Source organism: Streptomyces sp. NPDC037410, assembly GCF_055602235.1.
In genome coordinates this window covers 1-57,671 of the sequence record NZ_JBVJWR010000015.1, presented here as the reverse complement: position 1 = coordinate 57,671, position 57,671 = coordinate 1, and the positions used below count along the sequence as shown (strand labels likewise).

The window sequence follows — 57,671 nt, the reverse complement described above, 5'->3', positions numbered from 1 at the left end:
TCGGCCTGGGCAACGCCGTCATGGGCAACGACTGCGCGAACGGCGGTGGGGACACGGGGTACGGGGAGGAGACCCCTGGTACGCCCGGTACGCCTGGTACTCCGGGTACGCCCGGCACTCCGGGGACCCCTGGTACGCCGGGCACCCCCGGTACACCTGGGACCCCTGGTACGCCCGGCACTCCCGGTACGCCCGGCCACCCGGGTACCCCTGGGACTCCCGGTACCCCCGGCACTCCGGGTACGCCCGGCACTCCCGGCACTCCGGGGAACGAAGGCGGGCACAACACTCCCGGTACCCAGGTCGTCACTCCGCCGCGTGCCGTCGAGGAGCTCGCCGAGACCGGCTCCGGTCCGCTCGGCGTGATCGTCCCCGCCGGCGCCGGGATGCTGCTCGCCGGCTCGCTGATCTACCGCCGCGCCCGCAACGCCGCCTGAGCCGCCGCGCTCACGACCACGCACAGGGGCCCCGCACACCGCGGGGCCCCTTCTCGATGTTTCGGTCCTCGCTACCAGGTCGCCCGGATCTGGCGGATGATCCGCCGCTTCAGCCGCACTCTGCGGCTGCCGTCCCGGCGCAGGCTCAGACGGTCCAACTCCCAGTGTCCGTACTCGGCATGGTCGGTCAGGAGCCGCGTCGTCTCCTTGCGGGAGACGCCGCGCGGCACGTACACGTCGACAAATTCGTATTCCGGCATCGCATCTATTGTGCGGGCACCGGCCCGGTACGGATAGCGTCTGTCCCATGTCTGATGCTGCGCAGCCGACCGCTGCCGAGGTACGTGCCGCCGCCGAGGCGGTCAAGACCGCACTGGACCGTCACCTCGCGGCGGTGGAACGCCGCACGGGAGACGACGACACGGCCGTCTACGAGGCCTTCAACGCCCTCGCCTCGGCGGCCGAGGCGTACGACGAACTCCTCTACGACCGCTACGACGAGGTCACCCCCTTCGAGATCCCGGGAGCCGACGGCAACCTGCCGCCCTACGCCGGACCTGACGAACCTCACGCCCTCAGCCTCCTGATCCGCCGGGACTACGCGGTGGCCGAACCGCAACGGCTGCTCGCCCAGGCCCGCCGCGTCGCCGAGCTCGACGACGACGCGGACACCCGCGCGGTCGCCAAGGCCGGCGTCTCGCCGCTCGCCGCGCTCGGCGTGCTCTTCGGCGAGTACGAACCGGACGAGATCGCCTCCCGGCACAAGGAGTTCGGCCTGGAGGAGGGGGACTCCACGCTCTGGGTCACCGCCGCCGAGGAGCTCCCGGAGCCGGGGGAGTGGTTGGCCGCGCCCTTCGACCACGCCGACCCCGAGCGGATCGTCTGCCGCTTCGACGTCAGCTCCGTCTTCGACGAGGAGGACGAGGACGAGCCCGCGGACGCGGGAGCCCCCGGCGCGGACGCCTGACTGGACGCGCTTCCGGTCGCCTGACGGGAGAGGCTTCCCGGACGCCTGACGGGAGGGGCTTCCCGGACGCCTGACCGGACGCGCTTCCGGTCGCCCGTCCGGACGCGAGAGGGCCGGGGCGCCGCACGTGGTGCCCCCGGCTCTCCGTCGTCGTTCCCGGCCCGCCCCGCTTACTCCTCGCCGGCGGCCAGCAGGCCCTCCAGGAGCGGCCGCAGGCGTGTCGTACGCTCCGGGGCCACGCCCTCGGCCACCGCGCGGGCCAGCGCCTGGTCCACACCGTGCACGACCGACAGATGGCGCTCCGCCCGGCCGAAGGCCGTGTACACCCACGACCGGCTCAGGCCGCCCGCGGCGTCCCCGGGCAGCACCACGACCACCGCGGGCCAGCGCGTCCCGGCCGCCTGGTGCGCGGTGAGCGCCCAGCCGTGCCGCAGTGCCGACTCCACTCGCTCCTTCGGTACGAGGACGTCCGCGTCCCCGCACCGCAGCCGCAGGCCCTCGGCGTCGGCCCCCAGGACCGTCCCCGTCACCGTGCGCCCCGGCACGGGCGCGTACGCCACCCGGTCGCCGGGGTCGTAGCCGCCGAAGCGGCCCGGTCCGGGGTTGAGCCGCTCCTTCAGGGCGGCGTTCAGCGCGCGCGTACCGGCGGAGCCGCCGTGGCCGACCGTGACGACCTGCGTCTGCTCGGACGGCACCCCGATCGCCCGGGGCACCGAGTCCGCCACCAGCTGGACCGTACGGTGCACGGCCTCGCCCGCGTCCCGCACCGGGACGATCACGACCTCCTTGCCGGGGGCCTCGACCTGGTTCAGCTCGCCGACGCCGATCCCCGACACCAGCTCGCCGAGCGGGCCCGGGTCCGGGACGCGGGAGGCGATCCGGGGGCACACCCGGGCCGCGAGCACGTCTGCGAAGACCCGGCCCGCGCCCGGCGCGCCGAGCACCTCCGGGTCGCCGCTCAGGACGAGCCGGCAGCCGTCCGGCAGCGACTCCACGAGCATCGCGCCGGCCTCCACGTCCAGCTGCGGCGCGTCGAGGACCACGAGCAGGTCGAGGGCGAGGGCGCCGTCCTCGTCCCGGCCGGGACCGGCCGCGCCGGACAGCAGCGCGGCGACCGTCACGGCCTCGGCCCCGGCGGCGCCGAGCGCGCGGCGCCCGCCGTCCGCGTGGACGGCCACCAGCGTGCGCAGCCCGCGCTCCCGGGCCGCGGCGGCGAGCGCCACCGGCTCGGCACGGGAGGCCTCGCCGCCGGTGTGCAGGACGAGGCCGTGCGCCCCGGCGGCGCGCTCGAGCTCGCCGCCCTCCCAGGCGTCGGCCTCCGCCGTCCTGACGAGGCGGGCGAGACCGTCCGCGAGGCTCTCCTCCGCGAGCGCGTACCGGTCGAGCCCGATCAGCACGGGCGCGGCGGGCTCCTGTTCCTGCTCCTGCTTCTCGGAGGACTCGCCCTCGGACTCCTCCTCCTCGGACTCCTCCTGTGCCGTCTCCTCCTCCTGGAAGACGAGGACCGCGCCCTCGGAGACCGCCGTCTCGACGGCCTGCTCCGGATCGGGCACCGCGTGTCCGGCGAGTCCGGCGCGTACCGCCTGGATCTCCAGGGCCGTGTGCCCCTGGAGGGCGGCCCGCTCCAGGAGCCACACGGTCAGGGCGACCGCGCGGCGCGGATCGCCGGGACCGCACGCGGGGCCGAGCAGGGCCCGCGCGAAGCCGTCGGCCTGCTCCGGACGGACCCCGGGCACCGCGAGCAGCTGCCACGGGTCCGCGCGCAGTGCGGCGGCCGCGCCCTCGCCGAGGACGGCGGCGGCCTGGTCGGCCAGCGCCTCGGGGGCGCCGCCCTGGGCGAGGACCTCGCGGACGGCGGCCGTGGTGCCGGGCGCCGGAGCCGCCGGCCGCTCGGGTGCGGGGGGCCGCACGGTCATCGGCGGGGCCGTCTCGGCGGCGGGGCGGCGGGGGGCGGGCTCGGGTGCCTCGTAGAAGGTGCTGCCGGATGCGGCGCCGCCCTCGACGGCCCGGACGGCGGCGAGGAGATCGGCCGCGGTGCCGCTCAGCTTGGTGCCGCCGACCACCGGACCGCCCTTGTCGGCCTTCCGCGCCTCGATCTTCGCCCGCAGCTCCCGCTGCGCGGCGAGCTCGGCCTGCGCGTCACTCACCTCGGCCGCAGCCTCGCCGGCGGCCGCGGCCTCGTCGGCGGAACCAGCCTCGCCGACGGAACCAGCCTCGTCGCCGGCACCGGCCTGCTCGGCGGAGCCGGACGCGTCGCCGCTGCCGGCCTCTTCTCCGGAGCCCGGCTCGTCCCCGGCGCGGGTTTCCTCGGCGGAGCCGGACCCGTCGCCGGCACCGGCCTCTTCGGACGCCCCCGACTCCTCACGGGCGCCCGGCTCCTCACCCGTACCCGGGTCCTCGGTCTTCTCCGGCTCTGCGGCCGTACCCGGCTCCTCGGCCGTCCCCGGCCGGTCGGCGGGGTCCACGGCCTCGGGCGCGGTCTCCCCGGAAGGCTCGGTCACAAGGTGCTCCAGTCGTGATCCGGATAGCGGTGCACGGGCGCCGACACATCGTCCAGCGCCCGACAGATCTCGTCAGGAAGACTAAGCGCCTCCACTGACAACGCGGCCGTGAGCTGCCGCGCCGTGCGCGCGCCGACGATCGGGGCCGTCACTCCGGGGCGGTCGCGCACCCACGCGAGGGCGACGTGCAGCGGGGTGGACGCCAGGCCGTCCGCCGCCGTCGTCACCGCGTCCACGATCCGGCTCGCCGCCTCGTCCAGGTACGGCTCCACGAAGGGCGCCATCGTCTCCGATGCGCCCCGCGAGTCCGACGGCGTGCCGCTGCGGTACTTGCCCGTCAGGACCCCGCGCCCCAGCGGGGACGAGGGCAGCAGGCCTATGCCGAGGTCCATCGCGGCCGGCAGCACCTCCCGCTCGATGCCCCGCTGGAGCAGCGAGTACTCGAGCTGGGCGCCCGCGAGCCGGGTCCGGTCGCCGCCGAGCTGCCAGGTGCCCGCCTTGGCGAGCTGCCAGCCGCAGAAGTTCGCCACGCCCGCGTACCGCGCCCGACCGCTGCGTACGGCGATGTCGAGGGCCTGGAGCGACTCCTCGAGCGGCGTGTGCGGGTCGAAGGCGTGCAGTTGCCACAGGTCCACGTGGTCGGTGCCCAGGCGGGCGAGGGAGGCGTCGAGCGCGGCGAGCAGGTGCCCGCGCGAGCCGTCCGTGCGCCGGTCCGGGTCCGGGACGCTGCCGGCCTTGGTCGACAGGACGAGGTCCTGCCGGGGCACCAGACGCTCCATCAGGCGCCCGAGCAGATACTCCGCCTCGCCCCCGCCGTACACGTCGGCGGTGTCCACGAGCGTGCCGCCCGCGTCCCAGAACGCCTTCAACTGCTCGGCGGCGTCGTGCTCGTCGGTGTCCCGGCCCCACGTGAGGGTGCCGAGTCCGATGCGCGACACGCGCAGGCCGGTACGTCCGAGATGCCTCTGCTCCATGGGCGCGAGAGTACTGGCCAGGGCACCACGCGGAGAGAGCCTGTGGACAACCACGTCCTGACGGATGGCTCGCACGCGCGCTAGAGTCCCGCCCACAGAGACGTTACCGATGGGTAAGGGGTGCGTGGAATGCGGCTCGGCATCAACCTCGGCTACTGGGGCGCCGGCATGGACGGCGACAATCTCGCCGTCGCCCAGGAGGCGGACCGCCTCGGCTACGACGTCTGCTGGGCCGCCGAGGCCTACGGCTCCGACGCCCCCACCGTCCTCGCCTGGGTGGCGGCGAAGACGGAGCGGATCGACGTCGGCTCCGCGATCATGCAGATCCCGGCCCGCCAGCCCGCCATGACGGCGATGACGGCGGCCACCCTCGACTCGCTCACCGGCGGCCGCTTCCGCCTCGGCCTCGGCGTCTCCGGACCGCAGGTCTCCGAGGGCTGGTACGGCGTGAAGTTCGACAAGCCGCTCGCCCGGACCCGCGAGTACGTCGAGATCGTCCGCAAGGCCATGACCCGCGAGCGGCTCAGCTACGACGGCGAGCACTGGACGCTGCCGCTCCCCGGCGGCCCCGGCAAGCCCATCAAGCTCACCGTCCACCCGCAGCGCGAGCACATCCCGCTGTACATCGCCGCGATCGGGCCGAAGAACCTGGAGCAGACCGGCGAGATCGCCGACGGCGCCCTGCTGATCTTCCCCTCCGCCGAGCACCTGGAGGAGACCGCGCTGCGGCATCTGCGCGCGGGCCGCGAGAAGGCCGGCCTGACGCTGGACGGCTTCGACGTCTGCCCCACCCTGCCGCTCGCCCTAGGCGACGACGTGACCGCGCTCGCCGACGTGTTCCGCCCGTACACCGCGCTGTACGTCGGCGGCATGGGCAGCCGGAAGCAGAACTTCTACAACCAGCTCGCGCAGCGCATGGGGTACGAGAAGGAGGCCGCCGAGATCCAGGACAAGTACCTGGCGGGCGACAAGGCCGGGGCCGCGGCCGCCGTCCCCCACTCCCTGATCGACCAGACGACGCTGCTCGGCTCCGTCGAGCGGATCGCCGAGCGGATGACGGCCTACGCGGAGGCGGGGGTCACCACCCTCACCCTCGCCCCGGCCGGCTTCACCCTGGACGAGCGCCTCGCGGCGCTGCGGGCGGGCGTCGAGGCGATGGAGCACGCGGGCCTGGCGTAACACTCCGGGCGTGGCGCCAGACCCGGCGGACGGAGTCCGGCGCGGGCGGTCGAAGCCCGCGAGGCCCCCAGGGGCCGAGCGGTGCGAGAGCGCCGTCAGAGAAGAGACCCGCGGCCGTGGTGGGGGCTCGGGGGTCTTCCCCGCCACGGCCGTCACGCAGCACAACGCGCCGGCGGGCCCCCGGTTACGCCCCGGGGTCTCACTCTTTCGGCCGACCCTCCGTGCCCTCCTGTTGCCCGATGTTCCGGACCGCATTTGACTCGTTCTCCTGGGGGCGTACGGAGGTGGCGGCGATGCTCACGGCCAAAGGCCTGTTCCAGGAAATCATCGACAACGACGAGTCCTTCCGGCTCTTCTGTTCCATCGCCGCGAGCGGCGAGTCCCAGGGCGGCTGGGAGAACGCCCGGATCGCGGCCCTCGTCGCACCCGGCATGCGCGCCCTCGCGCCCAAGATCGCCCGGCACGGCGCCGACGAGGACAAGCACGGCCGGATCTTCAACGCGTTGATGAGGAAGCGCGGCCTCGAACCCGTCCCCGTGCCGCCCGACACCGACTACACGATGCTGCTCGAACAGCGCGGCATCGGCCTCGCGCACGAGAAGCTCCGCGCCGACCGGCCGCTGACCGAGGAGGACGTGGTCGTCTACCTCGCCCACAGCCGGGTCACCGAGGAGCGCGCCGCCGACCAGATGCAGCTGCTCGTGAGGTACTTCGGCGACGATCCGGAGCTCGGCAAGGCGATCCGGATGATCTGCAACGACGAGGACAACCACCTCGCCTACTGCCACGAGGAACTGCTCCGGCTCGCCGGCCAGGGCCACGGCAGGCTCATCCAGCGGACCCTGCGCGAGTCCGCCCTCGCCGAGATCCGGGTCTACCGCGACGTCAGCCTCGCCGTGATGCGCCACATGGGCCGCATCCTGAAGTGGCCGAAGCCCAAGGCGACCGTCCTCGCCGCCGGGATCCACGCCGTGTACGTGTACGAGCGGGCCGCCGGCTGGCACCGGATGGTCGACCTGCGGATGCCCGAGCGGCTGAACGCCCTCGGCGGCCCCGCTACCCCCGCGCCCGCCTTCTGAGACCTCGGCTCACAGCCAGCCGCGCCGCTTGAACACCCGGTACAGCGTGACGACGATGCCCGCCATCAGGACGATGACCGCCGGGTACGAGCCGACCCACCGCAGCTCCGGCATGTGCTCGAAGTTCATCCCGTAGATCCCCGCGACCATCGTGGGGACCGCGGCCATGGCCGCCCAGGCCGAGATCTTCCGCATGTCGTCGTTCTGCCGGACGCCCATCTGCGCGAGATGCGCCGACAGCATGTCGGACAGCAGCCGGTCGAGGCCCTCCACCTGTTCGTTGGAGCGCAGCAGATGGTCGTTGACGTCACGGAAGAACGGCTGCGAGCGCTCGCTGACGAACGGGAGGGACCCGGACGTCAGCCGGGCCATCGGCCCGGCCAGCGGGCCGCTTGCCCGCCGGAACTCCAGGACCTGCCGCTTCGCCGTGTAGATCCGCTCCGCGGTGTTGGACGGATTGCCGCCGCTGGGCGCGAAGACGTCCGCCTCCAGCTCCTCCAGGTCGACCTGGAGCTCGGCCGCCACGTCGAGGTAGTGGTCCACGATCGCGTCGCTCACCGCGTACAGCACCGACGTCGGCCCGTGCTTCAGGACCTCCGGGTCGGCCTCCAGGCGCCGGCGGACCTCCGCGAGCGGCGCGCCCTCGCCGTGCCGGACGGTCACGACGAACGAGTCGCCCATGAACAGCATCAGCTCGCCCGAGGACACCCGGTCGCTCTCCGGCTCGTACACGACCGGCTTGAGCACCACGAAGAGCGAGTCGTCGTAGACCTCCAGCTTGGGCCGCTGATGGGCCTTCAAGGCGTCCTCGACGGCCAGCGGGTGCAGCGCGAACTCCGACGTGACATGGTCGAACTCCGCCTCCGAGGGCTCGTGCAGCCCCACCCACAGGAACGCGTCCCCCGTCGCCCGCGCCTCCGCCAGGGCGTCGGAGAGGTCGGCGGGTCCGTCCGTACGGTGCCCGTCCCGGTAGATGGCTGAGTCCACGATCACCCGGCGCATTCTGCCCCGGAACGCCCCCACCACGCACGCGCGTGCGGAACACGGGGGCGGCGGACACCGGCACGCGCGCGCCGTACCCGGACCCGGCGGGCACGATGCCCGCGCGCCCGCCCTCTCCGTGCCCGCACCGCCTAGGCTGGCCCGCATGGCCACGCTGATCCTCGTCCGGCACGGACGTTCCACCGCCAACACCTCCGGGGTCCTCGCCGGGCGCATGCCCGGGATCGCGCTCGACGAGCGCGGGGCCGCGCAGGCCGCCGCACTGCCCGGGCGCCTCGCGGACGTGCCGCTCGCCGCGGCCGTCACCAGCCCGCTCCAGCGCTGCCGCGAGACCCTGCGGCCCCTCCTCGACGCCCGCCCCGGCCTCCCGCTGCACGTCGAGGACCGGATCAGCGAGTGCGACTACGGCGACTGGTCGGGCCGCAAGCTCGCGGAGCTCAACGACGAGCCGCTGATGGAGATCGTCCAGGCGCACGCCTCCGCCGCCGCCTTCCCCGGCGGCGAGTCGATGCGCGCCATGCAGAACCGCGCCGTCGAGGCCGTCCGCGACTGGAACGCCCGGATCGAGGCCGAGCACGGCGAGGACGCCACGTACCTCATGTGCTCCCACGGGGACATCGTGAAGGCGATCGTCGCCGACGCCCTCGGGCTCCACCTCGACCTCTTCCAGCGCATCCACGCCGACCCCTGCTCGGTCACCGCGATCCGCTACACGCGCCTGCGTCCCTTCCTCCTCCGCCTCGGCGACACCGGGGACTTCGCCGGCTTCGCGCCCCGCGAGCACCCCGGCGGCAGCGGGGCCGCGGAGGTGGGTGGCGGTGCGGGCGCACCGTGATCCGCTCGCGCAGTAGGGTGGACGCGCCGCTGTAGTACGACTGTCGAGACTCAAGGGAGCCGGGAAACGTGTCCCGTCAGGTGTTCCTCTACGACCCACCGGAGCGTTTCGTGGCCGGCACGGTCGGGCTGCCTGGCCGCCGTACCTTCTTCCTCCAGGCGTCCGCCGCCGGCCGGGTCACCAGCGTCGCCCTGGAGAAGACCCAGGTCGCGGCCCTCGCCGAGCGCATGGACGAACTCCTCGACGAGGTCGTCCGCCGCACCGGGGGCAACGCGCCCGTGCCCGCCGTCGCCCCCGCGGAGATCGCGGACACCGCCCCCCTCGACGTGCCCGTCGAGGAGGAGTTCAGGGTCGGCACCATGGCCCTCGCCTGGGACGGCGAGGAGCAGCGCATGATCGTCGAGGCGCAGGCACTCGTCGAGCTCGACGCGGATTCCGAGGAGGACCTCGCCGAGGCCGAGGAGCGGCTGCTCCAGGACGAGGAGAACGGCCCGCCGATGCTCCGGGTCCGCCTCAGCGGCGCCCAGGCCCGGGCCTTCGCCAAGCGCGCCCTGGACGTCGTCAACGCCGGCCGGCCGCCGTGCCCGCTGTGCAGCCTGCCGCTCGACCCCGAGGGGCACGTCTGCCCGCGCCAGAACGGATACCGCCGCGGAGCATGAGCAGCCCCGAGAGCCCGCGCGACACGGAGCTGCTCGCGCGCGGTGAGCTGACCGTGCGCGGACAGATCCGCGAGGCGTCCAACGCCGTGCTGTACTGCTCCGTCGCCCACGAGGGCCGGGAAGCCGCCTGCGTCTACAAGCCGGTCGCGGGGGAGCAGCCCCTGTGGGACTTCCCCGACGGCACCCTGGCCCAGCGCGAGGTCGCCGCGTACGAGATCTCCGAGGCCACCGGCTGGGGCCTGGTCCCGCCGACCGTGCTCCGCGACGGTCCGTACGGGGAGGGCATGGTCCAGCTGTGGATCGAGGCCGACCCCGGGGCGCGGCTCCTGGCGCTCACCGAGGACGAGGAGGCGGGCGAGGGCTGGAAGGCCGTGGGGCCCGCGCAGATCGACGAGGAGCGCACCGCGCTCCTCGTCCACGCGGACACCCCGGAGCTGCGCCGGCTCGCCGTGCTGGACGCCGTCATCAACAACGGCGACCGCAAGGGCGGCCATCTGCTGCCGGCCCCGGGCGGGCGGCTCTACGGCATCGACCACGGGGTGACCTTCCACGTCGAGGACAAGCTGCGCACCCTGCTGTGGGGCTGGGCGGGCGAGGAGCTGCCCGCCGACGCGGCCGGCGTGCTCGACGCGCTCGGCCGGTCCCTGGCGCCGGGAGAGCCGCTCGCCACCCGACTGGCGGAACTCCTGACCGGAGCCGAGGTCGAGGCCGTACGCGCCCGCGTGGAGGCGCTCCGCACCACGGGCCGTCACCCGGAACCCTCGGGCCGGTGGCCCGCGATCCCCTGGCCACCCGTCTGAGATCCCGGTCACATCGGCGATCGTCCCGGTCACACCCGTGACCGAACGGTTTCGGCCACAGTCCCGGCGGGGCCTGGACCCCTCGGGGGTATGCACGCACGCCTCCGACCCGCAAGAGCGCCTAATCGGTCAAGATCCCGGATCCGGTTCGTATCCGGAACACCTGTCCGGTTACGCTCGGGTCATGCATGCCTGGCCCGCTTCTGAGGTCCCCGCCCTTCCCGGCAAGGGCCGCGACCTCCGGATCCACGACACCGCGACCGGTGGACGAGTGACCCTCGCCCCCGGCCCCGTCGCCCGTATCTACGTCTGCGGCATCACGCCGTACGACGCGACCCACATGGGTCACGCGGCGACCTACAACGCGTTCGACCTCGTTCAGCGCGTGTGGCTCGACACCAAGCGGCAGGTGCACTACGTCCAGAACGTGACGGACGTGGACGACCCGCTCCTGGAGCGCGCGATCCGCGACGGCATCGACTGGGTCGGCCTCGCCGAGCGCGAGACCGCCCTGTTCCGCGAGGACATGACCGCCCTGCGGATGCTGCCCCCGCAGCACTACATCGGCGCGGTCGAGGCCATACCGGGCATCATCCCGCTCGTCGAGCGGCTGCGTGACTCCGGCGCCGCCTACGAGCTGGACGGCGACATCTACTTCTCCGTCGAGGCCGACCCGCACTTCGGCGAGGTGTCGCACTACGACACCGAGCTGATGCGCCACCTCTCCGCCGAGCGCGGCGGAGACCCGGACCGCCCGGGCAAGAAGAACCCGCTCGACCCGATGCTCTGGATGGCCGCCCGCGAGGGCGAGCCGAGCTGGGACGGCGGCAGCCTCGGCCCCGGCCGCCCCGGCTGGCACATCGAGTGCGTCGCCATCGCCCTGGACCACCTCGGCATGGGCTTCGACGTGCAGGGCGGCGGCTCCGACCTGATCTTCCCGCACCACGAGATGGGCGCCTCCCACGCCCAGGCACTCACGGGCGAGTTCCCCATGGCCAAGGCGTACGTCCACGCCGGCATGGTCGCCCTGCACGGCGAGAAGATGTCGAAGTCCAAGGGCAACCTGGTCTTCGTCTCCCGGCTCCGCCGCGACGGCGTCGACCCGGCCGCGATCCGGCTCGCGCTGCTCTCGCACCGCTACCGCGACGACTGGGAGTGGACCGACCAGGTCCTGGAGACGGCCGTGGAGCGGCTCGGCCGCTGGCGCGCCGCCGTCTCGCGTCCCGACGGCCCGTCGGCCGACGCGCTCGTCGAGGAGCTCCGCGAGGCGCTCTCCGACGACCTGGACACGCCCACCGCGCTCGCCGCGGTCGACCGCTGGGCCGCGCTCCAGACGGCCGAGGGCGGCACGGACGAGTCCGCCCCCGGACTCGTCTCGCGCGCGGTCGACGCCCTCCTGGGCGTCGCCCTGTAGCACCCTCCGGGGAGCAACTTCCTTTTGTGCAACCGCCCTTGGACTTCCCGACGAAGTCCGGGGGCGGTTCCTTTTTGTCCTGTCGCGATGCTCGAATCTGCGCTAAAGAAGCCCCATGCAATCATCAATGCGCATGAGAGCAGCAGTCGCCGGTGCACTCCTCGGGTTCGTCGCCACCCTCGCGGGACCCGGTGCCACCGCCACGGCCGAGCCGTCCGACACCACCGTCGGCGACGTCACGGGCTTCGCCGCCGACGGGGCCGCCTACCGGCTGACCGCCGGCCACACGGAGGCCCGCGTCTCCTTCGTCACCGCCGACACCTTCCGCATCGAACTCGCCCCCGACGGCAAGTTCACCGACCCCACCGGCAGCGACATCACGCTGCCCCAGGGCCCGCCCCCGGCCACCCGCTGGCGCGACCTCGGCGACCGGTACGAACTCGCCACCGACAAGGTGACCCTGCGCGCCACCAAGTCACCCCTGCGCTTCTCGGCCGTACGCGCCGACGGCACCCCGCTCTGGACCGAGACCCAGGGCCTCACCTGGAACCAGGACCGCACCGTCCAGACCCTCGCCCGCGGCGCCGGCGAGCAGTTCTACGGCGCAGGCATGCAGAACGGCCGCGGCAACACCTCCCACCGCGGCAAGACCGTCGAGGTCGGCGTCGACTACAACTGGAACGACGGCGGCCACCCCAACTCCGTCCCCTTCTACCTCTCCTCCGCCGGCTACGGCGTCTACCGCAACACCTACGCCCCCAACACGTACGTGTTCGGCGAGCCCGTCACCACCACCGCCCGCGAACAGCGCTTCGACGCCTACTACTTCGCCGGCGACGGGAAGGACGCCCTCAAGGACGTCATCGGCGAGTACACCCGGCTCACCGGCAAGCCCTTCATGCCGCCCGTGTACGGCCTGGAGATCGGCGACTCCGACTGCTACCTGCACAACGCCAACCGCGGCGAACGCCACACCCTCGACGCCCTGAAGGTCGCCGACGGCTACGTCGCGCACGACATGCCCAACGGCTGGATGCTCGTCAACGACGGCTACGGCTGCGGCTACGAGAACCTCGCCGAGACCACCGCAGGCCTCGGGACGCGGAACATGAAGCTCGGCCTGTGGACCGAAGACGGCATCGACAAGCTCGCCGACCAGGTCAAGGCCGGCCAGCGGGTCGCCAAACTCGACGTCGCCTGGGTCGGCGACGGCTACAAGTTCGCCCTCGACGGCTGCAAGGACGCCCACGCCGGCATCGAGGCCAACAGCGACGCCCGCGGCTTCACCTGGGCCCCCGAGAGCTGGTCCGGCGCCCAGCGCTGCGGCGTCCAGTGGTCCGGCGACCAGTCCGGCAGCTGGGAGTACATCCGCTGGCAGATCCCCACCTACGCGGGCGCGTCCATGTCCGGACTCGCCTACACCACCGGTGACGTCGACGGCATCTTCGGCGGCAGCGCCAAGACCTACACCCGCGACCTCCAGTGGAAGATGTTCCTGCCCGTCACCATGACCATGGACGGCTGGGCGGCCAACGACAAGCAGCCCTTCCGGTACGGGGAGCCGTACACGTCCGTCAACCGCGCCTCGCTCAAGCTCCACGAGGCCCTGCTCCCGTACATCTACAGCCACGCCTACCGGGCCACGAAGACCGGCGTCGGCCTCGCCCGGCCGCTCGCCCTGGAATACCCGGACGACCCGAAGGCCGCGACCGAGGCCGCGACGTACGAGTTCCTCAGCGGCGAGGACTTCCTCGTCGCGCCCGTCTACCGGGACGCGGTGGAGCGCGACGGTATCTATCTGCCCAAGGGCACCTGGATCGACTACTGGAGCGGGCGCGTCTACCAGGGCCCGCTCACCCTCGACCACTACAGTGCTCCGCTCGACACCCTGCCCCTCTTCGTACGCGCCGGGGCGGCCGTCCCCATGTGGCCCGGCTCCGTCCGCTCCTACCAGGACCGCGCCCCCGGCGACCCGATCGCCTGGGACGTCTACCCGAAGGGCAGCTCCTCCTTCGAGCTGTACGAGGACGACGGCGTCACCCGCGAGCACCGCACCGGCAGGTACGCCACCCAGCGCGCCGACGTCGGCGCACCGGAGGCCGGCCCCGGCGACGTCACCGTCCGCGTCGGCGCCAGCGCCGGAACGTACACCGGGAAGCCCGCCGCCCGGCCGTACGCCTTCACCGTCCACACCGGCGACGCCCCCGACGCCGTGAAGCTCGACGGGCGCCCGCTGCCCGCCCTCACCTCCCGCGCCGCCTTCGACGCGGCCGACCGGGGCTGGTGGTACGACCGCGACGAGCGCGGGGGAGTGGTCCGGGTCAAGACCGCCGCCCTGTCCACCGACCGCGCCTTCGAGCTGCGGCTGACCGAGACCAGCGCCGTCGGCGGGGCCGTCCCCGGCGCCTCCGCCGCCCTCGCCGCCCCCACCGGGCAGGAGCTCGGCGCCGGCACGCCCGGCACCGTCGCCGTGGACGTCACCGCAGGCACCCGGGACGCCACCGACGTACGGGTCTCCCTGGACGCCCCGGCGGGCTGGCAGGTCACCCCGGCCGCCCCGATCGCCCGCGTCCCGGCCGGCACCACCCGCCGGGTCGAGGTCGCCGTCACCCCGGCGGCGGACGCGAAGCCCGGCGAGGCCACCCTCACCGCGACCGCCCGCCACCGCGCCGCGGGCACCGACCGCACGGCCGTCCAGCGGTTCGCGGTCGGCGTGATGCCCCCGCCGCCGACCGCCGACGCCTGGGCGAGCGACCTCGTGTGGCTGCGCGCGACCAACGGCTGGGGACCGCCCGAACGCGACCGCTCCAACGGCGAGTCCGGCACCGCCGACGGCCACACCCTCACCCTGGCCGGGCAGACCTACGCGAAGGGCGTCGGCGCCCACGCCGACTCCGACATCGAGGTCTACCTCGGCGGCCGCTGCACCACCTTCACCGCCGACGTCGGCATCGACGACGAGATCAACGGCTACGGGGACGTGGCCTTCTCCGTCGAGGCCGACGGCCGGGTCCTGTGGACCTCGCCCCGGCTCACCGGGGCCTCCGCGACCCTGCCCGTGAACGTCGACGTGACCGGCGCCCGGCACGTCCGACTGAAGATCACGGACACCAACGGGTCGAAGAGCGGCGACCACGGCGACTGGGCGGCGGCCAGGTTCGGCTGCGCCTGACGCCCCCCGGCGGTCCAGGATTCGGTCAACCGCCTTGTCGGAGCCTCCTGTTGTGATGGGGTGAGGGTGTCCATCGACCGGTTGTACGAAAGGGCACTCAGTGCAGCAACACCTCGCACGCAGAGGATTCCTGGGAGCCGTCGCCGCCCTCGGCGCGGCGGCTCTCACCGCTCCCCTCACCGAGGGCACGGCGCACGCGGCCGGACCCGGCGGGACCTGGCCCACCGGGTTACCCCTCCCGAGGGGCTTCCAGCCCGAGGGCGTCGCGATCGGGCACAGCCCGTACGCCTACTTCGGCTCGCTCGCCGACGGCGCCGTGTACCGGGCCTCCCTGGCCACCGGCGAGGGCCGGATCATCCACCCGGGGCTCGGCGCCGGCCGCAGCACCGTCGGGCTCAAGATCGACCGCGCCGAGCGGCGGCTCTTCCTCGCCGGCGGCTGGAGCCGGGAGATCCGCGTCGTCGACGCCCGCTCCGGCGCCCTGCTGCGCCACTTCACCGGGCTCGGCGCGGACACCACCATGGTCAACGACGTGATCCTGACGCCCGGCGCGGCCTGGTTCACGGACTCCTTCCAGCCGCAGCTCTACCGGCTCGCCCTCGACCGCACCGGCGAGCCCGCGGACGAGCTGACGGTCCTCCCGCTCGGCGGCGACTGGACGCAGGGCCCCGACTTCACCGCCAACGGCATCGAGCGGACCCCCGACGGGCGGGCGCTGCTCGTGGTGAACGTCTTCCAGGACGGCGGCTCGCTCCTGCGGGTCGACCCGCGCACCGGCACCGCCCGGGCACTCGACCTCGGTGGCCTGGAGATCCCGTACGGGGACGGGCTGCTGCTCCTCGGCCGCGATCTGTACATCGTCCAGCAGGCGATCAACCAGATCGACGTGGTCCGGCTCGACGCGGCCGGGACGCGCGGCACCGCGATCGCCCGGATCACCGACCCCGAGCGGTTCCGCGTCCCGACCACCGCGGCCGTCTGGGGCGACCGGATCTACCTGCCCAACGCCCGCTTCGGTCTGGACCCGGACCCGGCGGTGGCGGACTACGACGTGGTGTCCGTACCCCGGGTCTGAAACGCCGTACGGGAGGGGCGGCCGCGCCACCCCTCCCGTACCGGCTACTCCTGGGACTCGCCCTCGTCGCCGTCGTCGCCCTCCGTGTCGCCTTCGGCGGAGTCGGACGGCGGCTCCGTCCCCGGCACCGACTCCGGGCCCGGCTGCTCCGGCTTCGGCGGGCGCGTCCGGCCGCTCCCCGGGTCCCTCAGGAACTCGCCGCCCTCGGTCGCGACCCCCGGGCCCGTCCCCGGCTCGCGCCGCCGCAGATACCGCTCGAACTCGCGGGCGATCGCCTCGCCCGAGGCCTCCGGCAGCTCCGCCGTGTCCCGCGCCTCCTCCAGGGTCTGCACGTACTCGGCGACCTCGCTGTCCTCGGCGGCCAGCTGGTCCACGCCCACCTGCCAGGCCCGCGCGTCCTCGGGCAGCTCGCCCAGCGGGATGCGCAGACCGATCAGGTCCTCCAGGCGGTTGAGGAGCGCCAGCGTCGCCTTGGGGTTCGGCGGCTGCGACACGTAGTGCGGCACCGCCGCCCACAGGCTCACCGCCGGCACGCCCGCGTGCGTGCACGCCTCCTGGAGGATGCCCACGATGCCCGTCGGGCCCTCGTACCGGGTCTCCTCCAGATCCATCGTCCGCGCCAGGTCCGGATCCGAGGTCACCCCGCTGACCGGGACCGGCCGGGTGTGCGGGGTGTCCCCGAGCAGCGCGCCCAGGATCACGACCATCTCCACGCCCAGCTCGTGCGCGAAGGCGAGCAGCTCGTTGCAGAAGGAGCGCCAGCGCATCGAGGGCTCGATCCCGCGCACGAGAACCAGGTCGCGGGGCTTGTCCCCGCCGACCCGGACCACGGAGAGCCGGGTCGTCGGCCAGGTGATCTTCCGGACGCCGTTGTCCAGGAAGACGGTGGGCCGGTTGACCTGGAAGTCGTAGTAGTCCTCTGCGTCGAGCGCAGCGAAGACCTCGCCCTTCCATTCCCGGTCCAGGTGGGCGACCGCGGTGGAGGCGGCGTCGCCGGCGTCGTTCCAGCCCTCGAACGCGGCCACCATGACCGGGTCGATCAGCTCGGGTACCCCCTCGAGCTCGATCACCCAGCGCCTCCTTATTCGAAGTTCCTGTCGTACGGCCCCACCTTACGGCTTTCCGGCGGGCCGCCCGCAGCCCCGGGACGTCCCCGAAAACCCGTGCGGCCTTGATCGACTACCCAGGAACTCGCCTCCGCACACGGCGGAGTCACTCCGCCCAGAGCGTGCTCGGCGCCTCCCTCCGCACCACGGGCGCGATCTCCTCGGCGAAGCGCTGGAGCGTCTCGGTCTGCTCGGCCGTCGACTGGCCGAAGGTGTCGACCGTGACGGACTGCAGGTCGTGCCCGTAGTGCGCGTGCCAGCCGAGGATCTTGTCGATGATCTGCTGCGGCGAGCCGATCAGCTGGGGTCCGTCCGCGATGGCGTCCTCGATCGTGCGGAACGGGGTGTTGTACCCGGCCTTGCCCTCCAGGTGCGGCTTGAAGCTCTGCCGCACCTTCGCCTCGTACAGCTCCTTGTACCGGGCGACCGCCCGCTCGGAGGTGTCGGCGATGAGCAGCCCGCCGGAACCGGCCGCCACGCGCGCGTGGGCCGGATCGTGCCCGTACTCCTCGAACTTCTCGCGGTAGTGGGCGATGAGTCGCGCGTACGCCTCGCGCGGCTGGATCGCGTTGGCGGTGAAGAGCGGATCGCCGTGCCTCGCCGCGAGCTCGGGGGAGTGGAGGCTGGTGGCCGAGCCGTGCCAGATCCGGGGCGGACCGGCGTACGGCCTCGGGATCGTGGTCACGTTCTTCAGCGGCGGCCGGAACTCGCCCTCCCAGTCGACGCCTTCCTCCGTCCAGAGCCGGCGAAGGAGCTCGTACTTCTCCTTCTGGAGGTCCCACTGCCGTTCCTCGTCCAGGCCGAAGAGGTCGAAGTGACCGGCCTCCGCGCCCTTGCCGACGACGAGTTCGAGCCGGCCCCGGGAGAGCTGGTCGAGCGTCGCGTAGTCCTCGGCGACCCGGACGGGGTCGAGGATCGCGACCACCGTGACACCGGTGAGCAGCCTGATCCGGCGGGTGCGGGCGGCCAGCGCGGCAAGCAGCACGGTCGGGGAGGAGGAGAGGAACGCGCCCGCGTGCCGTTCGCCGACCGCGTACGCGTCGAAGCCGAGGTGTTCCGCGGTCTCGCCGAGGGTGACGACCTGCTCCAACCGGTCGGCGGCGGACAGCAGTTCGCCGGTGAGGGGGTGCGGGGAGTGGTGGACGATCGAGAGCACCTGAAACTTCATGACCCCACTCTGCGCGCCGGGTGTTGCGGGGGTGTGGCGGGCGCATGGCACGCCTCAGGGGCGGCCCCTCGAAGAGGAACCGCCCCTGAGAGCACGGGAGTTACTTCCGCAGCATCGACTCGACGTCGGCGCGGATCTCGTCCGTCGCGAGGCCGCGGATGGTCAGCGTCGTGCGGCGGCGCAGCACGTCGTCCGCCGTCTCGGCCCACTCGTGGTCGCGGGCGTAGGCGACCTGCGCCCAGATCTCCGGGGCGTCCGGGTGGATCCGGCGGGCAAGGTCCGGGTTCTCGTTCGCCATCCGGGCGATGTCGAAGGAGAGCGAGCCGTAGTGCGTGGCCAGGTGCTTGGCGGTGTCGGCGGCCATCCGGGGGCCGGGCGCCGGGCCGTCGACGAGCAGCCGGTGGGCGACCGCGTTCGGGTTGGCTATGCCGGGCAGCGGCAGCCGCTTCGGCAGCGCCGACACCGGCTCGTAGTCCTCGCCGAGCGGGCGGCCGGGCAGCTGCTCCAGCTTCTTCATGACCGTGCGGCCGATGTGGCGGAAGGTCGTCCACTTGCCGCCGGCCACCGACAGCATGCCGCCGCGGCCCTCGGTGACGACCGTCTCGCGCTTGGCCTTGGAAGTGTCGCCGGGACCGCCCGGGAGCACCCGCAGACCGGCGAAGGAGTACGTGATCAGGTCGCGGGAGAGCTGCTGGTCGCGGATGGAGAAGGCGGCCTCGTCCAGGATCTGGGCGGTGTCCTTCTCGGTGACCTCGACCTGGCCGGGGTCGCCCTCGTACTCCTCGTCGGTGGTGCCGAGGAGCAGCATGTCCTCCCAGGGGAGGGCGAAGGTGATGCGGTACTTGTCGATCGGGGTGGCCAGTGCGGCCTTCCACGGGGAGGTCCGCTTGAGGACCAGGTGCGCGCCCTTGGAGAGGCGGATGGAGGGGGCCGCGTTCGGATCCTCCATCTTGCGCAGGTGGTCGACCCACGGGCCGGTCGCATTCAGCACGAGACGGGCGTCGACGCCGAACTCGTCGCCGGTGGTGCGGTCCTTCAGCTCCGCTCCGGTGACCCGGCCGCGGGTGAAGCGGAGCCCGGTGACCTCGGCGTGGTTGAGGACGGTGGCACCGGCGTCGACGGCGGCGCGGACGGTCATGAGGGCCATCCGGGCGTCGTTCATCTGGTCGTCGCCGTAGACGGCGACGGCCTTCAGGTTGTCGGTGCGCAGCTCCGGCACGTCCTGGGCGGCCTTGGCGGGGGAGAGCAGGTGCCCGACGCCGTCGCCGAAGGCCGAGAGGGCGCTGTAGGCGAAGACACCGGCGCCGAGCTTGGCCGCGCCGTGCGGGCCGCCCTTGTAGACGGGCAGGTAGAAGGTGAGCGGGTTGGCGAGGTGCGGTGCCACCTGGCGGGAGACCGCACGCCGCTCGAAGTGGTTCTCCGCCACCAGCTTCACCGCGCCGGTCTGCAGGTAGCGCAGGCCGCCGTGGAGCAGCTTGGAGGAGGCGGAGGAGGTGGCGCCGGCGAAGTCGCCGGCGTCCACCAGGGCCACCCGCAGGCCTGACTGCGCGGCGTGCCAGGCGGTGGAGATGCCCAGGATGCCGCCGCCGATCACCAGGAGGTCGTACGTCGCCTTGGAAAGCTGTTCCCGGGTCTCGGCGCGGCTCGGCAGGGAACCGGCAGCCGGGTGCGTCCCGAGGGCGGGGACGCTCTGCAGGGTGGTCATGTCGATCTACTCCTCGTCCTCGATCCAGCCCATGGTCCGCTCGACGGCCTTGAGCCAGCTCTTGTACTCGCGGTCACGCTTGTCGGCGTCCATGCGAGGGGTCCATTCCGCCGCCCGGCGCCAGTTGGCGCGCAGCGCGTCGGTGTCCGGCCAGAAGCCGACGGCCAGACCGGCGGCGTAGGCGGCGCCGAGGCAGGTGGTCTCGGCGACCATCGGACGCACGACGGGCGCGTCCAGGAAGTCCGAGAGGGTCTGCATCAGCAGGTTGTTGGAGGTCATGCCGCCGTCGACCTTGAGCGCGGTCAGCTCGACGCCGGAGTCCTTCGTCATGGCGTCGGTGATCTCGCGGGTCTGCCAGGCGGTGGCCTCGAGGACGGCGCGGGCGATGTGCGCCTTGGTGACGTACCGGGTGAGGCCGGCGATGACACCCCGGGCGTCGGAGCGCCAGTACGGGGCGAACAGACCGGAGAAGGCCGGCACGAAGTAGGCGCCGCCGTTGTCCTCGACCGAGGACGCGAGGGTCTCGATCTCGGCGGCCGACTTGATCAGGCCCATCTGGTCGCGCATCCACTGCACCAGCGAACCGGTGACGGCGATCGAGCCCTCCAGGGCGTAGACCGGCTTCGCCTCGCCGATCTGGTAGCCGACCGTGGTCAGCAGGCCGCTGTAGGAGTTGATGATCTTGTCGCCGGTGTTCATCAGCATGAAGGTGCCGGTGCCGTACGTGGACTTGGCCTCGCCCTCGGCGAAACACGTCTGGCCGAACAGGGCGGCCTGCTGGTCGCCGAGCGCGGAGGCGACCGGGACGCCGTCGAGGATGCCGCCCTTGACCGTGCCGTACACCTCGGCGGAGGAGCGGATCTCCGGCAGCACGGCCGCCGGGATCTCCATGGACTGAAGGATCTTCTCGTCCCAGGCCATGGTGTGCAGGTTCATCAGCATGGTGCGGGAGGCGTTGGTGACGTCGGTGACGTGGTGGCCGCCGTCGACGCCGCCCGTGAGGTTCCAGATGACCCAGGAGTCCATGGTGCCGAAGAGGATGTCGCCGCGCTCGGCGCGCTCGCGCAGGCCCTCGACGTTGTCGAGCAGCCAGCGGACCTTCGGACCGGAGAAATAGCTCGCGAGGGGCAGGCCGGTCTCGCGGCGGAAGCGGTCCTGGCCGACGTTGCGGCCGAGCTCCTTGCAGAGGGCGTCGGTGCGGGTGTCCTGCCAGACGAGGGCGTTGTGGACGGGCTCACCGGTGTTCTTGTCCCAGAGCAGCGTGGTCTCGCGCTGGTTGGTGATGCCGATGGCCTTGACGTCGGCGGCGGTGATGCCGCCCTTCTCCAGGGCGCCGGCGACGACCTCCTGGACGTTGGCCCAGATCTCGGCGGCGTCGTGCTCGACCCAGCCCGGCTTCGGGAAGATCTGCTCGTGCTCCTTCTGGTCGACCGAGACGATCCGGCCGTCCTTGTCGAAGACGATGCAGCGCGAGGAGGTGGTGCCCTGGTCGATGGCCGCGATGAAGGGGCCGGAGGTGTGAGCGTCGGTCACGGTGTGCTCCAAGGGAAGTCTGGAAGAAGGACGGCTCAGGCGAACGCGATGTTGTAGATACCCGCGCCGAGGGCGCCACCGATCAGCGGACCGGCGACCGGGATCCAGGCGTAGCTCCAGTCGGAGCCGCCCTTGTTCGGCAGCGGGAGCAGGGCGTGCACGATGCGCGGGCCGAGGTCACGGGCCGGGTTGATGGCGTAACCGGTCGGGCCGCCGAGCGAGAGGCCGATGGAGACCACGACGAACGCGGTGATCAGGGCGCCGAGGACGCCGAGGCCCTTGCCGCTGTCGTTGAGGCCCTGGGTGAGCACGGCCAGGACCAGAACGACGGTGCCGATGATCTCGGTGGCCAGGTTCTGCCAGGTGTTACGGATCTCGGGACCCGTGGAGAAGACGCCGAGCACCGGGCCGGGTCCCTCGATCGGCTTCTCGCCGACGGTCTCCGGGTCCGTGAGGTGCGCCTGGAACTGGCCGTAGTAGGCCACCCAGACCAGCGCCGCGCCGATCATCGCGCCGAGCAGCTGGCCGGCGATGTAGACCGGGACGTTGCTCCAGTCCCCGTCCTTGATCGCGATGGCGATCGTGACGGCGGGGTTCAGATGGGCGCCCGAGAGGGAAGCGGTCATGTAGACGGCCGTCATGACGGCGAAGCCCCACCCGAAGGCGATCGCGAGCCAGCCCGCGTTGCGGGCCTTGGAGTTCTTGAGCGTGACGGCGGCGCACACACCGCCGCCGAGCAGAATGAGTACGGCGGTACCGATGGTCTCGCCGAGGAAGATGTCGGAGCTGGACACCCGCGACTCCTTTGTCCTTCGTCCAGGGGAAGGCGAACCCCGGGTCCCTCCGGTGGTCCGCGCCCTCGTGTGAGGGCGTTGCCGGCCCTTGGCACTGTCATACCCTAGCGTGTATTGCCGTTAGGTGTTCGACAATGCCGACCGATGAACGGAAGTTTTGCCCCCGGGTTAACAGCGCGTCAAGGGTCTGGGAAGTGAAAAACCCGCCGATAACGCGATCGTTACCGGCGGGTTCGATGCGGTACGGCGGGCGGTGTGACCGCACCCGTACGGACGGTCAGAAGCGGCCTGCCCCCAGGTCCCGGGAGACCGCGCGGGCGCAGTCCCGCACCGCCGCCACCAGCTCCGGGCGCAGCTCCCCGCCCGGGCAGACCCGCTCCACGGCGCCCGTGACCGCCACCGCGCCCACCGGCATCCGCCGCCGGTCGTGGATCGGCGCCGCCACCGAGGCCACGCCCTCCCAGGTCTCCTCCACGTCCGCCGCCCAGCCCCGGGCCCGCGTCATGTCGAGCAGCGACTCGAAGGTGCCAAGGTCCGTGGTCGTCCGGGGCGTGAACGCCTCCCGCTCGACCTCGAGCACCTCGCTGTGCGCCACCGGGTCGTACGCCGACAGGACCTTGCCCAGAGCCGTGGAGTGCAGCGGCTGCATGGCCCCCACCTCCAGCACCTGACGGCTGTCGTCCGGCCGGAAGACGTGGTGCACGATCAGCACGCCCCGCTGGTGCAGCACCCCCAGGTGCACGCTCTCGCCGCTGGACCGGGCCAGGTCGTCCGTCCAGACCAGGGCGCGCGCCCGCAGCTCGTGCACGTCCAGATAGCTGTTGCCGAGCCGCAGCAGCTCCGCGCCCAGCTGATAGCGCGAGGCAGCGTCCTGCTCCACGAAGCCCTCCGCCTGGAGGGTGCGCAGGATGCCGTGGGCCGTTCCCTTGGCGAGCCCCAGCGAGGACGCGATGTCGGACAGACCGAGCCGGCGCTCGCCACCCGCGAGCAGTCGCAGCATGGCCGCCGCCCGTTCAAGCGACTGGATGTTCTTCGCCATCGCCCGGCCCCTCACCCTTCTCACACTGTTCGACAATGCTGAACACTATCGGTCGATGCCGACCTCGCGTCACACCACACAGTGTCGGCCAAGGAGGGGCAGAACCGGGAGTCCCCGCACACAGGATGCCGTCCGCCCCGTGGGACGCCGTGTCCACCCCGGGCCGAGCGCGGTTACGCTGACCCCGTGCACCCTCCCCCGAGAGTGCAAAGCCGACAGCCGTCGCATCCCAGGGAGCTCATCCATGGCCTCGTTGCCGACCCCTTCCGCTGACAGCCGGAACCGCGCCGCCGCCCTCCGCGAGGCACTCGCCAGCCGAGTCGTCGTCGCCGACGGAGCCATGGGCACCATGCTCCAGGCCCAGGACCCCACCCTCGAGGACTTCCAGGACCTCGAAGGATGCAACGAGATCCTGAACGTCACCCGGCCCGACATCGTCCGTTCGGTCCACGAGGCGTACTTCGAGGTCGGCGTCGACTGCGTCGAGACGAACACGTTCGGCTCCAACCACTCGGCCGCCGGCGAGTACGAGATCGCGGACCGCATCTTCGAGCTCTCCGAGGCGGGCGCCCGGATCGCCCGCGAGGTCGCCGACGAGTTCGGCGCGAAGGACGGCCGCCAGCGCTGGGTGCTCGGCTCGATCGGCCCCGGCACCAAGCTGCCCTCCCTCGGCCACATCGCGTACGACGTGCTGCGCGACGGCTACCAGCAGAACGCCGAGGGCCTGCTGGCCGGCGGCGCCGACGCCCTGATCGTCGAGACGACCCAGGACCTGCTGCAGACCAAGTCGAGCCTCATCGGCGCGCGCCGTGCGATGGACGCCCTGGGCGTGGACGTGCCCCTGATCTGCTCGCTCGCCTTCGAGACCACGGGCGTCATGCTGCTCGGCTCCGAGATCGGCGCGGCCCTGACCGCCCTGGAGCCGCTCGGCATCGACCTGATCGGCCTGAACTGCTCGACCGGCCCCGCCGAGATGAGCGAGCACCTGCGCTACCTCGCCCGCCACTCCCGTACGCCCCTGATGTGCATGCCGAACGCCGGCCTGCCCGTGCTCACCAAGGACGGCGCCTACTTCCCGCTCACGGCCACCGAGATGGCCGACGCGCAGGAGAACTTCGTCCGCGACTACGGCCTGTCCCTGGTCGGCGGCTGCTGCGGCTCCACGCCCGAGCACCTGCGCCAGGTCGTCGAGCGCGTCCAGGGCATCACCCCGCCCGAGCGCTCCCCCCGCCCCGAGCCGGGCGCCGCCTCCCTCTACCAGACCGTGCCCTTCCGGCAGGACACCTCGTACCTGGCGATCGGCGAGCGGACCAACGCCAACGGCTCGAAGAAGTTCCGCGAGGCCATGCTCGAAGGCCGCTGGGACGACTGCGTCGAGATGGCCCGCGACCAGATCCGCGAAGGCGCGCACCTGCTCGACCTCTGTGTCGACTACGTGGGCCGGGACGGCGTCGCCGACATGCGGGAGCTCGCCGGCCGCTTCGCGACCGCCTCCACCCTGCCGATCGTCCTCGACTCCACCGAGGTGGACGTCCTGCGCGCCGGCCTGGAGAAGCTCGGCGGCCGCGCCGTCATCAACTCGGTCAACTACGAGGACGGCGACGGATCCGAGTCCCGCTTCGCCAAGGTCACCCGACTGGCCCAGGAGCACGGCGCCGCCCTCATCGCCCTCACCATCGACGAGGAGGGCCAGGCCCGTACCCCCGAGCACAAGGTCGCCGTCGCCGAGCGCCTCATCGAGGACCTCACCGGCAACTGGGGCATCCACGAGTCCGACATCCTCATCGACACCCTGACCTTCACCATCTGCACCGGCCAGGAGGAGTCGCGCAAGGACGGCATCGCCACGATCGAGGCGATCCGCGAGCTGAAGCGCCGCCACCCGGACGTCCAGACCACGCTGGGCCTCTCCAACATCTCCTTCGGCCTCAACCCGGCCGCCCGCATCCTGCTCAACTCCGTCTTCCTCGACGAGTGCGTGAAGGCGGGCCTGGACTCGGCGATCGTCCACGCCTCGAAGATCCTCCCCATCGCCCGTTTCGACGAGGAGCAGGTCACCACCGCCCTCGACCTGATCTACGACCGGCGCGCCGAGGGCTACGACCCGCTGCAGAAGCTGATGGCCCTGTTCGAGGGCGCCACCACCAAGTCGCTCAAGGCCGGCAAGACCGAGGAGCTCCTCGCCCTGCCCCTGGACGAGCGCCTCAAGCGGCGGATCGTCGACGGCGAGAAGAACGGCCTGGAGGCCGACCTCGACGAGGCCCTCGTCGAGCGGCCCGCCCTGGACATCGTCAACGACACCCTCCTCGACGGCATGAAGACGGTCGGCGAGCTGTTCGGCTCGGGCCAGATGCAGCTGCCGTTCGTGCTCCAGTCCGCCGAGGTCATGAAGACGGCCGTCGCCCACCTCGAACCGCACATGGAGAAGTCGGACGCCGAGGGCAAGGGCACGATCGTCCTCGCCACCGTCCGCGGCGACGTCCACGACATCGGCAAGAACCTCGTCGACATCATCCTCTCCAACAACGGCTACAACGTCGTCAACATCGGCATCAAGCAGCCGGTCTCCGCGATCCTGGAAGCCGCCGAGGAGCACAACGCCGACGTCATCGGCATGTCCGGCCTCCTCGTGAAGTCCACCGTGATCATGAAGGAGAACCTTGAGGAGCTGAACCAGCGCGAGCTGGCCGCCAAGTACCCCGTGATCCTCGGCGGAGCCGCCCTCACCCGCGCGTACGTCGAGCAGGACCTCCACGAGATCTACCAGGGCGAGGTCCGCTACGCCCGCGACGCCTTCGAGGGCCTGCGCCTCATGGACGCGCTCATCGGCGTCAAGCGCGGCGTCCCCGGAGCCGTACTCCCCGAGCTGAAGCAGCGCCGCGTCGCCAAGAGCGCCACCGCGGCCCTCCAGGTCGAGGAGCCGGAGCCCGGCGGCCGTTCCGACGTGGCCACCGACAACCCGGTGCCCACCCCGCCCTTCTGGGGCACCCGCGTCGTCAAGGGCATCCCGCTCAAGGAGTACGCCTCCTGGCTAGACGAGGGCGCGCTCTTCAAGGGCCAGTGGGGCCTCAAGCAGAACCGGGCCGGCGACGGACCGGCGTACGAGGAACTCGTCGAGACCGAGGGCCGGCCCCGGCTGCGCGGCTGGCTGGAGCGCCTCCACACCGAGAACCTCCTGGAGGCGGCCGTCGTCCACGGCTACTTCCCGTGCGTCTCCAAGGGCGACGACCTGATCATCCTGGACGAGGCGGGCAACGAGCGGACCCGGTTCACCTTCCCGCGCCAGCGCCGCGGCCGCCGCCTCTGCCTCGCGGACTTCTTCCGTCCCGAGGAGTCCGGCGAGACCGACGTCGTCGGCCTCCAGGTCGTCACCGTCGGCTCGAAGATCGGCGAGGCCACGGCCAAGCTCTTCGAGTCCGACTCCTACCGCGACTACCTGGAGCTGCACGGCCTCTCCGTCCAGCTCGCCGAGGCCCTCGCCGAGTACTGGCACGCCCGCGTCCGCGCGGAGCTCGGCTTCGGCGGGGAGGACCCCGAGAACGTCGAGGACATGTTCGACCTCAAGTACCGCGGCGCGCGCTTCTCGCTGGGCTACGGCGCCTGCCCCGACCTGGAGGACCGGGCGAAGATCGCCGAGCTGCTCCGGCCGGAGCGGATCGGCGTCCACCTCTCCGAGGAGTTCCAGCTCCACCCCGAGCAGTCCACCGACGCCATCGTCATCCACCACCCGGAGGCGAAGTACTTCAACGCACGGTGACCGCGCGGTGACGGCGCAGGGTAAATCCGCGCTTTCCCGTTGATCGCGACGTACACTTGTCGGTCCAGTGCAGGCCGGTCATCCTCCCCGTACCGGGGAGGGGGCCGGCCTTCTCGTCCCTCCATGGAGGTGTGCCGGATGACCAGTACGGTCCCCGCGTCCCTGTTCCGTACGAACGGCAGCTCCGCCCTGCAGGCGGTCTTCCTCGACATGGACGGGACCCTCGTCGACACGGAGGGGTTCTGGTGGGACGCCGAGGTCGAGGTCTTCGCGGACCTCGGACACCGTCTTGACGAGGCCTGGCGCGACATCGTCGTCGGCGGCCCGATGACCCGCAGCGCGGGCTACCTCATCGAGTCCACCGGCGCCGACATCACCCTCGAAGAGCTCACCGTCCTGCTCAACGAGAAGTTCGAGCGGCGCATCGACCGGGGCGTGCCCCTCATGCCGGGCGCCGAGCGGCTGCTCGCCGAGCTGGCCCGGCACTCCATCCCCACCGCCCTGGTCTCCGCCTCGCACCGGCGGATCATCGACCGGATCCTCGCCTCGCTCGGCCATGACCGCTTCACCCTCACGGTCGCCGGCGACGAGGTCGAGCGCACCAAGCCGCACCCCGAGCCGTACCTGACGGCCGCCCGGGGCGTCGGCGCCGACCCCGCGCTCTGCGCCGTCATCGAGGACACCGCGACCGGTGTGGCGGCCGCCGAGGCGGCCGGCTGCCGGGTCGTCGCCGTGCCCTCCGTCGCTCCGATCGCGCCCTCCCCGGGCCGGGTCGTCGTGCGCTCCCTGGAAGAGGTCGACGTACCGTTCCTGCGCACCTTGATCACAGGAATTTGAGCTTCGTCTGAGAAAAGCGATCCGGTCGAAGTCCGACCGAAGAGCGCGGGCCATTCACCGAAAAGCACCCGAGTGACCTTGGTCACCCAGAGTGCCGGACGGTGGGTGGCCCGTTCTCGTCTCCTGTCTCAAAAGCGGATGTTTCGATGCCCCCTGTGTCCCGATTGGGTAAGCGTCGTCCGCAACGTCCGGCGCATGGTTATCGAGCTCCGCGCATTCATGATCACTCTGCGATTACGCCCCCCGCACCTCCCCGGTCAAGGCATACCGGCTCCGCCCACTAATCTTTCGCGAGTACTTCGCCGCATAACCGCGTGCACCGGCGCACACCCAAGTCGCCGTGAACACAGGACCGATCGCAACACCCGGCCCGATCGCTCCCGCCCCGACCGGGCGGCAGGCGGCGGAGTTTCCACTGACCGCTGTACCCCAGTGCCGGATGAGGAGATCGTCCCTGATGAACCGCAAGACCCTGGTGCTGCCGGCCGTGGCCGGACTGCTCGTCCCTCTGCTCGCCGGCTGTGGCGGAGCCGAGGAGAACCGGGCGATCACCGTCGGCACCACGGACCAGTTCATCGTCACCGAGGACGCCCCCGCCCCGCTCGACCCGGCCTACGCCTACGACACCGGCGCCTGGAACATCCTCCGCCAGACCCTCCAGACCCTGCTGCACGTGCCCCGCGGCGGCGGCGAGCCCGTCCCCGAGGCCGCCAAGACCTGCGGCTTCTCCGACAAGGCCAGCGAGAGCTACCGCTGCACCCTGCGCGACGGCCTCACCTTCGCCGACGGCACCCCCCTCACGGCCGACGACGTCAAGTTCTCCATCGAACGCGTCCTGAAGATCAAGTCGGACAACGGCACCGCCGCCCTCCTCGCGAACATCGACACCGTCGAGACCCAGGGCACCGACGGCATCGTCTTCCACCTCAAGACCCCCGACGCCACCTTCCCGTACAAGCTCTCCACCCCCGTCGCCGGCATCCTCAGCAAGGACAAGTACGCCGCCGACAAGCTCCGCGACGGCTTCGACGTCGACGGCTCGGGCCCGTACACCATGAAGGTCGAGCGCGAGGGCGACAAGGCCACCCGCTTCGTCTTCACCAAGAACCCCGCCTACAAGGGCGACGTCACCCTGCGCAACGACAAGGTCGAACTGCGCCCCTACGCCGACTCCGGCGCCATGGGCGCGGCCCTGGAGAGCGACGACATCGACATGATGGCCCGCTCCCTGTCGCAGAAGCAGATCAAGGACCTCACCGAGACGCCCAAGGACAAGATCCGCGTCACCGAGGTCCCCGGCCTGGAGATCCGCTACCTCGGCTTCAACACCGACGCCCCCTCCGTCGAGCAGAAGGCCGTGCGCCAGGCCATGGCCTCCGTCGTCGACCGGGGCGCCCTCGTCAGCCTCGTCTACGGTCCCACCGCCGAGCCGCTGTACTCGCTGATCCCCTCCAGCATCACCGGCCACGCCACCCCCTTCTTCGACGAGTACGGCGAGCCCGACCCGGCCCGCGCCGCCAAGCTCCTCAAGGACGCGGGCGTCAAGACCCCGGTCAAGGTGACCCTCAACTACACCACCGACCACTACGGCACCGAGACCGCCCAGGAGTTCGAGGCGCTCAAGAAGCAGCTCGTCGCCAGCGACCTCTTCGACGTCAAGATCCAGGGCGCCGAGTGGTCCACCTTCCGCACGGCCCAGAAGCGCGGCGACTACGCCGTCTACGGCCTCGGCTGGTTCCCGGACTACCCGGACCCCGACAACTACATCGCGCCGTTCCTCGACAGCGACAACTTCCTCAACACCCCCTACGTGAACAAGACCGTTCGCGAGAAGCTCATCCCGCGCTCGCGCCGCCAGGCCGACCGCAACGCCGCAAGCCCCGTCTACGCGCAGATCCAGAAGATCGTCGCCAAGGACGTCCCCGTCCTGCCCCTGTGGCAGGGCAAGCAGTACGTCGCCGCCCGCGACGACCTCAACGGAGTCGAGTACGCCCTCAACACCTCCTCCGACCTGCTGCTGTGGGAACTGGGCCGCGGCACCGCCTGACCCCTTCGTTGTCCCGGCCGCGCGCCCCTGCGCGGCCGGCCTGACAAGAGATCAAGAGGCAAGTTCTGTGAAGGCACGAAACAAGTGGCTGACGGCCCCGCTCGCCGCGGGCCTGTCCGCCGCCCTCCTCGGCGGCTGCGGCACCGAGCAGGGCGGCGGCTCCGGAGGCTCCGGAGGCGGAATACGCGTCGGCATGTCCGACGAGATCCTCGCCACCGACCCGGCGGCCGGCTACGACCCCGGCTCCTGGCTGCTGTTCAACAACGTCTTCCAGTCCCTCCTCGCCTTCCCCAAGGGCGGCTCCGAGCCCGAGCCCGAGGCCGCCGACAAGTGCGAGTTCTCCGCGGGCAGCAAGGTCTACACCTGCACCCTGCGCGACGGCCTCACCTTCTCCAACGGCAACAAGCTCACCTCGGAGGACGTCAAGTACTCCTTCGAGCGAGCCCTCAAGATCGCCGACCCCTCGGGCCCGGCGCCGCTGCTCTCCACCATCCAGAGCATCGAGACCCCCGACGAGAAGACCGTCGTCTTCCGCCTCAAGGTCCCGGACGCCACCTTCCCCAGCAAGATCGCCTCCGGCGCCGGCTCCATCGTCGACCACCACGACTACCCCGCCGACGCCCTGCGCACCGACGGCAAGGCCACCGGCTCCGGCCCGTACAAGCTGGACTCCCTCAGCGAGTCCGAGGCCGGCTTCTCGGCCAACCCCGGCTACAAGGGCAACGCCAAGCCCAAGAACGACGCCGTCACCCTCAAGCTCTACCGCGGCGACCGCGCCGCCCTCGCCAAGGCCTTCACCGACGGCGACATCGACGTCGCCTACCGAGGCCTCTCCGCCGACGACATCTCCGCCCTCGAGAACTCCGCCACCACGGCCGACAAGGGCATCGAGGTCGTCACCGGCAGCAGCGCCGAGGTCCAGCACCTGGTCTTCAACATGAACGACCCGGTCGTCGGCAAGCTCGGCGTCCGCAAGGCCATCGCCCACCTCGTCGACCGCGAGGCCCTCGTCGAGAACGTCTACAAGTCGACGGCCACCCCGCTCTACTCGATCGTCCCGGCCGGCATCGCCGGACACAACACCGCCTTCTACGACACCTACGGCACCCCCGACAAGGCCAAGGCGAAGAAGGCCCTCCGCTCCGCCGGCATCACCGAGAAGGTGAAGCTCACCCTCTGGTCCACGCCCAGCCGCTACGGCCCGGCCACCGACCAGGAGCTCAAGGCCATCGCCCAACAGCTCAACGCGAGCGGCCTCTTCGACGCCGACGTGAAGTCCGTCGCCTTCGACCAGTACGAGAAGGACATCGCCGCCGGCAAGTACGGCGTCTACGTCAAGGGCTGGGTCCCCGACTACCCCGACGCCGACAACTTCACCAGCCCCTTCTTCGGCGAGGGCAACGTCCTCGGCAACCACTACGACAACAGCACCATCACCGGCACCCTCCTCCCCGAGACCGCCGCCGTCGCCGACCGCGCCGGCACCGCCGACACGTACGGACGCCTCCAGGACCTCGTCGCCGAAGAGCTCCCGCTGCTGCCGCTGTGGCAGGGCAAGCAGTACGCCGTCGCCCGCGAGGACGTCACCGGCCTCGAATGGACCCTCGACGCCTCGACCGTCTTCCGCTTCTGGGAGATCCGCAAGGGCTGACACCCCCGTCCCCACGCACGAGGGCCCGGTACGCGCACCGGGCCCTCGCCGCTCGTGCGGCCACCGGCTACTGACCGCCGGCCCCCGGCCGCACCAGACCGCTCTCGTACGCGTACACCGCCGCCTGCACCCGGTCCCGCAGGCCCAGCTTCGTCAGCACATGGCCCACGTGCGTCTTCACCGTCGTCTCGCTGACGAACAGGTCCGCCGCGATCTCGGCGTTCGACAAGCCCCGCGCCACCAGCTTGAGCACCTCCACCTCACGGTCGGTCAAGGTGTTCAGCGTGTCCGGCACCTGCTCCTCACCCGTCGGCAGATGCGCCGAGTACTTGTCGAGCAGCCGGCGCGTGATCGACGGCGCCAGCATCGCCTCGCCCGCCGCCACCACACGGATCGCCTGCACCAGCTCGTTCGCCGGAGCGTCCTTCAACAGGAAGCCGCTCGCCCCCGCCCGCAGCGCCTCCACCACGTACTCGTCCAGATCGAAGGTCGTCAGGACCAGCACCTTCGCCGGACCGTCCCGCCCCGGGCCCGTGATCTGCCGCGTCGCCTCCACCCCGTCCATCCGCGGCATCCGGATGTCCATCAGCACCACGTCCGGCTGCAGCGCGCGCACCTGCTCCTGCGCCTGCAGACCGTCCCCGGCCTCACCCACCACCGCGATGTCCTGCTCCGCCTCCAGAATCATCCGGAAGCCGGTCCGCAGCAGCGGCTGATCGTCGACCAACAGGACGCGGATCGTCACAAGGGCTCCTTCACGGGGGCTGAACCCAGCCCCTCCACGAGGGCTGGGCTCAGGAAGACGGCTGGGCCGGGTCCATTCTGCCCTGCCCGGATTCACCCGACTCCGGCGGGCGCGCGGAAACGATCTTCAACGGATAGACCGGGGGAGTCCCCCCGAACTCCGGACAGACCGCCTGATGGTCACACCAGCCACACAGCTTCGTCGGCCGCGGCCGCCAGTCACCCGACTCCGTCGCCAGCCGGATCGCGTCCCACAGCGCCAGCAGCTTCCGCTCCACCCGCAGCAGATCCGCCTCCACCGGGTCGTACGTCAGCACCTCACCGCTGCCCAGATACACCAGCTGCAGCCGCCGCGGGATCACCCGCTTCAGCCGCCACACCACCAGCGCGTAGAAGGTCATCTGGAACAGCGCACCGTCCCGGTACTCCGGCCGCGGCGCCTTCCCCGTCTTGTAGTCGACGATCCGCACCTCGCCCGAGGGCGCCACGTCCACCCGGTCGATCACCCCGCGCAGCCGCAGCCCCGACTCCAGCTCCGTCTCCACGAACAGCTCACGCTCGGCCGGCTCCAGACGCGTCGGATCCTCCAGCGAGAACCACCGCTCGACCAGCTGCTCCGCCTCGCCCAGCCAGCCCGCAAGACGCTCCCCGCCCGCATCCTCCGCGAACAGGCCGGCCAGCTCCGGCTTCGCCTCCAGGAGCCGGTCCCACTGCCCCGGCACCATCGACCTCGCCCGCGGCGCCGTCCGCTCCGCCGCCGGATCGTCGAAGAGCCGCTCCAGCACCGCGTGCACCAGCGTGCCCCGCGTCGCCGCCGCACTCGGCTTCTCCGGCAGCCGGTCGATCACCCGGAACCGGTACAGCAGCGGACACTGCATGAAATCGCTCGCCCGCGACGGCGACAACGACATGGGCGCCCGGGGCTCCGCCGGCACCTGCTCGCTCGTACTCATGACGAAGACCCTACGACCCGCCACCGACAACGAGCGGAATACCATCGACCTGGGACCCCGTCGCACTGCATGATCGAACCGTGACACATCCGACGCGGGTCACCCCACGCGACGAAAGGAACCCGTGAACCAGGACGAGCCCAAGCCGCAGCGGACCGAGGAGCCCGGCGGCGGGATCCTCATGGGACGGCCCTTCGGCGTGCCCGTCTACGTCGCCCCCAGCTGGTTCGTCGTCGCCGCCCTCATCACCTGGGTCTTCGGCGACCAGATCGACCGCGTCCTGCCCGAGCTCGGCGCCGCCCGCTACCTGGTCTCCCTCTTCTTCGCCGTCGCCTTCTACGCCTCCGTACTCGTCCACGAGCTGGCCCACACCATCGCCGCGCTCCGCTTCAAACTCCCGGTCCGCCGCATCCAGCTCCAGTTCTTCGGCGGCGTCTCCGAGATCGAGAAGGAGACCGAGACCCCCGGCCGCGAATTCGTCCTCGCCTTCGTCGGCCCCCTCCTCTCCCTCGTCCTCGCCGGCGTGTTCTACCTCTCCCTGTACGCCGTCGAGCCCGGCACCGTCCCCGGCGTCCTCCTCGGCGGCCTGATGATCTCCAACCTGATCGTCGCCGTCTTCAACCTGCTCCCCGGCCTCCCCCTCGACGGCGGCCGCATGCTCCGCGCCGTCGTCTGGAAGATCACCGGCAAGCCCATGAGCGGCACCGTCGCCGCCGCCTGGGTCGGCCGCGCCCTCGCCGTCCTCGTCCTCGTCGGCCTGCCCCTGCTCACCCGCACCGGCCTCCTCGGCAACTCCACCGACGACATCAGCGGCTTCGAGACCGTCACCGACGCCCTCCTCGCCGCGATCCTCGCCGCCATCATCTGGACCGGCGCCGGCAACAGCCTCCGCATGGCCCGCCTCCGCGAGCACCTCCCCGAGCTCCGCGCCCGCGCCCTCACCCGCCGCGCCATCCCCGTCGAACCCGCCACACCCCTCTCCGAAGCCCTCCGCCGCGCCAACGAGGCCGGCGCCCGCGCCCTCGTCGTCGTCGACGGCGCCGGCGAACCCACCGGCATCGTCCGCGAGGCCGCCATCGCCGCCGTACCCCAGCACCGCCGCCCCTGGGTCGCCGTCAGCACCCTCGCCCAGGACCTCACCGACGGCATGCGCGTCCCCGCCGAACTCACCGGCCAGCCCCTCCTCGACCACCTCCGCGCCAGCCCCGCCACCGAGTACCTCGTCGTCGAGGACACCGGCGAGATCTACGGGGTCCTCGCCACCACCGACGTCGAACGGGCCTTCGTCCAGGCCATGGCACGACCGTCCACGTAACCCCGGTACTCTGGTCACATGTCCGAACCGACCGGTGCCGCCCGCCGACGCGGGCCCTTCAAGGTCGGGGACCAGGTTCAGCTGACCGACCCCAAGGGCCGTCACTACACGTTCACGCTCGAAGAGGGAAAGAACTTCCACACCCACAAGGGTTCTTTCCCGCACGACGAACTGATCGGCGCCCCCGAGGGCAGCGTTGTCCGTACCACCGGAAACGTCGCCTACCTCGCGCTGCGCCCCCTGCTCCCCGACTACGTCCTGTCCATGCCCCGCGGCGCAGCCGTGGTCTACCCCAAGGACGCGGGGCAGATCCTGGCCTTCGCCGACATCTTCCCCGGCGCCCGCGTCGTGGAAGCGGGAGTGGGCTCGGGATCGCTGAGCAGCTTCCTCCTGCGCGCCATCGGAGACAGCGGCATGCTGCACTCCTACGAGCGCCGCGAGGACTTCGCCGAGATCGCGAAGGGCAACGTCGAGCGCTACTTCGGCGGCCCCCACCCCGCGTGGCAGCTGACCGTCGGCGACCTCCAGGACAACCTGTCCGACACCGACGTCGACCGCGTCATCCTGGACATGCTCGCCCCCTGGGAGTGCCTGGAGGCCGTCTCCAAGGCCCTCGTCCCCGGCGGTATCCTCTGCTGCTACGTGGCGACCACCACCCAGCTGGCCCGCACCGTGGAGTCCATCCGCGAGTTCGGCTGCTACGCCGAGCCGCAGCCCTGGGAGTCCATGATCCGCAACTGGCACGTCGAGGGCCTCGCCGTCCGCCCCGATCACCGCATGATCGGCCACACCGGCTTCCTCGTCACCGCCCGTCGCCTCGCGGACGGGGTCGAGCCCCCGATGCGCCGCCGCCGCCCCGCCAAGGGCGCCTACGGCGAGGACTACGAGGGCCCCAACAAGGGCTGACGTCCCGACATCCCGACCACGCCGCCGCCGAGTTCCCCGCCCACGCGGAAGAACTCGACGGCGGCGTCCTCATGTTCGCCCCGACGCCGGCAGTGAGCGCCGCTGTCGGCCTGCCACGATGCCGGCCGCGTGCCGGCTGCCGTCGGTCCGCCGTGGTGTCTGCCGTGTGTTCGGCCGCTGTCGGTCGGCCGCGATGCCCGCCGTGTGCCGGCCGCTGTCGGTCCGCCGCGGTGTCTGCCGTGTGTTCGGCCGCTGTCGGTCGGCCGCCGGGTCCCGGTGTGTTCGGCCGGCATCGGTCCGCCGCGGTGTCTGCCGTGTGTTCGGCCGCCGTCGGTCCGCCGTGATGTCCGCCCCCTGCCGGACGGTGCCGGTCCGCCGCCGGATCCGCCGTGCGCAGGCCGCCGCCGGCCGCCGCCGTCGGTTCGTGGCCTTCTGTCCGCCGGCCTCCAAGACCGGTCGACCCAGGCCCACCCCAGCTGTTCCGTCCCCCTGTGACGTGTGGCACGATGCCGGGAACCCCGCCGCACCACCCCACAGGAGACGTCTCGCGTGCAGCACTCCGCCGCCCCGGACCTCGCGGACCTCGCCCACACCCACGCCCGGACGGCCCACTGGCTGGCCACCGCCACCGCGACCGCCGCGGTCGTCGCCCTCGCCGGACTGCTCCAGCCCGGCCCCGCCTCCGCGGGCGCCGCCCCGCGCCCGGCACCCGCCCCTGACGCCGCCGCAGCCGACTACCCCCTGGAATGCGGCGGAGCCCGCCACACGGTCGCGAAGCGGGCCTCCGGAGACCTCGACGGCGACGGGAACCCCGAGACCGTCGCGGTCGTGCACTGCGAAGCCGGCTCCGGCACCCCGCCGAGCGCCGTCTACGTCCTCACCCGCGGCAAGGGCGGCGGCACCCCCGCGCGCGTGGTCGCCACCCTCGTCGCACCCGAGCAGCACCGGAACGTCACCGCCCTCTCCGTACGCGACGGAGCCGTACGCGCCACCCTGCTCGGCTACTCGTCCCCCGACGTCCCCAGCTGCTGCCCCGACGAGAAGGAGCAGGCCAGCTGGCGCTGGCAGGGCGGCGCCTTCGTCCGCGGCGACGGGACCGACGCGCTCGGCGCCTGAGACAGGCGCCCGGTCCGCTACTCGGCGTCGGGGCCGTACACCTCGACCCGGTCCGAGACCCGGCGCACATGGATGCAGTCCCCCGGGCACTCCTTCGCGGAGTCCACCACGTCCTGGAGCAGCGGCAGCGGCACCCGCGTGGTGGCCCCCGCGTCCTGGAGGAGCTCGTCGTCCGCGCTCTTCACATAAGCGAGCCCGTCGATGTCGAGCTCGAAGACCTCGGGAGCGTACTGCACGCAGATCCCGTCCCCGGTGCACAGGTCCTGGTCGATCCAGACTTCCAGCGCCTCCTCGGCGCCCGCCGCCGGGGCCTCGTGCTGCACGGTCATATCTCCTGCCGTTTCTGCTTCGCGCGATAAGTCGGGCCACCCCTGACGGGTGTTGACCCATGACGACGATACAACCGCCCGCTTTCAAGCGGTGAAGGGTGGGTATTCCCCTGGCGAGAGGGGAAGCGCAAGGGTGAAGATCGGACATACCCCGGAGTCTTTTTGATCTAGGGGTTTCAATCACCACCCACGCAGGTAGGGTCAGGAAGCGTCCAGCTCCCCTTGGAGGAGGTGAGGACCGTGGCAGCCCACGACGACGACATCAACCGCGGCATCCGGCCGGGGCGGGGGTCTGAAGACCCCGCCGGTCAGGTTGCCTATCTCGAGCAGGAAATCGCCGTCCTGCGCCGCAAGCTCGCCGACTCTCCGCGCCACACGAGGATTCTCGAAGAGCGGATCGTCGAGCTGCAGACCAACCTGGCCGGCGTGTCCGCGCAGAACGAACGACTCGCGAACACGCTCCGTGAGGCCCGCGACCAGATCGTGGCCCTCAAGGAGGAGGTCGACCGGCTCGCCCAGCCGCCGGCCGGCTTCGGTGTCTTCCTGCAGGCCAACGAGGACGGCACATGCGACATCTTCACCGGGGGCCGCAAGCTCCGGGTGAACGTCAGCCCGAGCATCGAGCTCGAAGAGCTCAGGCGCGGCCAGGAAGTCATGCTCAACGAAGCGCTCAACGTGGTCGAGGCCATGGAGTTCGAGCGCGCCGGGGACATCGTCACCCTCAAGGAGATCCTCGAGGACGGCGAGCGCGCCCTGGTGGTGGGGCACACCGACGAGGAGCGGGTGGTGAGGCTCGCCGAGCCTCTGCTGGACGTCACCATCCGCGCCGGCGACGCCCTGCTGCTCGACTCCAGGTCCGGCTACGTCTACGAGGTCGTCCCCAAGAGCGAGGTCGAAGAGCTCGTTCTGGAAGAGGTCCCGGACGTCGACTACGACAAGATCGGCGGTCTGGGCAACCAGATCGAACTGATCCGCGACGCGGTCGAGCTCCCGTACCTCTACCCGGACCTCTTCAAGGAGCACGAACTGCGGCCGCCCAAGGGCATCCTGCTCTACGGCCCGCCCGGCTGCGGCAAGACGCTGATCGCGAAGGCCGTGGCCAACTCACTGGCCAAGAAGGTCGCCGAGGTGACCGGCCAGCCCGCGGGGAAGTCCTACTTCCTCAACATCAAGGGCCCCGAGCTCCTCAACAAGTACGTCGGAGAGACCGAGCGGCACATCCGCCTCGTCTTCCAGCGTGCCCGGGAGAAGGCGAGCGAGGGCACCCCCGTCATCGTCTTCTTCGACGAGATGGAATCCCTCTTCCGCACCCGCGGCTCCGGTGTCAGCTCGGACGTGGAGAACACCATCGTCCCGCAGCTGCTCGCCGAGATCGACGGCGTGGAAGGCCTGGAGAACGTCATCGTCATCGGCGCCTCCAACCGCGAGGACATGATCGACCCCGCGATCCTGCGGCCCGGCCGGCTCGACGTCAAGATCAAGATCGAGCGTCCGGACGCGGAGGCCGCGAAGGACATCTTCGCGAAGTACCTCACGGAGACCCTCCCGCTCCACGCGGACGACATCTCCGAGCACAGCGGGTCGAAGGCCGCCGCCGCCCACGGCATGATCCAGTCGGTCGTCGAGCAGATGTACGCGGAATCCGAGGAGAACCGCTTCCTCGAAGTCACGTACGCCAACGGCGACAAGGAAGTCCTGTACTTCAAGGACTTCAACTCCGGCGCGATGATCCAGAACATCGTCGACCGGGCCAAGAAGATGGCCATCAAGGCCTTCCTCGACCACAACCAGAAGGGCATCCGGGTCTCCCACCTCCTCCAGGCCTGCGTGGACGAGTTCAAGGAGAACGAGGACCTGCCCAACACCACCAACCCCGACGACTGGGCCCGGATCTCCGGAAAGAAGGGCGAGCGGATCGTCTTCATCCGCACGCTCGTCACCGGAAAGCAGGGCGCGGACACCGGACGCTCCATCGACACGGTGGCCAATACCGGTCAGTACCTGTAAAACGCCCACCGGCTGCGGATGTCCGGAAACCGGGCATCCGCAGCCGACGCATTCCATCCAGCATTTCCCCCGGCATCACAGGGAAATACCGCAACGATCTCCCCACCAGCGCGGAGCCGTTCTAGGCTCATCGGTACCGCCGAGTCGCGCACAGTGAGCGCCGCCGGGCAAGGAGGGCCGCATGACCGTACGGCGAGTAATGGGCATCGAGACGGAGTACGGGATCTCCGTCCCCGGACACCCGAACGCCAATGCCATGCTCACCTCGTCCCAGATCGTCAACGCCTACGCGGCGGCGATGCACCGGGCGCGCCGCGCCCGCTGGGACTTCGAGGAGGAGAACCCGCTGCGGGACGCCCGCGGCTTCGACCTCGCCCGCGAGGCCGCCGACTCCAGCCAGCTCACCGACGAGGACATCGGCCTGGCGAACGTGATCCTCACCAACGGGGCCCGCCTCTACGTGGACCACGCCCACCCCGAGTACAGCGCGCCCGAGGTCACCAATCCGCGCGACGCGGTCCTCTGGGACAAGGCCGGCGAGCGGATCATGGCCGAGGCGGCCGAGCGCGCCGCCCAGCTCCCCGGGGCGCAGCCCATCCACCTCTACAAGAACAACACCGACAACAAGGGCGCCTCCTACGGCACGCACGAGAACTACCTGATGAAGCGGGAGACCCCCTTCTCGGACATCGTGCGCCACCTCACCCCCTTCTTCGTCTCCCGCCAGGTCGTCACCGGCGCGGGACGGGTCGGCATCGGCCAGGACGGCCGGGAGAACGGCTTCCAGCTCAGCCAGCGCGCCGACTACTTCGAGGTCGAGGTGGGCCTGGAGACCACCCTCAAGCGGCCCATCATCAACACCCGGGACGAGCCGCACGCCGACGCCGAGAAGTACCGCCGCCTGCACGTGATCATCGGCGACGCGAACCTCTCGGAGATCTCCACGTACCTCAAGCTGGGCACCACCGCCCTCGTCCTCTCCATGATCGAGGACGGCTTCATCACCGTCGACCTCGCCGTCGACCAGCCGGTCCGCACCCTGCACCACGTCTCCCACGACCCGACGCTCCAGCACCTGATCACGCTGCGCAGCGGCCGGACACTCACCGCGGTCCAGCTCCAGATGGAGTACTTCGAGCTGGCCAGGAAGTACGTGGAGGAGCGGTACGGCTCGGACGCGGACGAGCAGACCATGGACGTCCTCACGCGCTGGGAGGACACCCTGGGCCGGCTGGAGACCGACCCGATGAGCCTCTCCGGCGAGCTGGACTGGGTCGCCAAGCGGGAGCTCATGGAGGGCTACCGGCGCCGCGACGGCCTGGACTGGGACGCGGCCCGGCTGCACCTGGTGGACCTCCAGTACGCGGACGTACGCCCCGAGAAGGGCCTCTACAACCGCCTGGTGGCCCGCGGGCGGATGAAGCGGCTGCTGGACGAGACCGAGGTGGAGCGGGCCGAGACGGCGCCTCCGGAGGACACCAGGGCCTACTTCCGGGGCCGCTGCCTGGAGCAGTACGCCGACGACGTCGCCGCGGCCTCCTGGGATTCGGTGATCTTCGACCTGCCGGGCCGGGACTCCCTGCAGCGCGTCCCGACCCTGGAGCCGCTGCGCGGCACGAAGGCCCATGTGAAATCGCTCCTGGACCGCTGCCGTACGGCGGAGGAACTGGTGCGGGTCCTCTCGGGCGGCTGAAACAGCCGCCCGGCACGGGCCTGAAATACCCGGGCACTGGGAATCATGGAATCAGTGCCCGGGCGTTGTGGAAACTGCGGGGCCGAAGTCGGACCCGACCTATAGGGTCTGATCTTGTACGGACTCAACCGAGCGGGCCGATTCGAGCGGGGTGAGGGATATGGCGACCAAGGACACCGGCGGCGGACAGCAGAAGGCGACGCGATCCACGGAGGAGGTCGAGGAGACCACCACCGAGGCGAGCTCCGACCTCAAGGAACGCCAGGAGAAGCTGAGCGACGACGTGGACTCCGTCCTGGACGAGATCGACGACGTGCTCGAGGAGAACGCCGAGGACTTCGTCCGAAGCTTCGTTCAGAAGGGCGGCGAGTAGCCGCCCCACGCGCCTGTCGTCCTCCGTCCCCGGAACCCTGGTGAAAGCCGTGGGTCCGGGGACGGATGACAAGCGGTGGCACGGGTAAGGTCCGTGCACAGCATCCAAGATCAGCCGGTGCTTCCCACGACCGGCCGACTGTCCCACCGGAAGGAATCGCGTGGAAGCCAACCCTCGAAGCACCGGGCGTCTGCCGGCGGCCTTCCTGACGCCGGGCTCGTCCTCGTTCATGGACTTCCTGGCCGATCACTCGCCGGACCTGCTCCCGGGGAACCGGAAGCTGCCCGAGGGGATCGTCGAGGCCCCGCACGGCACCACCATCGTGGCCGCCACGTTCCCCGGCGGGGTCGTGCTCGCCGGTGACCGGCGGGCGACCATGGGGAACATGATCGCGCAGCGGGACATCGAGAAGGTGTTCCCGGCCGACGAGTACTCGGCCGTCGGCATCGCCGGCACCGCCGGTCTCGCCGTGGAGATGGTCAAGCTGTTCCAGCTGGAGCTGGAGCACTTCGAGAAGGTGGAGGGCGCGACGCTCTCCCTGGAGGGCAAGGCGAACCGTCTCTCCACCATGATCCGGGGCAACCTGGGCATGGCCATGCAGGGGCTCGCCGTCGTCCCGCTCTTCGCGGGCTGGGACGAGGGCAAGGAGAAGGGCCGGATCTTCTCGTACGACGTGACCGGCGGCCGCTCCGAGGAGCACGGCTTCGCCGCCACCGGCTCCGGCTCGATCTTCGCGCGCGGCTCGATGAAGAAGCTGTACCGCGCCGACCTCACCGAGGAGCAGGCCACCACACTGGTGGTGCAGGCGCTGTACGACGCGGCGGACGACGACTCGGCGACCGGTGGTCCCGACATGGCCCGCCGGATCTTCCCGATCGTCACCGTCATCACCGAAGAGGGCTTCCGCAGGCTCACCGAGGCGGAGTCCTCCGGGCTGGCCCGATCGGTCACCGAGCGGCGTCTGGAGCAGCCCGACGGGCCGCGCGCCGCCCTGCTCTGACCGCTCGTCGCCCGTAGAAGCCCTTCAGACCGGAAGAAAGGGACGGTAGCCGGTGTCCACGCCGTTCTATGTCTCACCCCAGCAGGCCATGGCCGACCGGGCCGAGTACGCCCGCAAGGGCATCGCCCGCGGCCGCAGCCTGGTCGTCCTCCAGTACACCGACGGCATCGTCTTCGTCGGTGAGAACCCGTCCCGTGCCCTGCACAAGTTCAGCGAGATCTACGACCGGATCGGCTTCGCGGCCGCCGGCAAGTACAACGAGTACGAGAACCTCCGCATCGGCGGCGTGCGCTACGCCGACCTCCGGGGCTACACCTACGACCGGGACGACGTCACCGCGCGCGGCCTGGCCAACGTCTACGCCCAGACCCTGGGCACGATCTTCTCCAGCGCGGGGGAGAAGCCGTACGAGGTGGAGCTCGTCGTCGCCGAGGTCGGCGCCGAGCCGGAGGGTGACCAGATCTACCGGCTGCCGCACGACGGCTCGATCGTGGACGAGCACGGCTCGGTCGCGGTCGGCGGGAACGCGGAGCAGATCAGCTCCTTCCTGGACCAGCGGCACCGGGACGGCATGTCCCTCGCCGAGGCCCTGAAGCTGGCCGTGCAGGCCCTGTCGCGGGACACCAACGGCACCGAGCGGGAGATCCCCGCGGAGCGGCTCGAGGTGGCGGTCCTGGACCGCACGCGTCCGCAGCAGCGCAAGTTCAAGCGGATCGTCGGCCGTCAGCTGTCGCGCCTCCTGGAGGCGGACAACGCGGCGGCGGCGAAGACGGACGAGCCTTCGGACGAGGCTCCCGAGGAGTAGCCCGAGGAGTAGTCGGCCGTACCCGAAGGGCCCCGGTCCGCGCGCAAGCGGCCCGGGGCCCTTCGGCGTACCCGGGCTCGGGCGCGGACCGTTCGGCGTGGCGCCCGTCAGGCGGCCGGTGCGGGGCCCGTGGAGCCGCGGGGGATGAGGTCCACGGGCAGGGTGACCGGCGGGGCCGGTTCGCCCGCGAGGACGGCGAGGAGCGCCTCCATGCCCCGTCGGCCGAACTCCTCGGCGGGCAGTCGGACCGTGGTGAGTTCGGGTTCGACCGCGGTGGCCAGGGCCATGTCGTCGAAGCCGGTGACCGAGAGGTCGTCCGGGACGCGCAGTCCGAGGCGGTGCGCGGCCTTGGCGACGCCGACGGCGAGGATGTCGTCGTCGCAGATCACCGCGGTGGGGTGCGGGCCGGGGGCGGCGAGGGCGAGGTGGGCGGACTCCCGCGCGTCGGCGACGTTCAGTGGCGCACGCACGGTGCGCAGCTCCGTCCCCCGCAGGGCGTCGGCGAGGGCGGCCGCGCGGACGTCGAAGGTCCAGGACGGGACCGCGGACGCCAGGTGCAGGAAGCGGCGGTGGCCCAGGTCGAGCAGGTGCCGGGTGACCCGTCGCATGCCGTCGGCGACGTCGAGGTTCACGTGGGCGGCGGCGCCGGTGTCGGCCGGGTCGCTGTCGAGCATGACGAGGGGCAGGTTCGTGCCCCGGAAGGCCTTGAGGGCGTCGGCGGCCATGGAGGAGGCGATGACGCCGTCCAGGGCGGCCTGGGCCGAGGCGAAGGGGTCGCGGGCGGGGCCGACGCCGTCGGGGGAGGGGTAGAGGACGACGCCGAAGCCGTGGCGTGCCGCGACGGCGGCGGCGCCGGTGTAGACGTGGGCGAAGAACTCGTTGGTGAGCGCGGGGACGACGAGCAGCGCCGTACGGGTGCGGCCGAGGCGGAGGTTGCGGGCGGCGAGGTTGGGCCGGTAGCCGAGCTCGTCGGCGGCGTGGCGGACGGACTCGGCGGTGCGCTCGGAGACGCGGCCGCGCCACTTGTCGCCGAGGACGAGGGAGACGGTGGCCTGGGAGACGCCCGCGGCCCGGGCCACGTCCCTGCTGGTCGGGCGGGCGCCGCCGAGGGGTTCGTGGGACTGCACGGGGAGCCTCCGCATGGGACGGTGGTCGGGGGTCGTGGGTGCGGGCTGGACCCGGTTCACGCCGACATGGTACGTATGACCCCGGACGTTATACGTAAAACCTCGGCGCTGTTCCGAGGCGAGGGGAGAACGACATGGCCACCGAGGCCCCCGCGCACGGCGGCTATCTCGACATACTCCGGGCGCCCCACGCGGCCCGGCTGCTCGCCGGGACCCTCGTCGGGCGCCTGCCCAACGGCACAGGGCCCATCGCCATGACGCTGTTCGTCCGGGACCAGGGCGGCAGCTACACCCTGGCCGGCGGCCTGATCGCGGCCTACGGCGTCGCCAACGCCATCGGGCAGCCGCTCCTCGGCCGGGCCGTCGACCTCAAGGGCCAGCCCCGCGTCCAGCTGCCCGCCGCCGTGCTCTCCGCCCTCGGCATGGCCCTGTTCGCCCTCGCCGGCATCGGGAACCTGGCCCTGGCCTACGCCGCCGTCGTGGTCGCCGGGCTCTTCACCCCGCCCCTGGAGGGCGGCCTGCGCGCCCTGTGGCCGAGCGTCCTGGGCCGTGAGGACCGGGTGCACCGGGCGTACGCGCTCGACGCCGTCGCCCAGGAGGTCATGTTCACCGTCGGCCCGCTCCTGGTGACGCTCCTGGTCGCCCTGCGGTCGCCCGCCGCCGCCCTCCTCGTGATCAACGTCCTGGGGATCCTCGGCGCCCTCGCCGTCGTCCTCTCCGAGCCCTCCCGCACCTGGCGCTCCGCCACCCGCGAGGCCCACTGGCTGGGGGCCCTGCGCTCGCCCGGGCTGCTCGCGCTCCTCGGCTCGTTCTTCTTCGTCGGCCTCGCCCTCGGCTCCATCACCGTCGCCGCCGTGGCCTACGCCGACGACCAGGGCAGGCCGTCCGTGTACGGCTGGCTGATGGCCGCCCTGGGCCTCGGCGCCCTGGTCGGCGGTGTCCTCTACGGCGCCCGGCAGTGGGCCGGGGCGCCCGAGCGGCGGCTGAGGGTCCTCGTGGGCCTCCTGGCCGTGTGCTACCTGCCGCTGATGCTGACCCCCGGCCCCGTCGCCATGACCGGCCTCTCGGTGCTCTCCGGGGTCTTCCTGGCCCCGGTCCTCGCCTGCGCCTTCATCGTGGTCGACCGGCACGCCCCGAGCGGCACGGTCACCGAGGCCTTCTCGTGGCTCGTCACCACGTTCGGCGTCGGCGCGGCCCTGGGCTCCGCCGTCGCGGGGCCCGCGGTCGAACTGGCCGGAACGGTGGCCGGGTTCGCCGTGGCCGGCGCGGGCGGTCTCGTCGCGCTGCTCGTCCTGCTGGCCACCGGCCGTGTCCTGGCCGTCCCCGACACGCCCGGCAGCCTCGCCTCCGCCGTGCGACACGCCGACGGAGAGGCGGTCCCCGGCGCCGTACACGCCGAAAAGAACACGCACTGATCGGAAAATGATCGAAACGGGAACGTCCAACCCGGTTTCAGCGCACGCCGTCAGGCGTAATGTTCAGACATGGACCGCCGCATTTTCGGGCTGGAGAACGAGTACGGCGTCACGTGCACGTTCAGGGGACAGCGCCGACTGTCTCCTGACGAAGTGGCGCGCTACCTCTTCCGCCGTGTCGTGTCATGGGGCCGCAGCAGCAATGTCTTCCTGCGGAACGGCGCCCGCCTGTACCTGGACGTGGGTTCGCATCCGGAATACGCCACACCGGAATGCGACAACGTGACCGAACTGGTCACCCACGACAAGGCCGGCGAGCGCATTCTCGAGGGCCTGCTCGTCGACGCCGAACGCCGCCTGCACGAGGAGGGAATCGCGGGCGACGTCTACCTCTTCAAGAACAACACCGACTCGGCCGGAAACTCCTACGGCTGCCACGAGAACTATCTCGTCGCCCGTCACGGTGAGTTCTCCCGGCTCGCGGACATCCTCATTCCGTTCCTCGTGACGCGGCAGCTCATCTGCGGCGCGGGAAAGGTCCTCCAGACCCCGCGCGGCGCGGTCTACTGCGTCTCCCAGCGTGCCGAGCACATCTGGGAGGGCGTCAGCTCCGCCACCACCCGCTCGCGGCCCATCATCAACACCCGGGACGAGCCGCACGCCGACGCCGAGCGCTACCGCCGGCTGCACGTCATCGTCGGCGACTCCAACATGTCCGAGACGACCATGCTGCTCAAGGTCGGCGCCACCGACCTCGTGCTCCGCATGATCGAGGCGGGCACGGTGATGCGCGACCTGACCCTGGAGAACCCGATCCGGGCCATCCGCGAGGTCAGCCACGACATCACCGGCCAGCGCAAGGTCCGCCTCGCCAGCGGCCGCGAGGCCTCCGCCCTCGAGGTCCAGCGCGAGTACTACGAGAAGGCCGTGGACTTCGTCGACCGCCGGGGCATCCGCTCCGGGACGGTCGCCCAGGTCCTGGAGCTGTGGGGCCGTACGCTCGACGCGATCGAGAGCGAGCAGCTCGACCGGATCGAGACCGAGATCGACTGGGTCATGAAGCACCGGCTCATCGAGCGCTACCGGGCCAAGCACAACATGACCATGTCGAACCCGAGGGTCGCGCAGATAGACCTCGCCTACCACGACATCCACCGTCGCCGGGGGCTGTACTACCTGCTGCAGAAGAACGGGCAGGCGGCGCGGATCTGCAACGACTTGAAGATCTTCGAGGGCAAGTCGGTGCCCCCGCAGACCACTCGGGCCCGGTTGCGCGGCGACTTCATCCGCCGCGCGCAGGAGCAGCGGCGGGACTTCACCGTCGACTGGGTCCACCTCAAGCTCAACGACCAGGCGCAGCGCACGGTGTTGTGCAAGGACCCGTTCCGTTCCGTCGACGACCGGGTGGAAAAGCTGATCGCCGGAATGTAGGCCGTTCATTTCAGTCGGCCGAGCCCCGCACGTTCGACGTGCGGGGCTCTCGACGTGACAGGAGGAACGCCTAGAGTGTCGGCACAACTACTGTGCCGTCTGAGATCTGAGGAACACGTGCGCCGACTTGCCGGCCTTCTCGTCGTCCCGCTGCTGCTGCTCTCCACAGCGGCCTGCGGTAGCGACGGGGGCTCCGATTCCGCCTCGATGAAGAACGGACTGCCCGCCATCACGGCGGGGGAGAAGTTCGGGGAGAAGCCGACCCTCGCCAAGGGCGAGGGCGCCCCGCCCAAGGAACTGAAGGTCAACGTCATCAGCGAGGGCAAGGGCGCGGTGACGAAGAAGGGCGATGCCCTCCAGGTGAACTACCTGGGTCAGGCCTGGGACTCCACCACCCCCTTCGACAACAGCTTCGACCGCGGGCAGCCCTTCGACCTCACGCTGGGTGCCGGTGGCGTCATCAAGGGCTGGGACCAGGGCCTGGAGGGCCAGAAGGTCGGCAGCCGCATCGAGATCGGCATCCCGCCGGAGCTCGGTTACGGCGCGGCCGGCTCGCCTCCGGCCATCAAGCCGAACGCCACCCTCGTCTTCGTCGTGGACATCCTGAAGGCCGTGACGATCCCGAAGTCCGCCACGGGCACCCCGGTCGCCCAGGACGACAAGGACCTGCCGAAGGTCGGTACGAACACCGACGGCAAGGCCCCGTCGCTGACGGTCCCGAAGACGGACCCGCCGACCAAGCTCGTCTCGAACTACGTGCTCGAAGCGAACGGCGAGGCCGTCAAGGCCACCGACACGGTCGTCGTGAACTACGTCGCCGCCCTGTGGAAGGACGGCAAGGTCTTCGACTCGACCTACACCACGGGCAAGCCCGCGAACTTCCCGCTCCCGCAGCTCACGCTGAAGGGCCTCAAGGACGGTCTCGTCGGCAAGAAGGTCGGCAGCCGTGTCCTGATCGTCGCCCCGCCGTCGGAGGCCTTCGGCGACCAGGAGAAGCAGGGCATCCCGAAGAACTCCACGCTGGTCTTCGCCGTGGACATCCTGACGAAGATGTAAGACTGTCCCGTTCGCGCGGCCCATCGCCGCGCAGTTCATCGGTTTGAGGAGCAGTTCAGTGAGCATCGAGAAGCCCGAGATCGACTTCCCGGGTGGCGAGCCGCCGAAGGACCTGGAGATCAAGGACCTCTGGGAGGGTGACGGCGAGGTCGCCAAGGCCGGCCAGTTCGTGAAGGTCCACTACGTGGGTGTGGCCTTCTCCACCGGCGAGGAGTTCGACGCCTCCTGGAACCGCGGCGCCCCGCTCGACTTCAAGCTCGGTGTCGGCCAGGTCATCGAAGGCTGGGACAAGGGCGTCCAGGGCATGAAGGTCGGCGGCCGCCGCCAGCTGATCATCCCCGCGGACATGGCGTACGGCGAGCAGGGCGCGGGCAGCGCGATCGCCCCGGGCGAGACGCTGATCTTCGTCTGCGACCTCGTGGCCGTGCAGGGCTGACCTGATCCAGGTTCCTCCGAGGGCCCCCGCCGTTCGCGGCGGGGGCCCTCGGCTTTGGCCCCCGACACCCCGGGGCGGTACGGTCGGACGTCCGAGAAGTGGAACCGGCAAAAGAGGTGCGGGGCGTCGATGGCGATTGCCAAGTCCGAGCGGCTGATGAATCTCGCGCTGTGCCTGCTCGGGACGCGCCGCCCGCTGAGCAAGCGGGAGCTCCGCGGCTCCATCGAGGCCTATATGGAGGCGAGCGGGGACGACGCCTTCAACCGCATGTTCGAGCGGGACAAGGACGACCTCCGCGAGCTCGGCCTCGTCATCGAGACCGTCGAGAACCTGGACGGCGAGACCGGCTACCTCGCGCGCCGCGACTCCAACCGGCTGCCGCCGATCACCCTCGACGCCGAGGAGGCCGCCGCGCTCGGCCTCGCCGCGAAGGTCTGGCAGCAGGCCCGCCTCGCCGGGGCCGCCAGCGGCGCGCTCCAGAAGCTCCGCGCCGCCGGCATGCCCGAGGCCGGGGACTCGTACGACGCCCAGCCAAGCGCCCTCGAGCCGCGCATCCCGGTCCACGAGGCCGCCTTCGAGCCGCTCATGCTGGCCTGCCGGGACCGCCGGCCCGTCGTCTTCGACTACCGCAAGGCCAACGCCGCGCGCCCCGAGACCCGCCACGTCGAGCCCTGGACCCTGGAGTGCTGGCGCGGCCACTGGTACCTGGCCGGCTGGGACCGCGACCGCGGTGCCGAGCGCGTCTTCCGGCTCTCCCGCATCACCGGCAAGGTCCGCTCGCGGGCCGGCGCCTTCACCGCGCCCGTCCCCGACGTCGTGACCGTCCGCGAGACCGTCGAGAGCTGGGCCGGCGAGACCGCCACCCGCTCCGCCCGGATCCGGCTCCGCGCCGGCTGCGGCTACCCGCTGCGGGCCCGCGCCCAGGCCGTGACCGAGGGCGGCGACGGCTGGGACGAGCTGGAGATCCCGTACGGGCACGGGCTCGACGCCTGGCTGGTCGAGTTCGGCCCCGACGTCGTCGTACTGGAACCGGCCGATCTGCGGGCCGATGTGGTGGAGCGGCTGCGCGCCGTGGCCAAGGGCTGAGGGGGAGACGTACCGCATGGCTGCCAACGCGATCGACCAGACGAGGCGGATGCTGTCCCTCGTCACCTATCTCCGTGAGCGCCCCGGCGCCCACGTCGCCGACGTGGCGCGCGCCTTCGGGATCACCGAGGACGAGCTGATCTCCGACCTGGACGTGCTGCCCATGTGCGGCACCAGCTTCCGGGGCGGGGACCTCCTCGACATCGACACCGACGGCGACCGGATCTGGTGGCACAACCCCGACGACGTCGCGGAGCCGCTGCGGCTCGCCGCCGACGAGGCCACCGCGCTGCTCGTCGCCGCCCGGGCCGTCGCCACCCTGCCGGGACTCCGCGAGAGCGACCGGGACGCGCTGCTGCGCGCCACCGCCAAGCTGGAGGCGGCGGCCGGCGAGGCCGCCGGGGCCAGCGCCCGTCTCTCGGTGACCTTCGAGTCCGAGGGCGGGGTCTTCGCCGAGGTCGACCGGGCCATCTCGGAGCGCAGGCGGCTGTGGGTGCGCTACTACTCGCCCGCGCGCGACGAGCTCACCGAGCGCGAGGTCGACCCGATCCGGCTCTTCGCCGTCGGCCACACCTACATGGAGGCGTGGTGCCGGCTCTCCGAGGCACGCCGCACCTTCCGGCTCGACCGGGTCGCGGAGATCCGGATCCTCGACGAGCACGCGGCGCCGCCGGAGCTGGAGCTGCGGGACCTCTCCGAGGGCCTGGTGCAGCCGTCCGCCGACGACCCGGAGGTCGTGGTCGAGGTGGGGCCCGGTGGCCGCTGGGTCGCCGAGTACTACCCGCACGACCGGGCCGAGGAGCTGCAGGAGGGCGGACTGCGGATCACGCTGCGGACGCCGGACCCGGCCTCGTTGCGCCGCCTCGCACTGCGTCTGGGCCGCGACGGGCGGATCGTCGCGCCGGCGGAGCTGGCCGACAGCGCGCGGACGGCCGCGACGGCGGCGCTCGCGGCGTACGAAGGCGTGTGACGGTCGGCGCGTACGCGTACGCGTGGAACCTCACCGCCCACGAGGGCGCGGGGACCACACCACCCCCGAGCATGTGTGGGACGTCACCGTCGATGAGCGAGTGGGGGACGTCACCGCCCACGAGCGTGTGGGGGACGTCACCGCCCATCTGCGCGTGGGGGACCTCACCGCCCACGAGGGCTGTGACCTCGCCGCGTACGACGGCGTGTGACGTTCCCCGCCCGGCGGACGCTGATACTGACGTGATGCCAGAGTCGAGAGAGATGAGGGAGATGTCCGCGATGCACGGTTTTGCGGCGACCATGGCCCCGGTCCTCTTCAAGGCCGCCTGCCCCGACTGCCGCTCGCGCTTCGAACTCTCCGCGAGCTCCCTGCGCCTCGCCATCGGCGCGAGCCGGCGCACCACCTTCTACTCCTTCACCTGCCCGGAGTGCGGCAGCTCCGTCCGCAAGCCCGCCGGCGAGCGCATCGTCGAACTCCTCACCGGCGGCGGCGTCCGCACCCTCCGCCTGCACACCACCGTCTGAACGACCCCCACCTGCCCACGGTCTAGGCTCAGTACATGTTCTGGCCCATGCTCGCCGTCGCTCTCGGCTTCCTCGGCATCGCCGTCCTCGGCGTCCTCGGCGTCAAGGTGTTCCTGGAGGTCCAGCGCCTCGGCCGTCAAGTGGCCCACACCACACAGCGGATCCAGCTGGCCGCCGAAGAGCTCGAAACCGCCGCCGTGGGCCTCGCCCGAACCGGCGAGACACTCCGCTGAGTCCGTGCCGTACGCTGCACGAAGCGGCCCCGGTCACACCCGGTGCGACGCAATCGGGAGTATGCAGGGGCATTGCCCCGCGTTTACTCCTGGGGGTTACGATCGCAGGCAGCGCGGTGGCCGGACGCATGTCCGACCCGCCGGGCACGCACACCCTGTCGCCTCGGTGAAGAAGGTAAACAGCTATGGGTAGGCTCGGCCCCACCGAGATCATTCTCATCCTCGTCGTCGTCATCCTGCTGTTCGGCGCCAAGAAGCTCCCCGACATGGCGCGCTCGCTGGGCAAGTCGGCCCGCATCCTCAAGAGCGAGGCCAAGGCGATGAAGGCGGACGACCAGCAGAGCGCCCCCGCCGACCCGCCGCACGCCGGAACCGGCGCGCAGGAGCCCGCCCCGCGTACCATCCAGGCCGCTCCCGGCGACGTGACGAGCGCGCGTCCCGTGACCGAGCCCTCGGACACCACCAAGCGCTGACCCGGTCCGCCGCGGCCGCCGCACCGTGCGGCGGCCTGCCGCACGAGATGAGGACGTGGGTTGCCCAAGTCTGCCCGCAAGCAGGTCAAGGATCCCGAGGGCCGGATGCCCCTCGTGGAGCACCTGCGTGAACTCCGCAACCGACTGGCGAAGGGTCTCCTCGCCATCGCAGCGGTGACGATCGTGGCCCTCGTGTACAGCGAGGAGCTCATGCAGTTCCTGACGAGATCGGTGCCCACCTGCGCGCCGGGCGTCAACAGCAACGGCGGCAACTGCGCGATCGTCTCCTTCAACACGCTGATGGCCCCCTTCAGCACGACGATCCAGCTGTCCCTCACGGCGGGCCTCGTCGTCGCCAGCCCCGTCTGGCTCTACCAGCTGTGGGCCTTCGTCGCGCCCGGCCTGCACAGGAACGAGAAGAAGTACACGTACGCGTTCGTCGGCGCGGCCGTGCCGCTGTTCGCCGCCGGCGCCTACCTGGCGTACCTCATCCTTCCCGTCAGCGTGAAGGTCCTCATCAGCCTCACGCCCGAGGGCTCCGCGAACATCCTGTCGCTCGGCGACGTCCTCGACTTCACCCTGCGCATGGTGCTCGTCTTCGGCCTCGCCTTCGAGCTCCCGCTCGTCCTGGTGATGCTCAACATCACCGGCGTCCTCTCCGGCCGCCGCATGGCCCGCTGGTGGCGCGGCGTGATCATGGGCGTCTTCATCTTCGGCGCCGTGATCACCCCGACCACCGACCCCGTCGGCATGATGGCCCTGGCCGGACCCATAAGCATCCTGTACTTCGGTGCCGTCGGCTTCTCGCTCCTCAACGACCGGCGGCGCAAGCGCGCCAACCCGGACGCCGGGCTCGACGACGACGAGGCCTCCTCGCTCGACCTCACCCCCGAGGCCGTCGGGGGCGTCGAGCCCGTGACCGCCGCCCGTGCCCTGCCCGAGCAGGCCACCGGGGAGCACGGCGCGAGCGCGCAGCGGCTCAACGGATACGACGACATCACGTGATCGCGTAGACGGCGTCAACCGATCGCGCAAGGGCCCCGGACCCGGTCCGGGGCCCTTCGGCGCACCCGGGGTCCTTCGGTGCATCCTGGAGTCCTCCGGCCCACCCCGGGGCCCTTCGATGCACCCTGGAAGCGCTCGGCGCACCCTGGAACCGGGCCCTCCGCATCCCCTCGATAAAGATCGCGTCACTGTCACAGGGGGCGGGTAGGCTCGACAACAAGATGACAGAGGACCTCACACCAGCCGAGGCGTACGCGGCCGCCCGCGCCCGCAACGCCGAGCAGCGCACTGCACTGGCACCCTTCCGCGAGCTGTACGAGTTCGGTCTGGATCCCTTCCAGATCGAGGCGTGCGAGGCGCTCGAAGCGGGAAAGGGCGTGCTCGTCGCCGCGCCCACGGGCTCCGGCAAGACCATCGTCGGCGAGTTCGCCGTACACCTCGCCCTCACCCAGGGCCGCAAGTGCTTCTACACGACGCCCATCAAGGCGCTGTCGAACCAGAAGTACGCCGACCTCGTCAAGCGGTACGGCGCCGACAAGGTCGGCCTGCTCACCGGTGACAACAGCGTCAACGGCGACGCCCCGATCGTCGTCATGACCACCGAAGTCCTCCGCAACATGCTGTACGCGGGCTCCCAGGCCCTCTCCGGCCTCGGATACGTTGTGATGGACGAGGTCCACTACCTCTCCGACCGCTTCCGCGGCGCCGTCTGGGAGGAAGTGATCATCCACCTCCCCGAGTCCGTCACCCTCGTCTCGCTCTCCGCGACCGTGTCCAACGCCGAGGAGTTCGGCGACTGGCTCGACACGGTGCGCGGCGACACCGAGGTCATCGTCTCGGAGAGCCGCCCCGTACCCCTCTGGCAGCACGTCCTCGCCGGACGCCGGATGTACGACCTCTTCGAGGAGGAGACCGACCACGGCGGCCGTGGCGCGTCCCGGCGCGAGCTCAACCCCGACCTCCTGCGCCTCGCCCGCACCGAGAACACGCGCACGTACAACCCGCGCGACCGGCGGCGCGGCAAGATGGTCCGCGAGGCCGACCGCGAGCGCGAGCGCCGTCAGCGCTCCCGGATCTGGACCCCGGGCCGACCCGAGGTCATCGAGCGCCTCGACGCCGAGGGGCTCCTGCCCGCCATCACCTTCATCTTCAGCCGCGCCGGCTGCGAGGCCGCCGTCCAGCAGTGCCTCTACGCCGGCCTCCGGCTCAACGACGAAGAGGCGCGGGAGCGCGTCCGCGAGATCGTCGAGGCCCGCACGGCCGCGATCCCCACCGAGGACCTCCACGTCCTCGGGTACTACGAGTGGCTCGAAGCCCTGGAGCGGGGCATCGCCGCCCACCACGCCGGCATGCTCCCGACCTTCAAGGAGGTCGTCGAGGAGCTCTTCGTCCGCGGCCTCGTCAAGGCCGTCTTCGCCACCGAGACCCTCGCCCTCGGCATCAACATGCCCGCGCGCACGGTCATCCTGGAGAAGCTCGTCAAGTGGAACGGCGAGCAGCACGCGGACATCACCCCCGGCGAGTACACCCAGCTCACCGGCCGCGCCGGCCGCCGCGGCATCGACGTCGAGGGCCACGCCGTCGTCCTCTGGCAGCGCGGACTCGACCCGGAGCACCTCGCCGGACTCGCCGGCACGCGCACGTACCCCCTGCGCTCCAGCTTCAAGCCCTCGTACAACATGGCGGTCAACCTCGTCGAAGGGTTCGGGCGGCACCGCTCGCGCGAGCTCCTGGAGACGTCCTTCGCGCAGTTCCAGGCCGACCGCTCCGTCGTGGGCATCTCGCGCCAGGTCCAGCGGAACGAGGAGGGACTCCAGGGCTACCGCGAGGGCATGACCTGTCACCTCGGGGACTTCGAGGAGTACGCGCGGCTCCGCCGCGACCTCAAGGACCGCGAGACCGAGCTGGCCCGGCAGGGCGCCGCCCAGCGCCGCGCCCAGGCCGCCGGCTCGCTGGAGAAGCTCAAGCCCGGCGACGTCATCCACGTCCCCACCGGCAAGTTCGCGGGCCTCGCCCTGGTCCTCGACCCAGGCATCCCGGCCGGCCGCACCAACGGCCACCGCGGCTTCGAGCAGCACGACGGACCGCGCCCCCTCGTCCTCACCGCCGAGCGGCAGGTCAAGAGGCTCGCCTCCATCGACTTCCCGGTCCCCGTCGAGGCGCTGGAGCGCATGAGGATCCCCAAGTCCTTCAACCCGCGCTCCCCGCAGTCCCGCCGCGACCTCGCCTCCGCCCTGCGGAGCAAGGCCGGGCACATCAACCCCGAGCGCCACCAGCGGCAGCGCGCCGCCGCGGCCGACGACCGCGAGATCGCCCGGCTGCGCACCGAGATCCGCGCGCACCCCTGCCACGGCTGCGACGAGCGCGAGGACCACGCCCGCTGGGCCGAGCGCTACCACCGCCTCCAGCGCGACACCCAGCAGCTGGAGCGGCGCATCGAGGGCCGCACCAACACCATCGCCCGCACCTTCGACCGGATCGTCGCGCTCCTCACCGAGCTCGACTACCTGCGCGGCGACGAGGTCACCGACAACGGCAAGCGGCTCGCCCGGCTCTACGGCGAGCTCGACCTGCTGGCGAGCGAATGCCTCCGCGACCGCGTCTGGGAGGGCCTCACCCCGGCCGAACTCGCCGCCTGTGTCTCGGCGTTGGTGTTCGAGGCGAGGCAGGCCGACGACGCCGTCGCGCCCAAGCTGCCCACGGGCAACGCCAAGGCGGCGCTCGGCGAGATGGTCCGGATCTGGGGCCGGCTCGACGCCCTCGAAGAGGAGTTCAAGATCAACCAGGCGGAGGGGGTCGGCCAGCGCGAGCCCGACCTCGGCTTCGCCTGGGCCGCCTACCAGTGGGCCTCCGACAAGAGCCTCGACGAGGTGCTCCGCGAGGCGGAGATGCCCGCGGGCGACTTCGTCCGCTGGTGCAAGCAGGTGATCGACGTCCTCGGACAGATCGCCGCGGCGGCGCCCAAGGAGAACAGCACGGTCGCCAAGAACGCCCGCAAGGCCGTGGACGCGCTGCTGCGCGGAGTCGTCGCGTACAGCTCCGTGGGCTGACGGACCGGCGGTCGTCGAAGGGCCCGTGGCATGCGCGCCACGGGCCCTTGGCATGCCGCCGACAGAGGTTGTCCACAGGTCGTCGTCCACAGGGGTGGCATGTGCGGGGCCGTTCCGCTTGCATGGACTCGCAAGCAGGGAAGGTCCGTTGGGGAGGGGACGTACATGACCACGCAAGCAGGTCACTCGCATGCCGGGGCACGGGACGAGGGGCGGTCGACGGGGGAGGAAGCCCCGGCGGAAGCTCCGGTTGTCGTCGAGGGGCCGCGGGGGGTGCCCTTCCTCGGGAACCTGCCGGCCTTCGGCAAGAACCCCCTCGCCTTCTTCGAGGAACTGCGGGGGCGCGGCGACTTCGTCCGCTGGCGCTTCGGCGCCAAGCCCTCGCTCTTCATCGCCGACCCCGACGCGGTCGGCGAGCTCCTCACCGAGGTCGAGCGCACCTTCGACCAGCCCGACCTGGGCATCGCCTTCCGTACCCTCCTCGGCAACGGCGTCATCGTCTCCAAGGGAGCGGACTGGCGGCGCAAGCGGTCCCTGGTGCAGCCCTCCGTCCGCCCCAAGCAGGTCAGGTCGTACGCGGCGACGATGGCCGAGTGCGCGGTCGCGCTCGCCGACCGCTGGACCGACGGGCAGCGGGTCGACATCAAGAAGGAGATGGCCGCCCTCACCCAACTCGTCGCCGTCCGCACCATCTTCGGTGTCGACACGGCGGCCGACGCCGAGGCCATCGGCCGGGCCATGGACATCGCGCAGAAGGAGATCGGGGCCGAGTTCAGCGGCATCGGAGCGGTCCTGCCCGACTGGGTCCCCACCCCCGGCCGCGCCCGGATCAAGCGCGCCACCGCCGTCATCGACGCGGAGGTCGCCCGGGTCGTGTCCCAGCACCGGGACGGCGAGACCGAACGCCCGGACCTGCTCAGCCGCCTGCTCGCGGCCCGGGACGAGACCGGTGCGTCGCTCTCCGACCAGGAGATACGGGACGAGACCGTCACGCTCTACATCGGCGGCCACGAGACGACGAGTTCCACCCTCGTCTGGGCCTGGTACCTGCTCTCCCGCAACCCCCGGGTCCGCGAGGCGCTCACGGAGGAGCTCGACCGGGTCCTCGCCGACCACGAACCCGGCTACGACGACTACGCCTCCCTGACGTACACCCAGGCGGTCATCAAGGAGACGCTCCGCCTCTACCCCACGATCTGGCTGATCACCGGTCTCGCCAAGGAGGGCGCCACCCTCCGCGGCATGCCCGTGCCGGCCGGCACCCGCGTCTGGTCCAGCCAGTGGGCGACCCACCGCGACCCCCGGTGGTACGGCGACGCCGAGGCCTTCCGCCCCGAGCGGTGGATCGGCCAGGACGGCGAACCGGCGGAGGAGATACCCGAATACGCCTGGTTCCCCTTCGGCGGCGGCCCCCGGGTCTGCCTCGGCACCCGCTTCGCCCTCGTCGAGGCGGTCCTCGTCCTCGCGGTCCTGGCCCGCCGCTACCACCTGGACCTCACGTCCGACGAAATCCTCCCGGTCCCCAGCCTCACCCTCCAGCCGGATCGCGAGGTCCTCGCGACGGTCAGCGCGCGGAAGTGAGACGCGGCTGACTTTTCGTCGCGGAATGGCTCAAGATCACGAGAAGTTCGACACCGCGATGACCACCTGGCAGGAATGGCAGGAGGCTCCCTGGGGCCGCCTCCGCTACACGCTCGCCGAGTCGAACCTGATGCGCCACCTCGACGAGGGCCCCGGCGGCGGGCCGCTGCGGATCCTCGACCTCGCGGGCGGCGACGGCGGTGACGCGATGCGGCTAGTGATCTGGTTCGGAGATCCTGTCGCAGTATCGGCAGATGCGGTCGAGGATCTGGTCGGCGGTCTTGGTCCATTTGAAGGGTCGGGCCTGGT

General features: G+C 71.4%; 48 protein-coding genes and 1 pseudogene (1 of these 49 running past the window's edge). 35 read left to right on the top strand and 14 right to left on the bottom strand.

Annotated elements, in window-relative coordinates; all coding sequences use genetic code 11:
- Nucleotides 1-437, top strand: partial view of a chaplin gene (locus ACZ7HT_RS24280; protein ID WP_471169467.1) — the 3' portion only. It extends 370 nt beyond the left edge of the window; the window shows 437 of its 807 coding nt (coding positions 371-807); its start codon lies off the left edge, out of view; the stop codon is at nt 435-437.
- 71 nt (nt 438-508) lie between these two features.
- Here the strand turns inward: ACZ7HT_RS24280 and ACZ7HT_RS24275 are convergent, their stop codons facing one another.
- The gene (locus tag ACZ7HT_RS24275; protein ID WP_265865547.1) at nt 509-697 is read right to left on the bottom strand and encodes a DUF5703 family protein; all 189 of its coding nucleotides are present in this window, start codon (nt 695-697) and stop codon (nt 509-511) included.
- A gap of 47 nt (nt 698-744) precedes the next feature.
- On the opposite strand from ACZ7HT_RS24275, the gene ACZ7HT_RS24270 reads away from it, so the two are divergent.
- Nucleotides 745-1,404 carry a hypothetical protein gene (locus ACZ7HT_RS24270; protein WP_471169463.1) on the top strand — a complete coding sequence of 220 codons (660 nt, stop codon included), beginning with the start codon at nt 745-747 and terminating at the stop codon, nt 1,402-1,404.
- A 170-nt stretch (nt 1,405-1,574) separates the two neighbouring features.
- Here the strand turns inward: ACZ7HT_RS24270 and ACZ7HT_RS24265 are convergent, their stop codons facing one another.
- Complete coding sequence (locus ACZ7HT_RS24265) at nt 1,575-3,905, bottom strand: helix-hairpin-helix domain-containing protein (RefSeq protein ID WP_471169460.1); 2,331 nt, start codon at nt 3,903-3,905, stop codon at nt 1,575-1,577.
- Entirely contained in the window at nt 3,902-4,879 is a 978-nt protein-coding gene (locus ACZ7HT_RS24260) for an aldo/keto reductase (RefSeq protein WP_471169457.1), read from the bottom strand. Before ACZ7HT_RS24260 ends, ACZ7HT_RS24265 begins: the two co-directional genes overlap by 4 nt.
- A gap of 129 nt (nt 4,880-5,008) precedes the next feature.
- Here ACZ7HT_RS24260 and ACZ7HT_RS24255 point away from each other — a divergent pair, with 129 nt between their 5' ends.
- Both ACZ7HT_RS24255 and ACZ7HT_RS24250 read left to right on the top strand, forming a co-directional pair.
- A complete protein-coding gene (locus ACZ7HT_RS24255; RefSeq protein WP_471169454.1) occupies nt 5,009-6,058 on the top strand; it encodes an LLM class F420-dependent oxidoreductase in 1,050 nt (349 codons plus the stop codon).
- A gap of 293 nt (nt 6,059-6,351) precedes the next feature.
- On the top strand, nt 6,352-7,137 hold the full coding sequence (locus ACZ7HT_RS24250; RefSeq protein WP_471169451.1) for a ferritin-like domain-containing protein: 786 nt from the start codon (nt 6,352-6,354) through the stop codon (nt 7,135-7,137).
- 9 nt (nt 7,138-7,146) lie between these two features.
- Here the strand turns inward: ACZ7HT_RS24250 and ACZ7HT_RS24245 are convergent, their stop codons facing one another.
- On the bottom strand, nt 7,147-8,139 hold the full coding sequence (locus tag ACZ7HT_RS24245) for a magnesium and cobalt transport protein CorA (protein WP_471169448.1): 993 nt from the start codon (nt 8,137-8,139) through the stop codon (nt 7,147-7,149).
- Nucleotides 8,140-8,284: 145 nt separating this feature from the next.
- Between ACZ7HT_RS24245 and ACZ7HT_RS24240 the strand changes: the two genes are divergently transcribed.
- The 6 genes from ACZ7HT_RS24240 to ACZ7HT_RS24215 all read left to right on the top strand — a co-directional run bounded on the left by ACZ7HT_RS24240 (nt 8,285) and on the right by ACZ7HT_RS24215 (nt 16,094).
- On the top strand, nt 8,285-8,974 hold the full coding sequence (locus tag ACZ7HT_RS24240; protein ID WP_471169445.1) for a histidine phosphatase family protein: 690 nt from the start codon (nt 8,285-8,287) through the stop codon (nt 8,972-8,974).
- A 68-nt stretch (nt 8,975-9,042) separates the two neighbouring features.
- The gene (locus ACZ7HT_RS24235) at nt 9,043-9,633 is read left to right on the top strand and encodes a DUF3090 domain-containing protein (RefSeq protein WP_453514921.1); all 591 of its coding nucleotides are present in this window, start codon (nt 9,043-9,045) and stop codon (nt 9,631-9,633) included.
- Nucleotides 9,597-10,433 (top strand): SCO1664 family protein, encoded by an 837-nt coding sequence (locus ACZ7HT_RS24230; protein ID WP_471169840.1) that lies wholly within the window; start codon nt 9,597-9,599, stop codon nt 10,431-10,433. The genes ACZ7HT_RS24235 and ACZ7HT_RS24230 overlap by 37 nt, the downstream gene beginning before the upstream one ends.
- Nucleotides 10,434-10,617: 184 nt before the next feature.
- Nucleotides 10,618-11,847, top strand: a complete 1,230-nt coding sequence (gene mshC, locus ACZ7HT_RS24225) for a cysteine--1-D-myo-inosityl 2-amino-2-deoxy-alpha-D-glucopyranoside ligase (protein WP_471169440.1) — start codon at nt 10,618-10,620, stop codon at nt 11,845-11,847.
- A gap of 115 nt (nt 11,848-11,962) precedes the next feature.
- Nucleotides 11,963-15,019, top strand: coding sequence for an NPCBM/NEW2 domain-containing protein (locus tag ACZ7HT_RS24220; RefSeq protein ID WP_471169437.1), 3,057 nt, complete (start codon nt 11,963-11,965; stop codon nt 15,017-15,019).
- Between the two features lie 100 nt (nt 15,020-15,119).
- Nucleotides 15,120-16,094, top strand: a complete 975-nt coding sequence (locus tag ACZ7HT_RS24215) for an SMP-30/gluconolactonase/LRE family protein (protein WP_471169434.1) — start codon at nt 15,120-15,122, stop codon at nt 16,092-16,094.
- A 44-nt stretch (nt 16,095-16,138) separates the two neighbouring features.
- Here the strand turns inward: ACZ7HT_RS24215 and ACZ7HT_RS24210 are convergent, their stop codons facing one another.
- From ACZ7HT_RS24210 to ACZ7HT_RS24185, 6 genes are all read right to left on the bottom strand, one after another.
- A complete protein-coding gene (locus tag ACZ7HT_RS24210; RefSeq protein ID WP_471169431.1) occupies nt 16,139-17,164 on the bottom strand; it encodes a PAC2 family protein in 1,026 nt (341 codons plus the stop codon).
- A gap of 142 nt (nt 17,165-17,306) precedes the next feature.
- The gene (locus ACZ7HT_RS24205; protein ID WP_471169428.1) at nt 17,307-18,368 is read right to left on the bottom strand and encodes an LLM class flavin-dependent oxidoreductase; all 1,062 of its coding nucleotides are present in this window, start codon (nt 18,366-18,368) and stop codon (nt 17,307-17,309) included.
- A gap of 100 nt (nt 18,369-18,468) precedes the next feature.
- Nucleotides 18,469-20,073, bottom strand: a complete 1,605-nt coding sequence (locus ACZ7HT_RS24200) for a glycerol-3-phosphate dehydrogenase/oxidase (RefSeq protein ID WP_471169425.1) — start codon at nt 20,071-20,073, stop codon at nt 18,469-18,471.
- 6 nt (nt 20,074-20,079) lie between these two features.
- Complete coding sequence (gene glpK / locus ACZ7HT_RS24195; RefSeq protein WP_471169422.1) at nt 20,080-21,606, bottom strand: glycerol kinase GlpK; 1,527 nt, start codon at nt 21,604-21,606, stop codon at nt 20,080-20,082.
- A gap of 35 nt (nt 21,607-21,641) precedes the next feature.
- A complete protein-coding gene (locus ACZ7HT_RS24190) occupies nt 21,642-22,400 on the bottom strand; it encodes an MIP/aquaporin family protein (RefSeq protein WP_471169419.1) in 759 nt (252 codons plus the stop codon).
- Nucleotides 22,401-22,677: 277 nt separating this feature from the next.
- The gene (locus tag ACZ7HT_RS24185) at nt 22,678-23,439 is read right to left on the bottom strand and encodes an IclR family transcriptional regulator (protein WP_471169416.1); all 762 of its coding nucleotides are present in this window, start codon (nt 23,437-23,439) and stop codon (nt 22,678-22,680) included.
- 244 nt (nt 23,440-23,683) lie between these two features.
- Here ACZ7HT_RS24185 and metH point away from each other — a divergent pair, with 244 nt between their 5' ends.
- From metH to ACZ7HT_RS24165, 4 genes are all read left to right on the top strand, one after another.
- The gene (metH, locus tag ACZ7HT_RS24180) at nt 23,684-27,196 is read left to right on the top strand and encodes a methionine synthase (protein WP_471169414.1); all 3,513 of its coding nucleotides are present in this window, start codon (nt 23,684-23,686) and stop codon (nt 27,194-27,196) included.
- Between the two features lie 138 nt (nt 27,197-27,334).
- Nucleotides 27,335-28,033, top strand: a complete 699-nt coding sequence (locus ACZ7HT_RS24175) for an HAD family hydrolase (protein ID WP_471169411.1) — start codon at nt 27,335-27,337, stop codon at nt 28,031-28,033.
- 457 nt (nt 28,034-28,490) lie between these two features.
- Nucleotides 28,491-30,080, top strand: a complete 1,590-nt coding sequence (locus ACZ7HT_RS24170; RefSeq protein WP_471169408.1) for an ABC transporter substrate-binding protein — start codon at nt 28,491-28,493, stop codon at nt 30,078-30,080.
- Between the two features lie 67 nt (nt 30,081-30,147).
- Entirely contained in the window at nt 30,148-31,731 is a 1,584-nt protein-coding gene (locus tag ACZ7HT_RS24165) for an ABC transporter substrate-binding protein (RefSeq protein ID WP_471169406.1), read from the top strand.
- Between the two features lie 67 nt (nt 31,732-31,798).
- Here the strand turns inward: ACZ7HT_RS24165 and ACZ7HT_RS24160 are convergent, their stop codons facing one another.
- The gene (locus tag ACZ7HT_RS24160; protein ID WP_030691890.1) at nt 31,799-32,476 is read right to left on the bottom strand and encodes a response regulator; all 678 of its coding nucleotides are present in this window, start codon (nt 32,474-32,476) and stop codon (nt 31,799-31,801) included.
- 49 nt (nt 32,477-32,525) lie between these two features.
- The gene (locus ACZ7HT_RS24155; RefSeq protein WP_471169401.1) at nt 32,526-33,428 is read right to left on the bottom strand and encodes a RecB family exonuclease; all 903 of its coding nucleotides are present in this window, start codon (nt 33,426-33,428) and stop codon (nt 32,526-32,528) included.
- A 181-nt stretch (nt 33,429-33,609) separates the two neighbouring features.
- On the opposite strand from ACZ7HT_RS24155, the gene ACZ7HT_RS24150 reads away from it, so the two are divergent.
- The 3 genes from ACZ7HT_RS24150 (at nt 33,610) to ACZ7HT_RS24140 (ending at nt 36,765) form a co-directional block, all read left to right on the top strand.
- On the top strand, nt 33,610-34,743 hold the full coding sequence (locus tag ACZ7HT_RS24150) for a site-2 protease family protein (protein WP_471169838.1): 1,134 nt from the start codon (nt 33,610-33,612) through the stop codon (nt 34,741-34,743).
- A gap of 18 nt (nt 34,744-34,761) precedes the next feature.
- Nucleotides 34,762-35,649: a tRNA (adenine-N1)-methyltransferase gene (locus tag ACZ7HT_RS24145; protein WP_015032448.1), complete on the top strand. Its 888-nt coding sequence runs from the start codon at nt 34,762-34,764 to the stop codon at nt 35,647-35,649.
- A gap of 549 nt (nt 35,650-36,198) precedes the next feature.
- Entirely contained in the window at nt 36,199-36,765 is a 567-nt protein-coding gene (locus ACZ7HT_RS24140; RefSeq protein ID WP_471169397.1) for a hypothetical protein, read from the top strand.
- 17 nt (nt 36,766-36,782) lie between these two features.
- Here the strand turns inward: ACZ7HT_RS24140 and ACZ7HT_RS24135 are convergent, their stop codons facing one another.
- Complete coding sequence (locus ACZ7HT_RS24135) at nt 36,783-37,094, bottom strand: ferredoxin (protein ID WP_471169394.1); 312 nt, start codon at nt 37,092-37,094, stop codon at nt 36,783-36,785.
- A gap of 240 nt (nt 37,095-37,334) precedes the next feature.
- On the opposite strand from ACZ7HT_RS24135, the gene arc reads away from it, so the two are divergent.
- From arc to prcA, 5 genes are all read left to right on the top strand, one after another.
- A complete protein-coding gene (gene arc, locus ACZ7HT_RS24130) occupies nt 37,335-39,101 on the top strand; it encodes a proteasome ATPase (protein ID WP_471169392.1) in 1,767 nt (588 codons plus the stop codon).
- A 181-nt stretch (nt 39,102-39,282) separates the two neighbouring features.
- Nucleotides 39,283-40,794 (top strand): depupylase/deamidase Dop, encoded by a 1,512-nt coding sequence (gene dop / locus ACZ7HT_RS24125; RefSeq protein WP_471169389.1) that lies wholly within the window; start codon nt 39,283-39,285, stop codon nt 40,792-40,794.
- 160 nt (nt 40,795-40,954) lie between these two features.
- The gene (locus ACZ7HT_RS24120) at nt 40,955-41,167 is read left to right on the top strand and encodes a ubiquitin-like protein Pup (RefSeq protein WP_015032443.1); all 213 of its coding nucleotides are present in this window, start codon (nt 40,955-40,957) and stop codon (nt 41,165-41,167) included.
- Between the two features lie 160 nt (nt 41,168-41,327).
- The gene (prcB, locus tag ACZ7HT_RS24115; protein ID WP_471169386.1) at nt 41,328-42,167 is read left to right on the top strand and encodes a proteasome subunit beta; all 840 of its coding nucleotides are present in this window, start codon (nt 41,328-41,330) and stop codon (nt 42,165-42,167) included.
- A gap of 52 nt (nt 42,168-42,219) precedes the next feature.
- Complete coding sequence (gene prcA / locus ACZ7HT_RS24110) at nt 42,220-42,972, top strand: proteasome subunit alpha (protein ID WP_471169384.1); 753 nt, start codon at nt 42,220-42,222, stop codon at nt 42,970-42,972.
- A 107-nt stretch (nt 42,973-43,079) separates the two neighbouring features.
- Here the strand turns inward: prcA and ACZ7HT_RS24105 are convergent, their stop codons facing one another.
- A complete protein-coding gene (locus ACZ7HT_RS24105; protein ID WP_471169835.1) occupies nt 43,080-44,099 on the bottom strand; it encodes a LacI family DNA-binding transcriptional regulator in 1,020 nt (339 codons plus the stop codon).
- A gap of 134 nt (nt 44,100-44,233) precedes the next feature.
- Between ACZ7HT_RS24105 and ACZ7HT_RS24100 the strand changes: the two genes are divergently transcribed.
- From ACZ7HT_RS24100 to ACZ7HT_RS24040, 13 genes and pseudogenes are all read left to right on the top strand, one after another.
- Complete coding sequence (locus ACZ7HT_RS24100) at nt 44,234-45,514, top strand: MFS transporter (RefSeq protein ID WP_471169382.1); 1,281 nt, start codon at nt 44,234-44,236, stop codon at nt 45,512-45,514.
- Nucleotides 45,515-45,583: 69 nt separating this feature from the next.
- Nucleotides 45,584-46,945, top strand: a complete 1,362-nt coding sequence (gene pafA, locus ACZ7HT_RS24095; RefSeq protein ID WP_116161892.1) for a Pup--protein ligase — start codon at nt 45,584-45,586, stop codon at nt 46,943-46,945.
- 117 nt (nt 46,946-47,062) lie between these two features.
- Nucleotides 47,063-48,001 (top strand): FKBP-type peptidyl-prolyl cis-trans isomerase, encoded by a 939-nt coding sequence (locus ACZ7HT_RS24090; protein ID WP_471169380.1) that lies wholly within the window; start codon nt 47,063-47,065, stop codon nt 47,999-48,001.
- Nucleotides 48,002-48,059: 58 nt separating this feature from the next.
- Nucleotides 48,060-48,437 (top strand): FKBP-type peptidyl-prolyl cis-trans isomerase, encoded by a 378-nt coding sequence (locus tag ACZ7HT_RS24085; RefSeq protein WP_471169378.1) that lies wholly within the window; start codon nt 48,060-48,062, stop codon nt 48,435-48,437.
- Between the two features lie 129 nt (nt 48,438-48,566).
- Entirely contained in the window at nt 48,567-49,523 is a 957-nt protein-coding gene (locus ACZ7HT_RS24080) for a helix-turn-helix transcriptional regulator (protein ID WP_471169375.1), read from the top strand.
- A gap of 16 nt (nt 49,524-49,539) precedes the next feature.
- On the top strand, nt 49,540-50,493 hold the full coding sequence (locus tag ACZ7HT_RS24075; protein ID WP_471169372.1) for a helix-turn-helix transcriptional regulator: 954 nt from the start codon (nt 49,540-49,542) through the stop codon (nt 50,491-50,493).
- A gap of 263 nt (nt 50,494-50,756) precedes the next feature.
- On the top strand, nt 50,757-51,020 hold the full coding sequence (locus tag ACZ7HT_RS24070; RefSeq protein ID WP_041128370.1) for a CpXC domain-containing protein: 264 nt from the start codon (nt 50,757-50,759) through the stop codon (nt 51,018-51,020).
- Between the two features lie 35 nt (nt 51,021-51,055).
- A complete protein-coding gene (locus ACZ7HT_RS24065; protein WP_471169369.1) occupies nt 51,056-51,253 on the top strand; it encodes a hypothetical protein in 198 nt (65 codons plus the stop codon).
- Nucleotides 51,254-51,438: 185 nt separating this feature from the next.
- A complete protein-coding gene (tatA, locus tag ACZ7HT_RS24060; protein ID WP_389015565.1) occupies nt 51,439-51,726 on the top strand; it encodes a Sec-independent protein translocase subunit TatA in 288 nt (95 codons plus the stop codon).
- 105 nt (nt 51,727-51,831) lie between these two features.
- Nucleotides 51,832-52,731 (top strand): twin-arginine translocase subunit TatC, encoded by a 900-nt coding sequence (tatC, locus tag ACZ7HT_RS24055; RefSeq protein WP_471169832.1) that lies wholly within the window; start codon nt 51,832-51,834, stop codon nt 52,729-52,731.
- A gap of 221 nt (nt 52,732-52,952) precedes the next feature.
- Nucleotides 52,953-55,781 carry a DEAD/DEAH box helicase gene (locus ACZ7HT_RS24050; RefSeq protein WP_471169364.1) on the top strand — a complete coding sequence of 943 codons (2,829 nt, stop codon included), beginning with the start codon at nt 52,953-52,955 and terminating at the stop codon, nt 55,779-55,781.
- Nucleotides 55,782-55,946: 165 nt separating this feature from the next.
- Complete coding sequence (locus tag ACZ7HT_RS24045) at nt 55,947-57,362, top strand: cytochrome P450 (protein ID WP_471169362.1); 1,416 nt, start codon at nt 55,947-55,949, stop codon at nt 57,360-57,362.
- A 25-nt stretch (nt 57,363-57,387) separates the two neighbouring features.
- A pseudogene (locus tag ACZ7HT_RS24040) lies at nt 57,388-57,671 on the top strand (SAM-dependent methyltransferase); the annotation flags it as partial.

Bases quoted from the DNA above. Each gene is read 5' to 3' on its own strand.
- ACZ7HT_RS24145 (WP_015032448.1), top strand. From the start codon at position 34,762: ATGTCCGAACCGACCGGTGCCGCCCGCCGACGCGGGCCCTTCAAGGTC.
- ACZ7HT_RS24080 (WP_471169375.1), top strand. From the start codon at position 48,567: ATGGCGATTGCCAAGTCCGAGCGGCTGATGAATCTCGCGCTGTGCCTG.
- ACZ7HT_RS24220 (WP_471169437.1), top strand. From the start codon at position 11,963: ATGCAATCATCAATGCGCATGAGAGCAGCAGTCGCCGGTGCACTCCTC.
- ACZ7HT_RS24120 (WP_015032443.1), top strand. From the start codon at position 40,955: ATGGCGACCAAGGACACCGGCGGCGGACAGCAGAAGGCGACGCGATCC.
- ACZ7HT_RS24205 (WP_471169428.1), bottom strand. From the start codon at position 18,368: ATGAAGTTTCAGGTGCTCTCGATCGTCCACCACTCCCCGCACCCCCTC.
- ACZ7HT_RS24100 (WP_471169382.1), top strand. From the start codon at position 44,234: ATGGCCACCGAGGCCCCCGCGCACGGCGGCTATCTCGACATACTCCGG.
- ACZ7HT_RS24170 (WP_471169408.1), top strand. From the start codon at position 28,491: ATGAACCGCAAGACCCTGGTGCTGCCGGCCGTGGCCGGACTGCTCGTC.
- ACZ7HT_RS24240 (WP_471169445.1), top strand. From the start codon at position 8,285: ATGGCCACGCTGATCCTCGTCCGGCACGGACGTTCCACCGCCAACACC.
- ACZ7HT_RS24245 (WP_471169448.1), bottom strand. From the start codon at position 8,139: ATGCGCCGGGTGATCGTGGACTCAGCCATCTACCGGGACGGGCACCGT.
- ACZ7HT_RS24250 (WP_471169451.1), top strand. From the start codon at position 6,352: ATGCTCACGGCCAAAGGCCTGTTCCAGGAAATCATCGACAACGACGAG.
- ACZ7HT_RS24185 (WP_471169416.1), bottom strand. From the start codon at position 23,439: ATGGCGAAGAACATCCAGTCGCTTGAACGGGCGGCGGCCATGCTGCGA.
- ACZ7HT_RS24075 (WP_471169372.1), top strand. From the start codon at position 49,540: ATGGCTGCCAACGCGATCGACCAGACGAGGCGGATGCTGTCCCTCGTC.
- ACZ7HT_RS24175 (WP_471169411.1), top strand. From the start codon at position 27,335: ATGACCAGTACGGTCCCCGCGTCCCTGTTCCGTACGAACGGCAGCTCC.
- ACZ7HT_RS24270 (WP_471169463.1), top strand. From the start codon at position 745: ATGTCTGATGCTGCGCAGCCGACCGCTGCCGAGGTACGTGCCGCCGCC.
- tatA (WP_389015565.1), top strand. From the start codon at position 51,439: ATGGGTAGGCTCGGCCCCACCGAGATCATTCTCATCCTCGTCGTCGTC.
- ACZ7HT_RS24155 (WP_471169401.1), bottom strand. From the start codon at position 33,428: ATGAGTACGAGCGAGCAGGTGCCGGCGGAGCCCCGGGCGCCCATGTCG.
- ACZ7HT_RS24150 (WP_471169838.1), top strand. From the start codon at position 33,610: ATGGGACGGCCCTTCGGCGTGCCCGTCTACGTCGCCCCCAGCTGGTTC.
- pafA (WP_116161892.1), top strand. From the start codon at position 45,584: ATGGACCGCCGCATTTTCGGGCTGGAGAACGAGTACGGCGTCACGTGC.
- ACZ7HT_RS24050 (WP_471169364.1), top strand. From the start codon at position 52,953: ATGACAGAGGACCTCACACCAGCCGAGGCGTACGCGGCCGCCCGCGCC.
- ACZ7HT_RS24260 (WP_471169457.1), bottom strand. From the start codon at position 4,879: ATGGAGCAGAGGCATCTCGGACGTACCGGCCTGCGCGTGTCGCGCATC.
- mshC (WP_471169440.1), top strand. From the start codon at position 10,618: ATGCATGCCTGGCCCGCTTCTGAGGTCCCCGCCCTTCCCGGCAAGGGC.
- ACZ7HT_RS24200 (WP_471169425.1), bottom strand. From the start codon at position 20,073: ATGACCACCCTGCAGAGCGTCCCCGCCCTCGGGACGCACCCGGCTGCC.
- ACZ7HT_RS24045 (WP_471169362.1), top strand. From the start codon at position 55,947: ATGACCACGCAAGCAGGTCACTCGCATGCCGGGGCACGGGACGAGGGG.
- ACZ7HT_RS24070 (WP_041128370.1), top strand. From the start codon at position 50,757: ATGAGGGAGATGTCCGCGATGCACGGTTTTGCGGCGACCATGGCCCCG.
- ACZ7HT_RS24255 (WP_471169454.1), top strand. From the start codon at position 5,009: ATGCGGCTCGGCATCAACCTCGGCTACTGGGGCGCCGGCATGGACGGC.
- tatC (WP_471169832.1), top strand. From the start codon at position 51,832: ATGCCCCTCGTGGAGCACCTGCGTGAACTCCGCAACCGACTGGCGAAG.
- ACZ7HT_RS24275 (WP_265865547.1), bottom strand. From the start codon at position 697: ATGCCGGAATACGAATTTGTCGACGTGTACGTGCCGCGCGGCGTCTCC.
- dop (WP_471169389.1), top strand. From the start codon at position 39,283: ATGACCGTACGGCGAGTAATGGGCATCGAGACGGAGTACGGGATCTCC.
- metH (WP_471169414.1), top strand. From the start codon at position 23,684: ATGGCCTCGTTGCCGACCCCTTCCGCTGACAGCCGGAACCGCGCCGCC.
- ACZ7HT_RS24065 (WP_471169369.1), top strand. From the start codon at position 51,056: ATGTTCTGGCCCATGCTCGCCGTCGCTCTCGGCTTCCTCGGCATCGCC.
- ACZ7HT_RS24135 (WP_471169394.1), bottom strand. From the start codon at position 37,094: ATGACCGTGCAGCACGAGGCCCCGGCGGCGGGCGCCGAGGAGGCGCTG.